41 protein-coding genes (1 of these 41 running past the window's edge) are annotated in these 57,671 nt (G+C 62.6%); 29 read left to right on the top strand and 12 right to left on the bottom strand.

The genetic code is table 11. From position 1 onward, the window contains the following. The 3 genes from MRX98_RS17325 to MRX98_RS17315 all read right to left on the bottom strand — a co-directional run. A protein-coding gene (locus MRX98_RS17325; protein WP_281432413.1) for a protein kinase domain-containing protein crosses the window boundary here: on the bottom strand, positions 1 to 766 show its 5' portion. Its footprint begins 1,880 nt before the window's first position; the window shows 766 of its 2,646 coding nt (coding positions 1–766); the start codon lies at positions 764 to 766; its stop codon lies beyond the left edge, outside the window. A 273-nt stretch (positions 767 to 1,039) separates the two neighbouring features. After that, positions 1,040 to 1,660, bottom strand: a complete 621-nt coding sequence (locus MRX98_RS17320; RefSeq protein ID WP_246913001.1) for a DUF2284 domain-containing protein — start codon at positions 1,658 to 1,660, stop codon at positions 1,040 to 1,042. A gap of 267 nt (positions 1,661 to 1,927) precedes the next feature. Next, positions 1,928 to 3,616, bottom strand: coding sequence for an FAD-binding oxidoreductase (locus MRX98_RS17315; RefSeq protein WP_246912994.1), 1,689 nt, complete (start codon positions 3,614 to 3,616; stop codon positions 1,928 to 1,930). Between the two features lie 246 nt (positions 3,617 to 3,862). On the opposite strand from MRX98_RS17315, the gene MRX98_RS17310 reads away from it, so the two are divergent. From MRX98_RS17310 to MRX98_RS17275, 8 genes are all read left to right on the top strand, one after another. Continuing rightward, complete coding sequence (locus tag MRX98_RS17310; protein ID WP_246912992.1) at positions 3,863 to 5,497, top strand: glycerol-3-phosphate dehydrogenase/oxidase; 1,635 nt, start codon at positions 3,863 to 3,865, stop codon at positions 5,495 to 5,497. Positions 5,498 to 5,520: 23 nt separating this feature from the next. Then, positions 5,521 to 7,101: an FGGY-family carbohydrate kinase gene (locus tag MRX98_RS17305; RefSeq protein ID WP_246912990.1), complete on the top strand. Its 1,581-nt coding sequence runs from the start codon at positions 5,521 to 5,523 to the stop codon at positions 7,099 to 7,101. 780 nt (positions 7,102 to 7,881) lie between these two features. Next, positions 7,882 to 10,404, top strand: coding sequence for an efflux RND transporter permease subunit (locus MRX98_RS17300; protein ID WP_246912988.1), 2,523 nt, complete (start codon positions 7,882 to 7,884; stop codon positions 10,402 to 10,404). A 155-nt stretch (positions 10,405 to 10,559) separates the two neighbouring features. Then, entirely contained in the window at positions 10,560 to 11,714 is a 1,155-nt protein-coding gene (locus tag MRX98_RS17295) for an ABC transporter substrate-binding protein (protein ID WP_246912980.1), read from the top strand. An 86-nt stretch (positions 11,715 to 11,800) separates the two neighbouring features. Further along, positions 11,801 to 12,688 carry a branched-chain amino acid ABC transporter permease gene (locus MRX98_RS17290; protein ID WP_246912978.1) on the top strand — a complete coding sequence of 296 codons (888 nt, stop codon included), beginning with the start codon at positions 11,801 to 11,803 and terminating at the stop codon, positions 12,686 to 12,688. Between the two features lie 11 nt (positions 12,689 to 12,699). Beyond that, complete coding sequence (locus tag MRX98_RS17285) at positions 12,700 to 13,761, top strand: branched-chain amino acid ABC transporter permease (protein ID WP_246912976.1); 1,062 nt, start codon at positions 12,700 to 12,702, stop codon at positions 13,759 to 13,761. Continuing rightward, entirely contained in the window at positions 13,745 to 14,530 is a 786-nt protein-coding gene (locus tag MRX98_RS17280) for an ABC transporter ATP-binding protein (RefSeq protein WP_246912975.1), read from the top strand. Before MRX98_RS17285 ends, MRX98_RS17280 begins: the two co-directional genes overlap by 17 nt. Beyond that, positions 14,523 to 15,236, top strand: coding sequence for an ABC transporter ATP-binding protein (locus MRX98_RS17275; RefSeq protein ID WP_246912973.1), 714 nt, complete (start codon positions 14,523 to 14,525; stop codon positions 15,234 to 15,236). The genes MRX98_RS17280 and MRX98_RS17275 overlap by 8 nt, the downstream gene beginning before the upstream one ends. A gap of 7 nt (positions 15,237 to 15,243) precedes the next feature. On the opposite strand, the gene MRX98_RS17270 is transcribed toward MRX98_RS17275, so the two are convergent. After that, complete coding sequence (locus MRX98_RS17270; RefSeq protein ID WP_246912971.1) at positions 15,244 to 16,056, bottom strand: SDR family NAD(P)-dependent oxidoreductase; 813 nt, start codon at positions 16,054 to 16,056, stop codon at positions 15,244 to 15,246. Positions 16,057 to 16,286: 230 nt separating this feature from the next. Here MRX98_RS17270 and MRX98_RS17265 point away from each other — a divergent pair, with 230 nt between their 5' ends. The 6 genes from MRX98_RS17265 (at position 16,287) to MRX98_RS17240 (ending at position 20,350) form a co-directional block, all read left to right on the top strand. Continuing rightward, positions 16,287 to 16,646: a molybdenum cofactor biosynthesis protein MoaE gene (locus MRX98_RS17265; RefSeq protein ID WP_246912968.1), complete on the top strand. Its 360-nt coding sequence runs from the start codon at positions 16,287 to 16,289 to the stop codon at positions 16,644 to 16,646. Positions 16,647 to 16,657: 11 nt separating this feature from the next. Then, entirely contained in the window at positions 16,658 to 17,149 is a 492-nt protein-coding gene (gene moaC / locus MRX98_RS17260; protein WP_246912966.1) for a cyclic pyranopterin monophosphate synthase MoaC, read from the top strand. 7 nt (positions 17,150 to 17,156) lie between these two features. Then, positions 17,157 to 18,389, top strand: coding sequence for a murein transglycosylase A (gene mltA, locus MRX98_RS17255; RefSeq protein WP_246912964.1), 1,233 nt, complete (start codon positions 17,157 to 17,159; stop codon positions 18,387 to 18,389). A gap of 146 nt (positions 18,390 to 18,535) precedes the next feature. Beyond that, a complete protein-coding gene (tatB, locus tag MRX98_RS17250) occupies positions 18,536 to 18,973 on the top strand; it encodes a Sec-independent protein translocase protein TatB (RefSeq protein WP_281432412.1) in 438 nt (145 codons plus the stop codon). Further along, complete coding sequence (gene tatC, locus MRX98_RS17245; RefSeq protein WP_246912957.1) at positions 18,970 to 19,758, top strand: twin-arginine translocase subunit TatC; 789 nt, start codon at positions 18,970 to 18,972, stop codon at positions 19,756 to 19,758. Before tatB ends, tatC begins: the two co-directional genes overlap by 4 nt. Positions 19,759 to 19,903: 145 nt before the next feature. Next, complete coding sequence (locus MRX98_RS17240; RefSeq protein ID WP_246912946.1) at positions 19,904 to 20,350, top strand: cytochrome c3 family protein; 447 nt, start codon at positions 19,904 to 19,906, stop codon at positions 20,348 to 20,350. 153 nt (positions 20,351 to 20,503) lie between these two features. On the opposite strand, the gene MRX98_RS17235 is transcribed toward MRX98_RS17240, so the two are convergent. The 3 genes from MRX98_RS17235 to MRX98_RS17225 form a co-directional block, all read right to left on the bottom strand. Continuing rightward, the gene (locus tag MRX98_RS17235; RefSeq protein WP_246912944.1) at positions 20,504 to 20,656 is read right to left on the bottom strand and encodes a hypothetical protein; all 153 of its coding nucleotides are present in this window, start codon (positions 20,654 to 20,656) and stop codon (positions 20,504 to 20,506) included. A gap of 547 nt (positions 20,657 to 21,203) precedes the next feature. Beyond that, a complete protein-coding gene (gene icmF, locus MRX98_RS17230) occupies positions 21,204 to 24,482 on the bottom strand; it encodes a fused isobutyryl-CoA mutase/GTPase IcmF (protein ID WP_246912928.1) in 3,279 nt (1,092 codons plus the stop codon). A gap of 23 nt (positions 24,483 to 24,505) precedes the next feature. After that, positions 24,506 to 25,216 (bottom strand): TetR/AcrR family transcriptional regulator, encoded by a 711-nt coding sequence (locus tag MRX98_RS17225; protein WP_246912925.1) that lies wholly within the window; start codon positions 25,214 to 25,216, stop codon positions 24,506 to 24,508. A 235-nt stretch (positions 25,217 to 25,451) separates the two neighbouring features. On the opposite strand from MRX98_RS17225, the gene MRX98_RS17215 reads away from it, so the two are divergent. From MRX98_RS17215 to MRX98_RS17190, 6 genes are all read left to right on the top strand, one after another. After that, positions 25,452 to 26,066: a TetR/AcrR family transcriptional regulator gene (locus tag MRX98_RS17215; protein ID WP_281432411.1), complete on the top strand. Its 615-nt coding sequence runs from the start codon at positions 25,452 to 25,454 to the stop codon at positions 26,064 to 26,066. Positions 26,067 to 26,078: 12 nt separating this feature from the next. Next, positions 26,079 to 27,227: an acyl-CoA dehydrogenase family protein gene (locus MRX98_RS17210; protein ID WP_246912923.1), complete on the top strand. Its 1,149-nt coding sequence runs from the start codon at positions 26,079 to 26,081 to the stop codon at positions 27,225 to 27,227. 49 nt (positions 27,228 to 27,276) lie between these two features. Further along, positions 27,277 to 28,056, top strand: coding sequence for an enoyl-CoA hydratase-related protein (locus MRX98_RS17205; RefSeq protein ID WP_246912920.1), 780 nt, complete (start codon positions 27,277 to 27,279; stop codon positions 28,054 to 28,056). A 70-nt stretch (positions 28,057 to 28,126) separates the two neighbouring features. Further along, entirely contained in the window at positions 28,127 to 29,272 is a 1,146-nt protein-coding gene (locus MRX98_RS17200) for a beta/alpha barrel domain-containing protein (RefSeq protein WP_246912918.1), read from the top strand. Positions 29,273 to 29,297: 25 nt separating this feature from the next. Continuing rightward, complete coding sequence (locus MRX98_RS17195; protein ID WP_246912909.1) at positions 29,298 to 29,939, top strand: helix-turn-helix domain-containing protein; 642 nt, start codon at positions 29,298 to 29,300, stop codon at positions 29,937 to 29,939. Positions 29,940 to 29,956: 17 nt separating this feature from the next. Beyond that, positions 29,957 to 31,609 carry an HIT family protein gene (locus tag MRX98_RS17190; RefSeq protein WP_246912907.1) on the top strand — a complete coding sequence of 551 codons (1,653 nt, stop codon included), beginning with the start codon at positions 29,957 to 29,959 and terminating at the stop codon, positions 31,607 to 31,609. Positions 31,610 to 31,651: 42 nt separating this feature from the next. Here the strand turns inward: MRX98_RS17190 and ettA are convergent, their stop codons facing one another. From ettA to MRX98_RS17175, 3 genes are all read right to left on the bottom strand, one after another. After that, positions 31,652 to 33,331 carry an energy-dependent translational throttle protein EttA gene (gene ettA / locus MRX98_RS17185; RefSeq protein WP_246912904.1) on the bottom strand — a complete coding sequence of 560 codons (1,680 nt, stop codon included), beginning with the start codon at positions 33,329 to 33,331 and terminating at the stop codon, positions 31,652 to 31,654. A gap of 205 nt (positions 33,332 to 33,536) precedes the next feature. Next, complete coding sequence (gene acd, locus MRX98_RS17180) at positions 33,537 to 34,700, bottom strand: glutaryl-CoA dehydrogenase Acd (RefSeq protein WP_246912895.1); 1,164 nt, start codon at positions 34,698 to 34,700, stop codon at positions 33,537 to 33,539. A 155-nt stretch (positions 34,701 to 34,855) separates the two neighbouring features. After that, positions 34,856 to 36,097 (bottom strand): acetyl-CoA C-acyltransferase, encoded by a 1,242-nt coding sequence (locus MRX98_RS17175; RefSeq protein ID WP_246912893.1) that lies wholly within the window; start codon positions 36,095 to 36,097, stop codon positions 34,856 to 34,858. 653 nt (positions 36,098 to 36,750) lie between these two features. Here MRX98_RS17175 and MRX98_RS17170 point away from each other — a divergent pair. The 8 genes from MRX98_RS17170 (at position 36,751) to MRX98_RS17135 (ending at position 52,514) form a co-directional block, all read left to right on the top strand. Continuing rightward, entirely contained in the window at positions 36,751 to 37,815 is a 1,065-nt protein-coding gene (locus MRX98_RS17170) for a branched-chain amino acid aminotransferase (protein WP_246912885.1), read from the top strand. A 45-nt stretch (positions 37,816 to 37,860) separates the two neighbouring features. Further along, positions 37,861 to 38,736 (top strand): UTP--glucose-1-phosphate uridylyltransferase GalU, encoded by an 876-nt coding sequence (gene galU, locus MRX98_RS17165; RefSeq protein ID WP_246912884.1) that lies wholly within the window; start codon positions 37,861 to 37,863, stop codon positions 38,734 to 38,736. Between the two features lie 130 nt (positions 38,737 to 38,866). Next, positions 38,867 to 40,198 (top strand): glycosyltransferase family 4 protein, encoded by a 1,332-nt coding sequence (locus tag MRX98_RS17160; RefSeq protein WP_246912882.1) that lies wholly within the window; start codon positions 38,867 to 38,869, stop codon positions 40,196 to 40,198. After that, positions 40,192 to 44,547: an amylo-alpha-1,6-glucosidase gene (locus MRX98_RS17155; RefSeq protein ID WP_246912880.1), complete on the top strand. Its 4,356-nt coding sequence runs from the start codon at positions 40,192 to 40,194 to the stop codon at positions 44,545 to 44,547. The genes MRX98_RS17160 and MRX98_RS17155 overlap by 7 nt, the downstream gene beginning before the upstream one ends. Continuing rightward, positions 44,544 to 47,093 (top strand): alpha-glucan family phosphorylase, encoded by a 2,550-nt coding sequence (glgP, locus tag MRX98_RS17150; protein ID WP_246912877.1) that lies wholly within the window; start codon positions 44,544 to 44,546, stop codon positions 47,091 to 47,093. Before MRX98_RS17155 ends, glgP begins: the two co-directional genes overlap by 4 nt. Before the next feature lie 17 nt (positions 47,094 to 47,110). Next, positions 47,111 to 48,622 (top strand): glycogen synthase, encoded by a 1,512-nt coding sequence (locus MRX98_RS17145; RefSeq protein ID WP_246912874.1) that lies wholly within the window; start codon positions 47,111 to 47,113, stop codon positions 48,620 to 48,622. 47 nt (positions 48,623 to 48,669) lie between these two features. Beyond that, on the top strand, positions 48,670 to 50,661 hold the full coding sequence (locus tag MRX98_RS17140) for an alpha amylase C-terminal domain-containing protein (protein WP_246912872.1): 1,992 nt from the start codon (positions 48,670 to 48,672) through the stop codon (positions 50,659 to 50,661). Then, on the top strand, positions 50,658 to 52,514 hold the full coding sequence (locus tag MRX98_RS17135; protein WP_246912862.1) for an ABC-F family ATP-binding cassette domain-containing protein: 1,857 nt from the start codon (positions 50,658 to 50,660) through the stop codon (positions 52,512 to 52,514). The genes MRX98_RS17140 and MRX98_RS17135 overlap by 4 nt, the downstream gene beginning before the upstream one ends. A gap of 75 nt (positions 52,515 to 52,589) precedes the next feature. On the opposite strand, the gene MRX98_RS17130 is transcribed toward MRX98_RS17135, so the two are convergent. Then, complete coding sequence (locus MRX98_RS17130; protein ID WP_246912861.1) at positions 52,590 to 53,474, bottom strand: hypothetical protein; 885 nt, start codon at positions 53,472 to 53,474, stop codon at positions 52,590 to 52,592. A gap of 158 nt (positions 53,475 to 53,632) precedes the next feature. On the opposite strand from MRX98_RS17130, the gene MRX98_RS17125 reads away from it, so the two are divergent. After that, the gene (locus MRX98_RS17125; RefSeq protein WP_246912859.1) at positions 53,633 to 56,122 is read left to right on the top strand and encodes a M1 family metallopeptidase; all 2,490 of its coding nucleotides are present in this window, start codon (positions 53,633 to 53,635) and stop codon (positions 56,120 to 56,122) included. Between the two features lie 137 nt (positions 56,123 to 56,259). On the opposite strand, the gene MRX98_RS17120 is transcribed toward MRX98_RS17125, so the two are convergent. Beyond that, on the bottom strand, positions 56,260 to 57,342 hold the full coding sequence (locus MRX98_RS17120; protein ID WP_246912856.1) for a 3-isopropylmalate dehydrogenase: 1,083 nt from the start codon (positions 57,340 to 57,342) through the stop codon (positions 56,260 to 56,262). Positions 57,343 to 57,671 lie beyond the last annotated feature (329 nt).

The following is a 57,671-nucleotide window of genomic DNA, read 5'->3' as shown; positions in this document are numbered from 1 at the left end:
GATCCTTTGCCAGACATTTACCGAGAACGTGGGCCAGCAGGGGCGGAAGCCCGGGCCGGCGCGTTTCGATGGGCTCGGCCTCGTCGCGGGTCAGAACCGCCAGCAGCTGCTGAAAATTGGCACCCCGGAAAGGCTTTTCGCCGCACAACGCCTCCCACATCACCACCCCCAGGCTGAACAGATCGCTGCGCTGGTCCAAGGTTTGCCCCGATGCCTGCTCCGGGCTCATGTAAGACGGCGAGCCCATCACCGTACCCACCTGGGTCAGTTCGGGCGCCGTGCCCCGCGCCTCCCGCTGGATGCGCGCCAGCCCGAAATCGAGCAACTTGGGCAGCCCTTCCGGTGTGACGATGATGTTCGCCGGCTTGATGTCGCGGTGAATGATGCCGTTCTCGTGGGCGTGGGCCAGCGCATCGCAAATAGGGATGAAGTACTTGAAAAAAAGCGACAGATCCAGGCCGCCCCTGGGCAAAAGATCCTTGAGCGGCTTGCCCTTCACATACTCCATCACAATGAAGGCAATCCCATCGGTCTCCTCCACGGCATACACCGTGGCGATGCCCGGATGGTTGAGCCGCGCCGCGGCCTCGGCCTCCACGCGAAAGCGGGCCAAAGCCGCCGGATCGCCGCCCAGGGTCTCGGACAGGATCTTGATGGCCACCATACGCTTGAGCCGGGTGTCCTCCGCAAGGAAGACCGACCCCATCGTACCGCTGCCCAAGGATTTGACAATCCGATATTGAAGCAATTGGCGCTGTTGTATCATTGAATGGTCGCGGCGGCGGTCAGGTGAAGGTTAAAAGAAGCTTCCGGGGCCACCCCCCACCCTAAGGGCTCGTGAAACAATAAGTTCGCATTTCAAGCGCCCGGATTCAGGTCGGATGGCTTTTATCAGCGGATTCTTAACTGGAGGCATAGCGCTCACCTTCCATAAAAGCCCCATTCATCCGGCCACCCTTAATTATACCGCATCTCCCTTCTCGTCAATCCATCCTCCCCGCCCGATAGAGCGAATGTTCTTTGTATACCTGCATTGCGATCATATCGTCATCCGCTGAACATCGCGTGATTCGAGCAGCACCAACCCGCTGACATTGGCCATGGGGGTGGTTGTACCATCGCCGTGGCGGCCCTCCCATTGCATATCCCATCCGGCAATAGCGAACAGCTTTGCCACATCGATGCCGAAACCGGACATGGAGGGTCGCGCCACCTGCGGGTGGCGGCATTGCGCGGGCGATGCGAGGGCCGCGCAGTCCGGGTCGGCATGGCAGAAAACGGCCTTGCAAGATCCACCGGCAAAGGCCAGGGCCTTGCGATACCCGGTTTGAAGGGCCTTGTGCTCGATGGCCGCGGCGGTTTCCTGTAGCAGTTGAAAAACCTGCCGCCGCTCATCGGAAAATAGGGCGGCGGAGGGGACATCGATTTTGAAAAAGAGCGCCCGGGGGTGCGCCGCGGCCCATTTTAGAAACCCCGACGGTCCGGGGGTGTGGGGCGGGCAGTGGATGGATCGGCCGTACTGTTCGCACTGCGGTTGGCGACAAAAGGCGGCGAAGCGGTCTTCGACACCGATGTCGCGGGTGGAAACGATCACCGCATCGCTTGCGCCGTTCCTGCGGGCGTATGCCACCAGGTCCTGTTCGTCCTTGCAGGTCGGCATGTTCACCCTCCTTGGTTTCGCGGCCGTGCCGTTTTCTATCACCGTGGTTAGTCCATATTGCTTTCATAAGCCGCGTCGGCACTGTCTGGCAAGTCTTGCGGCGTGGGACGATGTCTACCTGATCAAAATCCTTTCCACTTGATTTCTAAAGGCAACTGCCCTGCCAACCAACTCTCCCCCCCCCCCCACACACATCTAAACGTCAGAATTCATTAACTTAAAACTTAACACTTAAAACTGCCCGCCAGAGCCCACGGCAACGGACGCTCATTCCAAACCCAGGGTGCCCCCGGGATTCATGATGTGGTGGGGATCGAAGTGGTTTTTGAGAACGCGCAGCACGGCCATCTGTTCTTTGCCCAGGTGCTGTTCCATCATCGGCCCCATCATTTTGCCCACGCCGTGATGGTGGCTGAGCGATCCGCCGCAGGCCGCGATGCGTTGGATGATGCTGCGCTGAAAAGCCTGGTAATCCTCTATTTCGGGCAGGGGGGTGATGAAGATGAAGTAGAGATTGGTGCCCTGGGGGTAGAAGTGGGAGGCGTGGGTGAGGCAGAGGGTGCGGGGACGGGCGGTGATGGCCGCTCGTACCCCGGCATGAACGTGTGCGAGCCGATCCCAGGGTACGGCGGTTTCCAGGGTGTCGATGAGGATGCCCATGTCGAAAAGATCGTCGCGCAGGTAGGGGTCCAGGAAGCGGGTTCGGGCCCAGCGCCGCGCCGGGTAGCCGCTGAGCCAGCGGCCGCCCAGGCGGCGGCAGATGCGACCGCTTTGGCGCGCCACGTGGCGGGCGAAGCCGGGTTCACCGTCGCTTTGGCCGATGAGCAGGCTGCGCTGCCGTGCAGGCAGACCGCCCAGGCGCAGCAGCTTGTCGACCAGGGGATGGCCCAGGCCGTACATCTGCAGGGCGGCCTCGGTTTCGGCGCCATCGGAGATGCGCAGCATGGCGGGGCGGCCGAATTCCCCCTGGCTGATCTCGCGGGCGGCCAGCACCGCGGTTTCCCAGGTGGGCAGCATATAGGCGAAGCAGCGGCGGGCGCGGGGACGGTGGCGAAAGACTTTGAGGGTGGCGGCCACCAGCACGCCCAAGGCCCCTTCGCTGCCCTTGAGGATGTCGTTGATCTTGGGGCCGGTGGCGCTGGCCGGATACTCGGCGGTGGTGATGGTGCCGGCCGGGGTGACACAGGTCTGGCTGAGCACCAGGTCGTAAATGTCGCCGTAGTAGGTGGATTGCTGGCCGGCGCCCAGGGTGGCGATCCAGCCGCCGACGGTGGAATATTCGAAAGATTGGGGAAAGTGGCCGCCGGTGTAGCGCCGGCGGGCGCCGAAATGCTCGGGGGCGCGGCGCAGGTAGTCTTCGTAAGCCGGCCCGAAGAGGCCCGGTTCCACGGTGATGGTCTGGTTGGTCTCATTGAAGGCCAACACCCGGTGCATGTGGGTGGTCATCGCCAGGGTGACCCCGCCGAGCGCCGGACGCACCCCCAGGGTGACGGAGGAGCCGCCACCGAAGGGGGTGACGGGAATGCGCGCCTGGTGGCAATAGCGCACGATGGTGACCACATCCTCCCGGTGGCGCGGGTGCAGCACCAGGTCGGCGACGGCCCGGGGCTGTTGCCGCCGCAGTTGGAGGATCTCCTCGGCCGACTGGCCATGGGCGAAGCGCAAGCGGGCGAAGGGATCGGTCTGCGCGTTTTCGGGACCGACGATGGCGCTCAGCCGCTCGATGTGTTCGGCCGCCAGGCGGGGACCTTCGGGGGGCGCAATGGTTTCAAGGCCGGTGTGCCGCGGCTGTTGCCAATCCTCACGACGCAGGCCCAGTCGGGCCTGCAGATAGTCGAGCAGGGCCGGCTTGGGGTGGTGAAAGCGGTCGGGCGCGCCCCATTTGAAGATGGAGCGGTAGCTGCCCGGGGGGGGTGGCTGCTTCAACCAAGCCGGTGGGTTGGCGGATGGGGACACGGCGCGGCTCCTTGTCGGTTGGGGTGCATGGGGACCATGAACGCTTGGCATCAGGATGCCATCTTTTGCCAAAGAGTTCAAAGTGGAAAGCGCGCAGGAAGGAGTGGGCGCAATTGGAATAAAATGTTATGTAATGCAAAAAGCCACTAAGCAATTCGTTGTCAAAGGATAAAGGACGGGTTGCAATGAAGCGGCCGACGTTCCGCTTCGATGGGCAATGGTTTTTTTCAAGGCGACGGAGCTTTCATGCCTCTTCCTAAAAGCTGCGACCTGGTGATTGTCGGCGGCGGCATCACCGGGGCGGGCATTTTTCATGAAACCACACGGTTGGGCCTCAAGGTGCTGCTGCTGGAGCGGCACGATTTCGCCTGGGGCACCTCCAGTCGATCATCCAAATTGATCCACGGCGGGCTGCGCTATTTGAAAGAGGGACAACTGCGCATGACCCGTGATGCGGTGCGGGAGCGGGAACGCTTGCTGCAGGAAGCCCCCGGCCTGGTGACCCCCGTGGCGTTCATCGTGCCGGTTTACAAGGATCGTGGCCCGGGCCGCTGGATGCTGGAGGCCGGGCTTTCCATCTACGACTTGATGGCCCAAAAGCGGCAGCACCAATACCTGGACCAGGCGGCGCTGCTGGAGCGGGTTCCGTTCATCGAACGCCGCGCCCTGACCGGCGGCTATGCCTTTTGGGACGCCCAGGTGGACGATGCCCGCCTGGTGTTGCGCCTGATCGCCGAAGGGCGCGCGGCCGGCGGACTGGCCCTCAACTATACCGAAGTGGTGCTGGTCAACCGCGACGCCAAGGGCAAGGTGGCGGGGGTGACGGTGCAGGATGTGGAGACCCGCGAAACCCGACCCCTGGAAACGGCGGCGGTGATCAACGCCACCGGCTGCTGGGCCGACGGCCTGCATCCCCAAGATCACGGTAAGCGGCAACTGCGACCGTTGCGGGGCAGTCACCTGATCTTTCCCAGGGAGGCGCTGCCGGTGCAGTGCGCCGTCTCCTTCATGCACCCGGCGGACCAGCGGGCCATGTTCGTGGTGCCCTGGGAGGGGGTGGTGCTGGTGGGGACCACCGATCTGGATCACAACGATGATTTGGACATGGAACCGGCCATTACCCCGGCCGAGGCGGACTACCTGATAGAGGGCGTGCGGGCCCTGTTTCCCTCCCTGGGGCTTTCCCTGAACCGCTGCATCGCCTCCATCGCCGGTTTGCGGCCGGTGATCGGCAGCGGCGGCCAACGCGCGCCCTCGGAGGAGTCCCGCGAGCATGACATCTGGGTGGACAACGGTTTGGTGACCATTGCCGGTGGCAAGCTGACCACCTACCGCCGGTTGGCCCTGGACGCCATCAAGGCCGCCCAGCCCTTTCTGCCGCCCATCGAACGCCCGGCAGCCGACAGCCCCGGGTTCACCACCCCGGCGGCACCCCCGCCGCCCCCGGTCGAGCTGGCGCAGGAGACCTGGCAACGGCTCTGGAGCCGCTACGGGCATGGCGCCATCGCCTTGGTCGAAAACGCTTCGCCCGACACCCTGCAACCCATTCCAGGCACCGGCACCCTGTGGGCCGAACTGCCCTATGCCGCCAAGCACGAGTGGGTGCGCCACCTGGAAGATCTGCTGCTGCGCCGCGTGCGCATCGGCCTGCTGCTGCCCGATGGCGGGCGCCGCCATATCGATCGTATCGGACGCCTTTGCCGGCCCGCCCTGGGATGGTCCTGGCGCCACTGGCGCCGAGAGCGCCGGCAATATCTGCTGCGCCGGCAGCAGATCCACGGTTTCCCCTGGCGCACGCCCCCAGCGGGGCGCATCAAGACGATTTGGCGCAAGTGGGTCACTCGTCTGCGGCGCAATCGCAACCCACAACCCGCACAATAGACACAGGCCCAACGGAACCGCCCATGCCCCCTTCGCGTGCCGCCGACCACATTCTCGCCATCGACAATGGCACCCAGAGCCTCAAAGCCATGGTGTTCGATCTCCAGGGCCGGATGAAGGCCAAGGCCCAGGTGCCCTTTGCACCCTATGTCGCGCCCCGACCGGGGTGGGCCGAGCAGGATCCGGACCTTTTCTGGAACGCCCTCTGCAAAGCGTGCCGCACCTTGTGGCACCAGGAGAAGGTTGACAAACAAGCCCTGGCCGGCGTGGCCCTGACCACCCAGCGGGCCACCGTGGTCAACGTAGACCGGGACGGCAACCCGCTGCGGCCGGCCATCACCTGGCTGGACCAGCGCAAGACCCGGGGGTTGCCGCCCCTGGGCGGCGTGTGGGGTTGGCTCTTTCGCCTGGCCGGCCTGCGGGGCACGGTGGAATACATCCGCGCCGAGGCCGAGGCCAACTGGCTCGCCCAGCACGACGGCGATGTGTGGCGCCGCACCCACAAATTCCTGCTGCTGTCCGGCTTCCTGACCCGGCGCCTGACCGGGGAGTTCGTGGATTCGGTGGGCTGCCAAGTGGGCTACATCCCCTTTGACTACAAACGGCTGCGCTGGGCCCGCACTTGGGATTGGCACTGGCGCTGTCTCTCTTTGGAGGCCGCCCGCCTGCCCACCCTGGTGCCGCCGGGCACCATCATGGGAACGGTCAGTGCCCAAGCGGCCGACCAGACCGGCCTGCCTGCCGGACTGCCCGTTGTCGCGGCGGCGGCGGACAAGGCCTGCGAGGTGCTCGGCTCGGGCGCCCTGGCGCCCCACATCGGCTGTTTGAGCTACGGCACCACCGCCACCATCAACGCCACCCACCAGCGCTACGTGGAACCGATCCGCCTGTTGCCGGCCTACCCTTCGGCGGTGCCGGGCCACTACAACGTGGAGGTGGAGGTGTACCGCGGCTACTGGATGGTGGAGTGGTTCAAGCAGGAGTTCGGCCAACTGGAGCAGGCGGCGGCCCGCACCCAGGGGGTGACCGCCGAGGCGCTCTTCGAGACGCTGCTGGAGCAAACCCCGCCGGGAGCCATGGGATTGCTGCTGCAACCCTACTGGAGCCCGGGACTCAAGTTCCCGGGGCCGGAAGCCAAGGGTGCGGTGATCGGCTTCGGCGACGTGCACACCCGGGCCCACGTCTACCGCGCCATTCTCGAAGGGTTGGCCTATGCCCTGCGGGAAGGCAAGGAGCGCCTGGAAAAGCGCACCCGCACCCCCATCACCATGCTGCGGGTCTCGGGCGGCGGCTCCCAGAGCGACCAGGCCCTGCAGATCACCGCCGACATCTTCGATCTGCCCACCATCCGGCCCCATTTGTACGAGACCGCCGGATTGGGTGCCGCCATCGACGCCGCCGTGGGGCTGGGCCTCCATCCCGATTTCACCACCGCCGTGCAGGCCATGACCCACACCGGCGCCCTGTTCGAACCCAACCCGGTGCACCAACGCACCTACGACCGCCTCTACAAGGAAGTCTACCGCCAAATGTATCCCCGCCTGCGGCCGCTGTATGAAAAGATAGGGGAGATTACGGGATATCCGGGGGGCGATCCGGTGTAAGCGATCGTGTAACGTTAATACGCCGTTGGCTTGGTTTTATTAAGGGTTTGAAAATATAGAGTTTTAAGTGTTAAGTTTTAAGTTGAGGAATGCTATCGATTAGAGGGGGTTGGGGCGGGCGGAAAGATGTGAACTGCGCGTCATAGGTATTTCATCCAAATGGAAATCGGGATCGCTATCGGGATCGAAAAATTTGCAATGCCGCCGTGGCCAGTGAATTAAGGCAAAGACGATTTCGATCCCGATAGCGATTTCGATACAACAGAATCCCCGCCAGACAGTGAATACGCCTACCATAAAAGGGATTATTGCCAACGTAAAAGCGACATCGCTTGTTCCCGCACGGAGGCGGGTGGGGCGGGGGGTTGGGTGCTGCAATGCGTGCAGGTGCTTAGGGGCCGTTATGGGGTGGGCGCAGGGCGTTCGGCCCGCACTGTTTGAGCGCAGCGAGTTTGCGGGCCGCCCGGAGCCCACCCAATTACGGCCCCTTGGCGCCAAAACGCGCAGCACCCAACCCCCCGCCCCACCCGCCGGCACTCGTTCAATGCGCCATAAAATCGATAGAATTCATTAACTTAAAACTTAACACGCAAAACTTAAAACTGCCCGCCAGGGCTTAGTCAATCCGCGTCGGGTTGCAGACCATTGCGAGATGAAGGGCTCGCGTTGCAATGGTTCTTCTTTGGCGGTTGCTTGACCCTGAAATGGTGAACCGGTATAAGCGAAGCCACACGGATCGGCATCGAGACACCCATTGCAAAAGAAGGCGGGGGAAAAGACATGTTGAAAAAAGGGGGGGCGACCGCCCTGCGCTGGTACAACAAACTGGTGTTGGACCACCCGGTCCTGGTGATCGTCTGCCTCATGGCGCTGGTGGCCTTTCTGGGGTTCAAGGCCCGCGATTTCCGTATCGAGGCCTCGGCCGACACGCTGCTGCTGCAGGAAGACCCTGATCTGCGCTACTCGCGGCAAATCGTCGAGCGCTACGGCGTGGACGATTTTCTGCTCATCGCCTTCACCCCCGGCGACGGCGACCTGTTCTCCGATGCCACCCTGGCCGCCATCGGCAGCCTGCGCGATGAACTCGACGCCCTGCCCCGGGTGACCTCGGTGCTCACCTTGCTGGATGTGCCCCTGTTTCAAAGCCCGCCCCTCTCCTACGCCGAAGTGGCGGAAGGCATCCGCACCTTGCAATCGGAGGACACGGACCCCGCACTGGCGGCCCGGGAGTTTCAGGAAAGCCCCTTCTACCGCGACTTGATCGTCAGCGCCGATCTGCAGACCACCGCCCTGATCGTCAACCTGGAGACCGACACCACCTACCAGGACCTGATCGCCCAACGCCACCGCTATCACGACCTGCGGGCCGACAGAGGCCTGAGGGGCGCCGAGGCCGAGGCGCTGCGCGCACTGGACCGCCGAATCTCCGGCCGATTGGACAAAATGACGCTCGAGCAGAGTGAAACCATCGCCGCCGTGCGGGCCGTCATGGACGGCTACCGGGACCGGCATGAGCTGTTTCTCGGCGGGGTGAGCATGATCCAGAACGACATGATCGCCTACATTCGCAACGACCTGCAGATCTTCGGCGCCGGGGTGTTCCTGCTGCTGGTGGTGGTGCTCGGCCTGATCTTCCGGCGCCTGCTGTGGATCGTTCTCCCCATGTTGTGTTGTTTTCTGTCGGTGATCGCCATGATGGGTATTCTGGCCATTTTTCAATGGGAGGTGACGGTGATCTCCTCCAACTTCATCTCCCTGCAATTGATCATCACCCTGGCCATCACCATCCACCTGATCGTCCGCTACCGCGAGTTCCGCGGCGAGCACCCGGAGATGGACCATCGCACCCTGATCCGCGAAACGGTACGGGCCAAGTTCGTGCCATGCCTCTATGCCACCCTGACCACCATCGCCGGCTTCAGCTCCCTGGTGCTCAGCGGCATTAAACCGGTCATCGATTTCGGCTGGATGATGAGTGCCGGCCTGGTGCTCTCCCTTATCATGACCTTCATTCTTTTTCCGGCCACTGTCGTCCTGGCCGGCAAGCGCGTTCAGCGAACCGAATCGGCCAAGGCGCCCTTCACGCCGTTGCCCGCGCTGGCCCGCCTGACCCATCGCCACGGCACCGCCGTGCTGGTGATCGCCGGTGTGCTCTCCGTGCTGGCGATCGTGGGGCTCTCCCGGCTGCGGGTGGAGAACAGCTTCATCGACTACTTCAAGTCCTCCACCGAGATCCACCAGGGCATGAAACGCATCGACCAGAAACTGGGCGGCACCACGCCGCTGGATGTGATCGTGCAATTCGACCCGGTCGATCTGCGGCAGTTCGCCACCATGGACGAGGCGGAAGAGGACGACTTTCTCAATCCCTACGCGCAAAAGACCGAAACGGACTATGATCGCTACTGGTTCTTCGACGAGCGCCTGCGCACCATCGAAGATGTGCATGACTACCTTGAAGGGCTGCCGGAAACCGGCAAGGTGCTCTCCCTGGGAACCCTTCTGAAGATCGGCCGCATCCTGAACAACGACCAGCCCCTGGAAAGCATCGAAATGGCGGTGCTCTACGGCCGCTTGCCCGAAGAGTACCGGGACTTGATCCTGGCGCCCTATCTTTCCATCGAACACAACGAAGCACGCTACGCCATCCGCATCATCGACTCGCTGGAAACCCTGCAGCGCGACGCCATGCTCCAACAGATCCGCCACGACCTGGTGCACGAGGTCGGACTGCCCGCGGACCATGTTCACCTGACCGGCATGATGGTCCTGTACAACAACATGCTGCAAAGCCTCTTCTCTTCCCAGATCAAGACCCTGGGCATTGTGGCGCTGGCCTTGCTGGTGATGTTCCTGCTGCTCTTCCGCTCCATCAAGCTGGCCGTCATTGCCTTGCTGCCCAACCTCTTCTCGTCCGCCGTGGTGATCAGCATCATGGGGTGGCTGAACATCCCCCTGGACATGATGACCATCACCATCGCCGCCATCAGCGTCGGCATCGCCGTGGACGACACCATCCACTACATCCACCGCTTCAAGGAGGAGATCGTCAAAGACGGCGACTACCGGCAAACCATGCACCGTTGCCACGCCAGCATCGGTTATGCCGCCTACTACACCTCCATCAGCATCGTGATCGGATTTTCGATCCTGGTCTTCTCCAACTTCTGGCCCACCATCTATTTCGGCCTGTTCACCGGCCTGGCCATGATCGTCGCCCTGGTCGCCGCCTTGACCCTGCTGCCCCAACTGCTGATCGTCATCAAACCCTTCGGCCGGCCGACGGGGGAGCGAGTGGCTTGAGTGGGTCGGGTCGATTGGGTTGGTTGGGTGTTGGGCGGTGGCGGCAAATCGCTTGACAGGTGGGTTGCATACCGCCATACTTTTGCCACTTGTCAATGTCCTGTGCGTTCCTGTTCGTCGATGACAACCCCCCTGGACCGTAAAGGAGTGATCCCATGCGATGCAATTTATGCAAAACGGCCCTGGCGGCCGCGTGTGTTGTGCTGTTGGCCGGTGCGCCGGTTTGGGCGCAGAGTGTTAAAATCGGCGTGGCCGCGCCGTTCACCGGGCCGGCGGCCTCATACGGCGAAAACATCAAGTCGGGCGTGGAGACCAAGGTGGCCGAAATCAATGCCGGCGGCGGCATCAACGGCACGCCGGTGGAGGCGGTCTACTTCGATGAGCTGTGCGACCCCAAGGAGGCCGCCACGGTGGCTCCCCGCATCGTGCGGGACCGGGCGATCGTCGGCGTGGTAGGCCATGTCTGCTCGTCGGCCCATCTGGCGGCCCTGCCCAATTATGTGCGCTCCGGCATGCCGGTGATTTCCCCCACCGCCACCAATGTGACCATCGGCGAACAGAATGCCGACCGCGCCGGGCGGGTCTGGTCCTTCCGCAACGTCTACCTCGACGACTACCAGGGGCAGTTCCTGGCCCGCTACGCCAAGGAGGTGCTGGGGCTGGAACGCATCGCCGTGTTCTATGAAAACAACGACTACGGCATCGGCCTCAAGGACGCTTTCATCAAGGAAGCGGCCGCCGCGGGGCTGACCGTGGTGGGCAGCGAGGGGTATGTCAAGGGTGCCACCGACTTTACGCCCCAGCTGACCAAGCTGCGCGGGGGCAATCCCGACGGCCTGTTCATTTCGGGATACTACAACGAAGGGGCCCTGATCGCCGCCCAGGCGGCCAACCTGGGGATGCAGATAATCAAGTTCGGTGCCGACGGCCTGGACAACGTGGATTACATTGCGCTGGGCGGCGCGGCCGCGGACAACACTTACATGACCGTGCCCTTTCTGGCGGCCGCGGCGCCCGAGCAGGCCCAAACCTTCATCCGCACCTTCGAGGAGAAATACCGCCGCGATCTGGACTGGATGAGCGCCAACGCCTATGACGCCATGGGTATGTTCGCCGCCGCCGTGGCGGCCGTGGGCCCCGACCGGGCCAAAATCCGGGATTACCTGGCGGCCATCGACGCGCCGGAAAAGGCCTACGAAGGGATCACCGGCCCCACCTACTTCAATGCCAAGGGCGATCCGGAAAAGATGGCCTTCGTCAAGATGGTCAAAGACGGTAAGTTCACCGCCGCGCCGCAGCAGATGCGCTGATCCGGTCACGCGACACCGGGGCGGGCCACCGTCCACCCCGGCGTTTCCACCCGCGATTACGTGACGCCGACTGCCGGGAGTTCTCTGTGCTCGAACAGCAGCTCATCAACGGCCTGACCCTGGGACTGATCTACGCGCTGATCGCAGTGGGCTACACCATGGTGTACGGGGTGATTCAGCTGATCAACTTCGCCCACGGCGAGATTTACATGCTGGGGGCCTTTTTCTGTGTGACCCTGATCACCGCCGCGGGTCTGCCGTTTTATGTGGCCATGCTCATGGCGGTGGTGTGCTGCGCCATGTGCGGCATCCTGCTGGACATCATCGCCTACCGGCCGCTGCGCCGGGCGCCGCGCCTGGCGGCCCTGATCACCGCCATCGGCATGTCCATTTTTCTGCAGAACCTGGCCCTGATCATCTGGGGCAGCCGCTCCAAGCCCTTTCCCCGCACGGCGCTGCCCGGCTACCTGACGGAGCAGGCCCTCACGGTGGGGTCGGTGGGGTTGAGCTGGCTCCAGTTGTTCATCTTCGCCGTGGCCATCGGCATGATGCTGCTGCTCTACTTGGTGATTCAGAAAACCCGCATCGGCACGGCCATGCGCGCCCTGGCCCAGAACCGCACGGCGGCCGCCCTGATGGGCATCAACGTCAACCGGGTGATCTCTTTCACCTTCGCCCTGGGATCGGCCATGGGGGCGGTGGCCGGCATCCTGGTGGCCATCTACTACAACACCCTCTATCCCACCATGGGCTACACGGCCGGGGTCAAGGCCTTCGCCGCGGCGGTGCTGGGCGGCATCGGGTCGGTGCCCGGCGCCATGGCCGGCGGCGTGGTGCTGGGGGTGGCCGAGGCCCTGGGGGCGGGCTATGTCTCCTCCCTTTACCGGGACGGCGTGGCCTATGCCGTGATGATCGCGGTGATCGTGCTGCGGCCTTCGGGCATCCTGGGCCGCGCAGTGACGGACAAGGCATGATGGGGCGGGCCATGGTCGCACAGGCCAAGCGCCTGCTGCCGGTGGCGGGCGTACTCCTGCTGACCTATCCCCTTTGGCCGGGTGCTTCCGAGTATGTGCTGCATGTGATGACCCTGGCCCTGGTCTACATGGTGCTGGCCATGGGGCTGAACATCGTGCCCGGTTTCTGCGGCCTGCTGGATCTGGGCTACGTCGGGTTTTACGGCATCGGCGCCTACACCGCCGGCCTGCTGACCATTCACTACGACCTCTCCTTCTGGGTGATCGTGCCCTTGGCGGCCCTCAACGGGGCACTCTGGGGCGCCTTGCTGGGAGCGCCCACCCTGCGCCTGACGGGCGATTACTTCGCCATCGTCACCTTCGGCTTCTCCGAGCTGGTAGTACTCTTTCTGACCAACGAAATCTGGCTCACCCGCGGCCCGTTGGGCCTGCCCGGCATCGCCCCCATCACCCTGAACCTGAGTTGGCTGCATCCGCAGTGGTACTTCGAATTCTACGGCAAGGCGCCCAATTTCTACCTTGCGGCCCTGCTGGTGGCCGGTGTCTACTTCGTCATGACCCGCCTGGAAGACTCCCGCCTGGGCCGCGCCTGGTACGCCATCCGCGAAGATCCGCTGGCCGCGGCCTGCTGCGGGGTCGACATCCTGCGCTACAAGGTGATCGCCTTTGCCATTTCGGCCGCCATCGGCGCCATGGGGGGCTGTTTTTACGCCCGCTGGTCCATGTTCCTGTCGCCGGACATGTTCAAGTTCTGGGAGTCCTTTCTGGTGCTGTGCATGGTGGTGCTGGGAGGATTGGGCAACATCAAAGGGGCCCTGGTAGGCGCCGCCATCCTGGTCTGCCTGGGCGAACTGCTGCGCGAAGGGCTGGGCGCCGTCGGGCTGCCGCCGGAAACGCGCTTCATGGCCTACGGCCTGATCATGGTCCTGATCATGCGCTTCCGGCCGGCCGGCCTGTTTCCGGCCATCGCCGCCAGCGGGCGCGCCAACCCGCTGCTGGCCGCCCTCAGCCGACGCATTGCCGCCGGAGACTTCGCCGGAGACCGAGGAGACAACCGTGACACCCCTGCTTGAACTGGATCGGATCAGCAAGCGGTTCGGCGGGCTGCATGCCCTGGCGGATGTCTCCTTCACGGTGGCCTGCGGTGAGATCCTGGGCTTGATCGGCCCCAACGGCGCGGGCAAGACCACCCTGTTCAACTGCATCAGCGGGCTCCATCCGCCCAGCAGCGGCACCATCTTATATGCCGGGTCCGGGGGGCTCATGCGCATCAACGGCCGCAAGCCGGAGCAGATGACCGCCCTAGGCATCGCCCGCACCTTCCAAAACATCCGGTTGTTCAACAGCCTGACCGTGCTGGACAACGTACGCATCGCACGCCATTGCCGCACCCACGCCAATTTTGTGCGCGCCGTGTTGCGCACCCGATTTCAACGGGCCGAAGAGCAGGCCATCGTGGAAGCGGCCATGGAACGGCTGCGTTTCGTGGGCCTGGCGCATCACGCCCTGGCCGACGCCGGCAACCTGGCCTACGGCGATCAGCGCCGGCTGGAGATCGCCCGCGCCCTGGCCACCGAACCGCGGTTGCTGCTGCTGGACGAACCGGCCGCCGGCATGAACCCCAGGGAAACCCGCCGGCTGGTGGACCTGATTCAAGCCATCGTGGCCACGGGGGTAACGGTGATTCTCATCGAGCACGACATGAAGCTGGTGATGTCCATCTGCCGCCGGCTGGTGGTGTTGGATCACGGCACCCACATCGCCGAGGGACCGCCCGCGGCGATCCGCGAAAACCCCCGGGTGATCGAAGCCTACCTGGGCCGGGGGGCGGTCCATGCTTGAACTCAAGGAGGTCCAGGCCTTTTACGGCACCATCCAGGCCCTCAAGGGGGTCACCCTCGAGGTGAACGCCGGCGAGATCGTCTGCCTGATCGGCGCCAACGGCGCGGGCAAATCCACCACCCTGATGGCCATCTCATCGGTGGTGCCCGTGGGGGGCGGCACCATCGCCTACGACGGCCGGGACATCACCCGGCTGGCCACCGACCGGGTGGTGGCCCTGGGCATCACCCAGGTCCCGGAAGGGCGCATGATCTTTCCCGACCTGACCGTACTGGAAAACCTGCGCATGGGCGCCTACCTGCGCCGCGACCGCGCCGCCTTGAAAGCGGACGAGGCCCACGCCCTGGATCTGTTTCCCATCCTCAAGGAACGGCGCAAGCAGCTCGGCGGCACCCTCTCCGGCGGCGAACAACAAATGCTGGCCATCGCCCGCGCCCTGATGGCCCGGCCCCGCCTGCTGCTGTTGGACGAACCCTCCCTGGGGCTGGCGCCCATCGTGGTGGAGCACATTTTCGAGGTCATTACCCGCATCAACACCGAAGGCACCACCCTCCTGCTGGTGGAACAGAATGCCCAGATGGCCTTGCAGGTGGCCCACCGGGGCTACGTGCTGGAAACCGGCCGGGTGGTGATCAGCGGCACGGCCGCCGACCTGCTGGCCGACCCGCGGGTGCAGGAGGCCTATCTGGGCATGGACATGGCGTAGGGCATCTTCAAACCACCCCCGGCGGCATGGGCGGCACGCGCTCACCGCCCAAAACGTAACCACCGTCCAAGCGCAACACGCTGCCGGTCATGAAAGGGGCCTCGGCGATCAAAAAACGCACCGCCCGGAGGATATCATCCAGGCGGCCGGTGCGGCCGAGCAGGGTATGGTCCAGCAGCGCCTGGCGCTGCCGGTCGTCGAGCAGCCCCCAGCCGCGGGTCTGCTCGGCGTGGCGGGTTGCGAAAAGACCCAGCATCAGTTCGTTGACCCGCACCTCGGGCGCCCCCAGGCGGGCCCAGGTTTCGGTGAGCAGCGAGACCCCGCGGCTGGCGGCGGCGTACCCTTCGTTGAACAGGTAGCCAGCGGGGCCGCTGCGGCCCACCAGGGCGGCGATGGAGGAAAAGGTGACCACCGCGCCGTTGCCCGTGGCCTTGAGGTGGGGCAGGGCCGCCGTGAAGACCCACTGCTTGGCCCGCAGCGTGGTGGCCATCTCAAGGTCCCACTGCTCCGGGGTGTAGGGGCCGTGGACCACCGGCCAACCACCCCGCTCGATGTTGTTGATCAGGATGTCCAAGCGCCCGAAACGGCGGATCACTTGCGCCACCAGTGCCTCGGCGGCCCGGGTGTCCCGCAGGTCCACCGGCACGATGAGGTGCTCTCCGGCCGCCGCCGCATCCCGTTCCAGCGCCGGCAGGCTTTCCGGCCAGTCATGCCAGGTGTACACCACCCGCGCGCCGGCACGGGCCAGATCCAACCCCACCGCCTTGCCGATCCCCTTCACGCTGCCCAACACCAAAGCCACCTTTTCCTGTAAATCCATGGGATATCCTTTCATTGCCGATTGCCTCATCCAAAGAAGATCCGCCGCCCCATGTTTCCGGGCGCCCTTCGGATGCCGTGGCGGCAGTTTAATCGTTCAGCCGCAAACTTTAAACTCTCTTTTCACACCCCTTGCACGATTCGCCAAGGGCCGCACGCCCCATTTGCTTGATTTCCCCACCCGGATCCCCTATGCTTCCGCCATGCGGCAATGAACCACAGGAGGGGGTTATGGATTTCAACGCGCTGATCGAACAGATCAAGCAGCGGCCCGACTATGTGAAGGTGGGGATGATCGTGTGCCACAACGGGGTGGTGCGATCGACCTCCAGGGACGGGCGCGCGGTGCGGGGTTTGCGGGTGGCGGTGGATTACAGGAAGTTGGAGGCGGTAATCGCGGAACAGAAGCTGCGGCCGGGGATTGTGGAAATTCTGGTGCAGATCAATGCCGACCGCGATTTGCGGGTGGGCGATGATGTGATGGGATTGGTGGTGGCCGGCGATATTCGGGAGAATGTGTTGGCCGTATTGACCGACACCCTCAACACCATCAAAAAGAAAGTGACCAAGAAGACGGAATTCTTCGCTTAAGGAGGCCCATCATGGCGGATGGTTTCACGCATATCGACGCCCGCGGGCGGGTGCGCATGGTGGATGTTACGACCAAGTCCCGCACCGAGCGCATGGCCAGGGCCCAGGCCGTGGTGACCATGCGGCCGGAGACCTTCGCCCTGGTGCGCGATCAGGCGGTGGAAAAGGGCAATGTGCTGGAAACGGCCCGCATCGCCGGGGTGATGGCCGCCAAGCAGACCGCCGCCCTGATCCCCATGTGCCATCCCTTGAACCTGACCCACGTCAAACTGGATTTTTTCCCCCAAGACGACGGCCGCACCCTGCGCATCGAAGCCGTGGCGCGGGTGGCCGACCGCACCGGTGTGGAGATGGAAGCGCTGACGGCCGCTGCCGTGGCGGCCTTGACGGTCTACGACATGTGCAAGTCTTATGACCGCGGCATGTCGATTTCCGACATCCGCCTGCTGGAAAAAAGCGGCGGCAAAAGCGGTCATTGGACCCGTGACGCCATCGATGGTTAACCTGCCCATGGTTCATCCGGCACGCCGTGGCCATCGTTGCCCGATCCGGCCGACAGGCGGGTGGCTGTTGCTGATCGGGTTGCTGCTGGTGGTGTCCTGCGGCCCCAAGCCAACCTTGGTCGAACCGCCGCTGGTGCGCCTGGCGCCGGCCGAATTCCCGCTTTTCGATGACCGGGACGGCTACGCGGGGCTGGATCGCGCCATCGCCATGAGCCTGACCCATCTGCGCAAACTGCCCCCCGACCGTCCGGTGACCTTCGGCGAGGACGCCTATCCGGTGGCCCACCTGATACACTCCCTGGAAGCCTTCGCCGACCTAATTGCCGCTCATCCTTCCGCCGATACACTTCAGCGGGCGCTGATCGAGCGGTTTCGGGTCTACCGCGCCGCCGGACGTGCCGATGACCGGCAGGTGCTGTTCACCGGGTATTACGAGCCGATGCTGCCGGGACGCCTGGTGCCCGGTGACGGGTTCCACGTGCCGGTCCATTCGCGGCCCCGGGATCTGCTGGAAATCGACCTCTCCCTTTTCGATCCGGAGTTGAAAGGCCGCCGCATCGTGGGCCGCCTGGAGGGGCGCGCCGTGGTGCCGTACCCCGACCGGGCCGCCATTGTGCGCGCGCCCGATTTTCTCCGCCTGGCGCCGCCGGTGGCCTGGGTAGCCGACGAGGTCGACCTGTTCATGATGATGGTCCAAGGCTCCGGCCGCATCGCCCTGGCCGACGGCAGCCAACGCCACTTGCAGTTCGACGGCTCCAACGGCCGTCCCTATCGCAGCATCGGCCGCCTGCTGATCGATCAAGGTCACATCGACCCCGACGAGATGTCCATGCAGGCCATTCGCCGCCACCTGCGGCGCCACCCGGAACAGGTGCGGGCGGTGCTGGATTACAACCCGCGCTATATCTTCTTCCGTCCCATCGCCCAAGGCCCCCTCGGGGCGCTGGGGGTGCCCCTGACCCCGAAACGCTCCCTTGCGGTGGATCGCCGTCTGTTTCCCCTGGCGGCCTTGGCTTTCATCGATCTGCCGGTGCCCCTTTTGAACGAAACGGGGGCCATCGAACAGTGGGGCACCCACCACGGTTTTGTGCTGGCCCAGGACACCGGCAGCGCCATCACCGGTCCCGGCCGGGCAGATCTGTTCTGGGGCGGCGGCGCGGCGGCGGAAACCGCCGCGGGCCATCTGCGTCACCCCGGCCGGCTCTTTTTCCTGGTGCTTGCGCCGGAGACGGCGCAATGAAGAGCCGCCTCCCCAAAGCCAAGCATCCCCTTTAAATACAGATGGTTAATAAATACGACGGCCACCGGTTTCACTTGACAAGGCTGTGTAAAAGCCCTATGAGACAGTGATTGTGCGGATGCAAGCACCCTTTTGAAGGAGCTCCTATGTTCGGTATCGGCATGCCGGAACTGCTGGTGATTCTGGCGGTGGCCTTGATCTTCATCGGCCCCAAAAAGCTGCCCGACCTGGCCAAGTCACTGGGCAAGGCGTTGGGGGAATTCAAACGCGCCACCAACGATCTTAAACAGAGCCTGGAACAGGAAGCCGGCCTGGACGACGTGCGGGAGCAGTTGAAAAAGACCGATCAGCAGGTCCGGCAAGCCTTCGATCCCGACACCGATCGGCCGACCAAGCCGGCCGCCAACGGTAAGCCGAAAGCGGCGGCACCGGACGCTGAAATACCGGACGCCGAAAAGATCCCCCCAGTCGGTTCCAACGGCAGCGATGCCGATGACCCGACGGCCGCGACCGATGATGCAACCGGCGCAGCGCCGCCCGAGGCGGATGAAACCAAAAGCGGCAAAGGGGACGGCACCCCATGAGCACAACCGATCCGGACAAACAGCCCTTCACCGCCCACCTGGAGGAGTTGCGCTCTCGACTGATCAAATCTTTCATCGCCGTGGGCGTCGGCTTTCTGCTTTCCTACGCCTTCAAGCAGCAGATATTCGACATTTTGACCCTGCCCCTGGTGGGAGTGCTCAAACCGGGCGATCACCTGATCTACACCAACCTGCCCGAGGCGTTCTTCACCTTTCTCAAGGCGGCCTTCATCTGCGGCTTGATGCTGGCTTCGCCGGTGATCCTCTATCAATTCTGGATGTTCGTGGCGCCGGGACTCTATGACAAGGAAAGGCGGCTGGTGCTGCCCATCCTGTTTCTGTCCACCTTTTTCTTCGTAGGCGGCGCTTTGTTCGGCTATTTCATCGTCTTTCCCATCGGCTTCGAATTTTTTCTCAGTTTCGCCAGCGACACCATCCGGCCGATGCCTTCCATGAAAGAGTATCTCGGGTTCTCGTCCAAGCTGCTGCTCGCCTTCGGGCTGGCCTTCGAGCTGCCGTTGGTGATCACCTTCATGGCGCGGCTGGGCATCGTTTCGGTACCGACCCTCAAAAAATATCGCAAGTATGCCATATTTCTGTTTTTCGTGGCAGCCGCCATATTGACACCGCCCGATGTGGTCACCCAGGTCTTCATGGCCCTGCCCATGATGTTGCTCTATGAGATCAGTATCTTGGGGGCCCGCTTTTTCGGGCGCAAAACCGGGAAGGAAAAGGAGGGCGCTGATGACGCCGATGCATCGGCATCATCCGACCCGCAGGGGTAATCTTTTTGCCCCGTTCAGACGTCATATATGTGCAAACGCGGATCGCGACCGCGCATTGACAGTCAACTAGGGAATTGGTAAAGATACGGTCTGTTCAAGAACCATCCCTATGATCCAAACGAACGGTTGAAAAGGAGGTGAAACAGTGTTGAAAAAACGCTCGCTGAGTATAATGATCGCCCTTGGCGTCGGTGCCGTCCTGTGCGTTGCGGCATTGGCATTCGCCGCCGGCATGCCGGAAGTGTTGGTGCTGGAATCGGATTACAAGAAAACCCGCAGCGCCGTCACCTTCACGCATCAGAAGCACATCGACGATTACAAAATCGCCTGCGGTGAGTGCCATCACGACGATCAGGGGCAACCCTTAAACGAACTGACAGCGGACGATCCGGTACAAAAGTGCATCGATTGTCACAGCAAACCGGGTGAGGTGCGCGGACGGCAAGCCCAAGGCATGTCGGAGCAGGAGTTGCTGACCTACCATGCCAATGCCATGCATGCCAATTGCGTGAGCTGCCACCGGGATTACAACAAGGAAAAGCAGGCCCGCATCGCGCCGGCCACCTGCAACGAGTGCCATCCGCGGGATTAGGCGCACCTTTTCGCGCCGACACTTCATACTTGCCGGAAAAAAGAGGCGAGGTGACCGCATCAAGCCGTCACCTCGCCTCTTTGTTTGCAGGCCTCCGTCGACCGATCAATGGTCGACCGGAGGGGGAGTTAACCGAATATTGTTCGGAAGCGACTACAGCTCTTCCAGATCCGTCACTTTTTCTTCGCAGCGCCGCTGGTCGCCCACCCAACGGACCAGGACCACATCGGGCTTTTCCTCGAAGACGCCTTCCACAATACCGCAGTAGCCCGCCCAGCGGCGACTGAACTCCCTGTATGTTACCATGGCACCAAGATCCATTCCGCATCACTCCCGTCGGTAAATTCGCGTTCAATTGTCATTTCAACCCATAGCAATAAGCAAAATGCATGCCCGCCGGAAGCCGGAGGTCGGCCATTCAATCCATATTGCAATAACAGCACCTTACCTCTTACCCCGATTCGATCTGAACCAAACAGGGGCGTGCTTGGCGCCGGACGCACTCACCTGCGCTTCCCAATTATCATCACCTTCAATACCCATGCGCCCCGCGGGATTGAATGGCGTGGTACAAATCATGATCGCCGACCGGTTGTCGACCGAATCACGAACAGGTACGCTTTTGGGGTGTATCGCCTAACCCTGATGGCAGGAAGAAACCAGAAGCACGTTTGGGCCGGCCTCCCCGCCGCATGAGTTCCGCGCTGGTCATGGCGCAAAAGCGGTCCGGCGATCACAATGCATTCTGCATCACCGGGGTCGGCATACCAATTTCGGTAATGATTTTCAAGAAAAAAAGGCGGGATAGCGGGGCGGCCGACGGGCCGCCCCGCTGCTGCTGGAGGACTACAGGCTACATATTGCGGCGATACTTGCCGCCCACTTCATAGAGCGCATGGGTGATCTGGCCCAGGCTGCAATGGCGCACCGTTTGCATCAATTCCTCGAAAATGTTGCCGTTTTCCAGGGCGACCCGCTGCAGGCGCTCCAAGGCCTGCGGCGCCTGCTCGGAATGGCGCTGCTGGAAGGCGGCCAGGCGCTGCAGCTGGGACTCCTTCTCCTGATCGGTGGAGCGGGCCAGCTCGATGCTGAATTCATCCTGAGCCGCATCGTCACCCGAATTGGGGTCGCGAAAGGCGTTAACCCCGATGATGGGCAGTTCGCCGGTGTGCTTGAGGGTTTCGTAGTAGATGGACTCGTCCTGAATTTTGCTGCGTTGGTAACCGGTTTCCATGGCGCCCAGCACACCGCCGCGAGCGGTGATGCGGTCGAACTCGGACAGCACCGCCTCTTCCACCAAGTCGGTGAGCTGCTCGACGATGAAGCTGCCTTGCAGCGGATTCTCGTTTTTGTTCAAACCCCACTCGCGGTTGATGATCAGTTGGATGGCCAGGGCGCGGCGCACCGACTCCTCGGAGGGGGTGGTGATGGCCTCGTCAAAGGCGTTGGTGTGCAGACTCTGGCAGTTGTCGTAGATGGCGCACAGGGCCTGGAGCGTGGTGCGAATGTCGTTGAACTGAATATCCTGGCTGTGCAGGGAGCGGCCGGAGGTCTGGATGTGATACTTGAGCATCTGGGAGCGCGGGCTGCCGCTGTACAAGTCGCGCAGTGCGATGGCCCAGATCCGGCGGGCCACACGGCCGATCACCGTGTATTCGGCATCCATCCCGTTGGAGAAAAAGAAGGAGAGGTTGGGTCCGAAGGTGTCGATGGGCATACCCCTGGAAAGATAGTACTCCAGGTAGGTGAAGCCGTTGGCCAGGGTAAATGCCAGCTGGGAAATGGGATTGGCGCCGGCTTCGGCGATGTGGTAACCGGAGATGGAGACGCTGTAGAAATTGCGCACCTTGTTGCGTACGAAGTACTCCTGGATATCGCCCATCATTTTCAAAGCAAAGTCGATGGAAAAAATGCAGGTGTTCTGGCCCTGATCCTCCTTGAGAATGTCGGCCTGCACCGTACCACGCACGACGGAAAGGGCTTCGGCCTTGATGGCCGCGTACTCCTGGTCGTCCGGCGCGCGCCCCTGTTCGGCAGTGAAGCGCTCCACCTGCTGATCGATGGCGGTGTTGAGAAACATGGCCAGCATGATGGGCGCCGGCCCGTTGATGGTCATGGAAACCGAAGTGTTGGGCGCGCACAGATCGAAGCCGCCGTAAAGCACCTTCACATCATCCAGGGTGCAGATGCTCACGCCGGCATTGCCGATCTTACCGTAGATGTCCGGCCTGCGATCGGGATCGAAGCCGTACAGGGTCACCGAATCAAAAGCGGTGGAGAGCCGCTTGGCCGGGCTGTCGGCCGACAGCATCTTGAAGCGCCGATTGGTGCGGGCCGGGTCCCCCTCGCCGGCGAACATGCGGGCCGGGTCTTCGCCGGTGCGCTTTAGCGGAAAGACCCCGGCGGTATAAGGAAAGTAACCGGGCAGATTTTCACGACGCAGCCAGCGAAAGAGGGTGCCCGGTTCGTCGAAATCGGGCAGGGCGATCTTGGGAATCCGGCTGTGGGACAGGGATTCGGTGAACAGGGGCGTGCGCACCTCGCCGTCCCGCACGGCATAAACCAGTTCATCCTGTTGATAGGCCTCGCGCAAAGCCGGCCAGCCTTCCAGCAATTTGGCATTGGCCGGGTCCACCGCTTGGCGGGCCTGCTCCGCCTCGGCTTTCAGGCGAGCCACCAACGCTTCCCGGTCCCCTTCCAGGGCGCTTTGGTCCACGGTGCGGGCGGCTTGCTCCAGGTGCCACACCCGGCGCAGGGCCTCGGTCTGCTGCTCGGTCTGCTCGTGGTAGCGCCGCACGGTATTGGAGATGTCCGACAGGTAACGGGTCCGCTCCGGGGGGATGATGATGGTTTTGCTGCTGGAAGTGGAACCCTTGGGCCGGGGCAGGCGTGACTCGAACCGAACTGCGGTTTTGTCGGCGATGGTATCGAGCAGGGCATGATAGAGGGCGGTGACCCCGTCGTCGTTGAACTTGGCCGCGATGGTGCCGAAAACCGGCATTTGCTCGGTGGGCTTGTCAAAGGCCACCCGGTTGCGCTGCACCTGCTTGCGTACGTCCCGCACCGCATCCTCGCCGCCCCGCTTTTCAAACTTATTGATCACCACCAGATCGGCGAAGTCGAGCATGTCGATCTTCTCCAGCTGGGAGGCGGCGCCGAACTCGCTGGTCATCACATACATGGAGACATCCACCAGGTCGACAATGCTGGAGTCGCCTTGGCCGATGCCGGCGGTTTCCACGATCACCATACCAAAACCGGCCGCCTTGGCCACGGCCACGGCATCGGCCAAAGAGGGCGGGATTTCGGTTTGGGCCTGCCGCGTGGCCAAGGAGCGCATGAAGATGCGCTGGTGGCCGATTGCGTTCATGCGGATGCGGTCCCCCAACAAGGCGCCGCCGGTCTTACGGCGCGAGGGATCCACGCTGATGACGGCCACATGCAAGTTCTTCAGATCCATCAGCAGTCGCTGGATCAACTCGTCGGTCAAGGAGGATTTGCCCGAGCCGCCGGTACCTGTAATGCCCAATACGGGAACCTTGCGATCGCCGATCTTCTTGTCGAGTTGGGAGCGCAATTGGCTGAGCACGTCCTCCTGGCGGTTCTGCTCCACAAAGGTGATCATGTTGGCCAACAACGGTTTGCCGTTGTAAGAGAGCCGGTCCAGGTCGGGGGGCCGCCCGTCGACCCGCGAGAAATCGAGCATCCGCACCATATGGGCCACGATGCCCTGCAACCCCAGGCGGGCACCGTCTTCGGGCGTGTAAATTTTGGCCACGCCGTAGGTTTCCAGCTCCTTGACCTCCGCCGGCACGATCACGCCCCCGCCGCCGCCAAACACCTTGACGTGGGGCACGCCCGCTTCGCGCAGCAGATCCACCAGGTACTTGAAAAACTCCATGTGCCCGCCCTGGTAGGAAGAGATCGCCACGCCCTGTACATCCTCCTCGATGACCGCATCCACGATCTCCTTCACCGAGCGGTTGTGGCCCAGGTGGATCACCTCCACCCCGTTGGCCTGCAACAGCCGACGGTAGATGTTGATGGCGGCGTCGTGCCCGTCGAACAGCGATGTGGCCGTGACGACCCGGACGGCGTTCCGGGGTTTGTAAAGTTCTGTTGCGGCAGTCATGATAAGGCTCCTGTCATTGCTCGCTAAAGGTTTTTATCGGCGCCGGCCGCGGTGCGGCCGGTAACCGCCGTCGGTTGACCGGTTTCGGCCTCCCGGCAGCAGTTGAGGATGAAATCGGTTTGAATCCGGATGTACTCATCGATGGTGTAATGACCGGCCAGGGACCAGCGCCGGAAAGCCCACATGTGGCCCAACACCGAAATGTTGTGGGCGATCAGTTCCCGTCCGCTGCCATCCAGCGGCGGCAATGCGCCCTGGCGGACCAGCTGGTCGATGGCCTTGCGAAACAACCGGGTGATGCGCATCTCGTTTTCCAGCACGACCTTGCGCCATTTTCCGGGCAGCGATTGGGTCTCCTGATAGATCAGCAGGATGTGATCCCCCATGCGATGACACACCAGAAAGTACTGGCGGATCACCGCCGCCAGGGGGTGGCCGCCGTTGGCCGGTCGGGCCAGGGCGTCGGTGACGGCGCGCTGCATCTCGGCGTGAATGGCGTCGCACACCAGGTATAAAATGTCCTCCTTGGTGGAAACGTACTCATAGAGCAATCCGTTGGAGATGCCGGCGGCCCGGGCAATCTGGCGGGTGGTGGTGCGGTGGAACCCTTTTTGTAAAAACATTTCCACCGCCGCATCCACTATTTGGCTGCGCCGCCGCGCCACCAAGTCCTGGTTCTTGACCTGGGTGGGTATTTCTTTGACTGTATCGGGACCGGTTGCCAAACTGGACACTTTCTTCCTTTATTCGCGAGCCCTTGATAGCGGAGCTATTTTGAGCGAGCGCTCAATCACTGTTGTGTTTGTAAGCCCGGCGCCCGTCAGATGTCAAGAAAAAAGTGAGGTTCAGTTTGTAAATGAACACGATTCATGCTTGACAACGAGGCCCGATCCGGCTAACAAAAAAGCCAGGCTACCGACCGGTCGGTAGCCTGGCATCGTCCCAACCAAAGTCCTGCGGCAGGTGTTCATGAAAGCGACCATTTTCAACGTCGCCGTCGACCTCTTCTTTCGCAAAGGCTATTTCGCCACCAGCATGAGCGAAATCGCCAAGGGCTGCGGCATCAAAAAAGCCAGCATCTACCACCACTTCGCAGGCAAAGAGGCGCTGCTGTTCGCCATCATGGACACCACCATGCAGGACCTGCTGGCCCACCTGGAGAGTTGCTTGACCCGCGAGAACGACACCGAAGGCAGACTGCGCGCGGCGGTGCGGGGCCACGTGCGTTTCCACCTGGAGCGTCAGAAAGAGACCTTCATCGCCAGCAGCGAGTTGCGCGGTTTGACGCCGGCCCATTTTTACACCGTAACCGCCCGTCGCGATGCCTATGAAAGCATTTTTCAGGAACTGATCCGCCATGGCATGGGCCAGGGGGTTTTCGCGCCGGGGGATGTGAAGATTCTCTCCTATGCCGTTTTGACCCTCTGCACGGCCGGCGCCTCCTGGTTTCGCCCCGAAGGACGACTGACGGTGGACGCCATTGCCGCGATCTACGAAACCTTTGTGATCAACGGGTTGCAACCCGCGCGAGCGGCATCAGGCCGCGGCGCGGCTGTGATCTCCGATGTTGCGTGTGGCCATTGAAAGGAGGACGCGGTGGATTACGATTTGACCCGTGAGCAGGAGATGATTCGCAGGGAGGTGCGGGCTTTTGCCGAAAAGGAGATCCTGCCCGTGGCGGCCGACCTGGATGCCGAGGAGCGCTTTTCATCCAGCTTGACCCACAAGATGGGCGAAATCGGCCTGTTCGGCATGTTCGTGCCCGACGCCTACGAGGGGCAGGGGCTGGACTATGTCTCCTACATCGTCGCCGTGGAGGAGATCGCCCGCGTGGACGGTTCCCAGGCCGCCACCATCGCCGCCGGTAACTCCCTGGGCATCGGCCCTATCAACTATTTCGGCAGCGAGGCGCAGAAACGGCGCTATTTACCGCCTTTGTGCCGGGGAGAAGCCTTGTGGGGGTTCGGGCTGACCGAGCCCACGGCCGGGTCGGACGCCGGCGGCAGCAAGACCACCGCGGTGCAGGACGGTGACGACTGGATTCTCAACGGCTCCAAGATCTTCATCACCAACGCGGCCTGCGACATGTCCCTGGGCGTGACGGTGCAGGCCATCACCGGCACCCGCGACGGCGGCAAACCCGAATACACCTGTTTTCTGGTGGAAAACAGCATGCCGGGGGTCAAGGCCGTGCCCATGAAGGGCAAAATGATGTGGCGCGCGTCCAACACGGCGGAACTCTATTTCGACGATGTGCGCGTGCCGGCGGCCAATATGCTGGGACGCAAGGGAGACGGGTTTCACCAGATGCTGCAAACCCTGGACGGCGGCCGGCTCTCCATCGGCGCCATGGGTTTGGGCGGCGCGGTGGGGGCCTATGAGCTGGCCTTGCGCTATGCCCGCAGCCGCGAGCAGTTCGGCCAACCCATCTCCAAGTTCCAGGCCGTGGCCTTCAAGCTGGCCGATTGCGCCACCGAAATCGAGTGTGCCCGCAACCTGCTCTACAAAGCGTGCTGGCTGCGGGATCGCAAGCGTCCCTTTGCCAAGGAGGCGGCCATGGCCAAGCTCTACTGCTCGGAGCTGATGGGTCGGGTGGCCGATCATGCCGTGCAAATCCATGGGGGCTACGGCCTGATGCGGGATTACCATGTGGAGCGCTTTTACCGCGACCACAAGCTGCTGGAGATCGGGGAAGGCACCTCGGAGGTGCAGCGCATCGTAATTTCACGTCATATCGGCTGTTGAGACAAGGATAGGGATGCAGATCAAACCCTAAATGGTGGCAGGAGCGGTTATGGACGACACGATTGTCACGCTGGACATGGAGGGGCCGGTGGCCGTACTGCGGCTCAATCGGCCGGAAGTGATGAATGCCTTCAACCAGGCGATGGTGCAAGCCCTCGGCGACCGGCTGGATCTGCTGCGGTTCGATCCGGCGGTGCGGGTGGTGATTGTCACCGGCGCGGGCAAGGCGTTCAGCGCCGGTGCCGACCTCAAGGAACGGGCCGGAATGACGCCCGAACAGGTGCGGGCCTTCCTTTTCAAAATCCGCCGCTTGATGGACGATGTGGAACAGTTCAGCAAGCCGGTAATCGCCGCCGTCAACGGCGTGGCCTTGGGCGGCGGCACGGAACTGGCCCTGGCGGCCGATATCCGCATCGCCGCCGATTCGGCCACCATGGGGCTGACCGAAACCCGGTTGGCCATCATTCCCGGGGCCGGAGGCACGCAACGCCTGCCACGGCTGGTGGGCAAAGGCGTGGCCAAGGAGATGATCTTCACCGGACGGCGCATCGATGCCCTGGCGGCCCAACGGATCGGACTGGTCAACCAGGTGCACCCGCCGGATGAGCTGATGGCGGCCTGCCTTCGGCTGGCGGCCGAAATCGGCGAATGCGGGCCGGTGGCCGTCGAGCAGGCCAAATACGCCATCAATCGCGGCCTGGAGACCGACATGGCCACCGGGCTGGCCATCGAATCCAACGCCTATTGGGTCTGCATTCCCACCGAGGACCGAACCGAAGGCCTGGCCGCCTTCCGCGAAAAGCGAAAACCGCAATACAAGGGAAAATAGGTTGAAGCGATCCCCACAATTTGTAAAATAACGGCCGCTGAGTGAATGCGGCCGGAAAGAGGTGACCACCATGACCGAATATGACTACTGGAAAATCTTTCCGCGCATGCCGCGCAAAGTGACCATCGGCGACATCACCATCCGGGACGGGTTCCAGCATCTGGAGAAGTTCATCTCCACCCGGGCCAAGAACTTCTATCTGGAAGAGTTGATATTCGCCGGCTGCCGCAACATCGAGGTGACCAACCTGGGCAATCCGTTCCTCATGCCCCAGTTCAGCGATGCCGAGGCGCTGTTGCAGAACCTGCGCAGTGATCGCTTCAAGCAACGCTGCGCGCGCAAGGGGGTCGATTACGACGATCTGGTGTTGACGGCCATCACCATCCGCGAGCCGGCGGTGGACCGCGCCATCCGCCTCAAGGAGCAGGGCATCGGACCGGACCGGGTGCTGATGATGGTCTCCACCGAGGAGGAACATCACTTCGCCAACTCCGGCTGCACTTTGCCCGAGTATTGGCGCGAGGCCGAACGGTGCATTCGCAAATGCAAGGATGCCGGCATCAAGATGTGCGGCACGGTCAGTACCATCTGGGGCAGTCCCATCGGCGGCGCCACCCGCTTGGAGGATGCCGTGGCCTTCACCAGACGGTGGCTGGACATCGGCGCGGATGACATCGAACATGCGGACCACGACGGCAGCGCCTCGGCCCCCGAGGTGTATCGCTATTTCGCCATGATCCTGGACGAAATTCCCGACACACGGCTGCACATCGCCCATTTCCACGAAACCAAGCGGGTGGCGGCCGCCTCGGTGCTGGCGGCCCTGCAGGCCGGCATTTGCCATTTCGAAGCCACCATGGGCGGCATGGGCGGGCAACCGGCCAACTTCCTGGACGACTGCCCGGTGCCGGGCACCGGCGATTACTATTACAACGATCCGCGTTACGTGGGCTTGATCTGCCTGGAGGACCTGCTGGTGCAGATCGATGAAATGGGCATTGCACACGGCTACGACGTGGATCGCATTCTCTGGCTGGGCCGCCAGATGGAGCGCACGGTCGGTCATCGGCTGCGCTCCGAGGCGATCATCAACGGCCGCACCCTCAAGGAAGGCCATCCCCGTTTCGCCCGGCCGGGCCTCAAGGCCCGCAAAGCCAAACTGGGCGAGGAGCCGGGACAAAACTGGCCCGCCGAATGGGAAGCAGTGGATCAATAATCATCAGAAGGCAAGGAGGCGCGTCATGCCACCCACCGACAAGCCGCCCATCAATGTGGACTATTTTCAGGACCTCACCGGCGACATCGACACCTGCGACGATGCCTGCCGGGAACAGATCGGCGACCGAATCAAGCGGCTGCGGGAGGAGAAGGGGCTCTCCATCATTGAACTGTCCCAATTGACCGGGTTCGCTCCGGAGACCCTGCAAGCCATCGAAGACAACGCCATCAGCCCCCAGCTGGGCACCATAATCAAGTTGAGCAAGGCATTGGACAGCGCCTTGCAACGCTTGCTCTCCAGCGATGGCGAAGGGGAAAAGTTGTATACCGTCACCCGCCGCAGCGAGCGCAAGGCCAGCTCCCGTTCTGCCTCCCTGCGCACGCGGCGGCCGGGGTACAGCTACATGAGCCTGGCGCCGGAGGTCAAGGGGCGGCACATGGAAGCGTTGCTGGTGCAATTGGAAGCGGATGACGACGATGAGCGTTCCGTGCACGGCGGCGAGGAGTTCATCTTCGTGCTGGAGGGCACGGTGGCGCTGAACATCGGCGAGGAGCGTTTCGTGCTGGAGCCCGGCGACAGCGCCTACTATCTGTCCACCACGCCCCATGTCCTGACCGCACGAGGAGGGCGGGCCAAGATTCTGGCGGTCATCTACAGCGATTGAAACCAGTGAAAGGTACCATGACACACGACCGTACGGCCGGTTATCCCGGAACCTGTGTCAACCCCGCGGGCCGCTTCGTTTACGGGCTGCACCGCCCCACTTACCAGGTGGCCAACCTGAGGGAAGGGGACCATCTTTCCCTTCTGGGCCGCACGCCATCCGGAGAGCGGTGTGCCAACGATGCCAATTTTCCCGCCGGCGATGTGGACGCGGCGGCCGCCGATCTCATTTTCGAAATCCCCAACCCTTTGCCCTTCCGCGGCACCACCTACATCGGTAAAAGATGGGCCGACCGAGTGGCCGCCGATCCGGCACGCATCGCCATTCCCCGTCCGGAGCCGGTCTCCTTGCAGGCCACGTTGCAGGCGGTCTTCGGGCCGACCGTTGCGGATGAAAAGGCTTGCGACCACCTGGTGGCCGAACTGCCCCGCCCCCTCCGACTGGCCTTGGCGGTGACGGCCACCGATCCGGCGGACCTGGTGCGCTTGGCCGAGGGGTGCTGCTGCTTCGTTCGGGACAGGGACGACGGTCCGCCCGTCGGGCTGCTGTTCGATGTCGATGCCCACGGCCGGACCCGACCGCGCATTGCGGACGATGCGCTGTTCGATGCCGTGGCCAACAACCCTTCGCTGCCCGATACTTATAAAGAGGTGATGGTGCTGCGGCCGGGGGTGCAGGGGGACAGCGAAATCGTCGGCGACCGGCGCTCGAACCACAGCCATGTGTTCGAATACCTGCGTCGCAACAGCTATATCCCGTGGGGCCACTACGCGGCCAACATGGCCCACGACGCCATCCGCTATGCCGTCGGTGATTTGACCGCGGCGGATGTCAACCACATGCGCCATTTATACTACCAGCGCACCTACGTGCGCTTGGCCGAAACCCTGGGGCCGGCCGCCGTTCCCCGGCGCAGCGGCCTTTCGGCGGTGCAGTTGGAAGAACTGCGCATAGCGATCCGGGATGCACTCCGCCGCTCGCAGGGCCATCCGCCGCTGTCCTTCAGCGCCACCTTGTGGGGCTGGAACTACGGCTTCGACTTCGCGCCCTCGGGCTATCGGCTGCACGCCTCCCACCAGCAGATCCATCAGCAGTATGCCTTGATTCCCGCCGCCGTGCCTGATGAAGCCGATCCTTCAGGCCGGCCGCTGCCGGCATTCGCCTGCGGTGACATGGTGCAGCGTTTCTGCGCCGATTACCGGCGCAATACCGGGCACGCCTTCTTCGAGCGTTACCTTCAAGCCATCGCCAACAACCGACGCCTGGACGGCCGCGACGACCGGCCGGCCGATCTGGTGGTCCACCAGGACGACCATGTGCTGCTCTTCGTTCCCAAGGCCCAAACCTCCCAGTGGGAACTGCAACTGATGACTCGGGGGCCGGTGGGCAACATCCTGGAGGCCGACAGCGCCGTCCGTGCCGCACTGGACAGCGCCCTGCTCATGGCCATGCGGGCCCTTACCGGCCTGGGCGCCACCATGGTGACGGTCATCGAATACAGCAAACGGTTCACCTGCCCGGACGATGACCAGCGCCTGCTGTACAGCTTCCTGCCCCGCCTGCCCCAATCCCCGGGCGCCTTCAGCGAAGCCCAGCTGCGCTGGATCACCGGCCACTATCCGGAAGATTTTAGCGCCGCCTGCCGAAGCTGTTTGCAGCACGGGCAATAAATCCCCTTACAGGGACAGGCCGGCTTGGGGCATGCAAGGCAGCTAGCGCGTCAACTGCCGGTACTTGATCCGGTGGGGACGGTCGGCGTCGGCGCCCAGCCGTTTGCGGCGATCCTCTTCGTATTCGGTCCAGTTGCCGTGGTAAAAAACCACGCGGCTGTCGCCCTCGAAGGCCAGGATGTGGGTGGCGAGGCGATCCAGGAACCAGCGATCGTGGCTGATCACCACGGCGCAGCCGGCGAAATTTTCCAATGCTTCTTCCAAGGCGCGCAGGGTGTTGACATCCAGGTCATTGGTGGGCTCGTCCAGCAACAGCACATTGGCCCCTTCCCGCAACAGCTTGGCCAGGTGGACCCGGTTGCGCTGGCCGCCGGAAAGCACCCCCACCTTGCGTTGCTGATCGGCGCCCGAGAAGTTGAAGCGGGCCACATAGGCCCGGGAATTGACCAGGCGATTGCCCAGCTCGATCTGATCGTTGCCGCCGGTGATCTCCTCCCAGATGCTCTTGGCAGGATCCAATTCACGGCCCTGATCCACGTAGGCCACCTGGACCGTGTCGCCGACGCGGATGGTGCCGCTGTCCGGCTGCTCCTGGCCCACAATCATCCGGAACAGGGTGGTCTTGCCCGCGCCGTTGGGGCCGATGACGCCGACGATGCCGCCGGGGGGCAGACGAAAGTGCATGTCGTCCATCAGCAGGCGCTCGCCGAAGGCCTTGCGCACGCCTTGCGCCTCGATGACCACGTCACCCAGGCGGGGGCCCGGCGGGATGTAGAGCTCTAAATCCTTCTCACGACTTTCGGCTTCCTGGGAGAGCAACTGCTCGTAGGCGTTGATGCGGGCCTGGCTCTTGGCATGGCGCCCCTTAGGAGACATGCGGATCCATTCCAGCTCGCGGGCCAGGGTTTTGCGGCGGGCGCTTTCGCTTTTCTCCTCCCGGCGCAGGCGCTCCTGTTTTTGCTCCAGCCAGCTGGAATAGTTGCCTTTCCAGGGAATGCCGTGGCCCCGGTCCAGCTCCAGGATCCAGCCGGCCACGTTGTCCAGAAAATAGCGATCATGGGTGACGGCGATCACCGTGCCGGGATAGGTGTGCAGGTGGTGCTCCAGCCAGGCCACGCTCTCGGCATCCAGGTGGTTGGTGGGTTCATCCAGCAACAGGATGTCGGGTTTTTGCAGCAGCAGGCGACACAGCGCCACACGCCGCTTCTCACCGCCGGACAGCACCTGCACCGGCGTGTCGGCGGGCGGGCAGCGCAGGGCGTCCATGGCCATCTCCAGCCGCGCGTCCAGATCCCAGGCGTCCAGGGCGTCCAGCTTCTCCTGGACCTCGCCCTGGCGCTGAATCAGTTTGTCCATGGCGTCGTCGTCCATGGGCTCGGCGAACTGGTTGTTGATCGCTTCGAACTCCAGCATCAAATCGACGGTCTCCTGGACCCCCTCTTCCACCACCGCGCGCACGGTTTTGTCCACATCCACCAGCGGTTCCTGCTCCAGGTAGCCGACGGTGTGGCCCGGGGCCAACACGGTTTCGCCGTTGAACTGGGTGTCCACGCCGGCCAGGATGCGCAGCAGGGAGCTTTTGCCCGATCCGTTGAGGCCGATCACGCCGATCTTGGCCCCGTAGAAGTAGGAGAGGGAAATGTCCTTCAACACCGGCTTCTGATCGTAGAACTTGCTCACCTTGATCATCGAATAGATGATTTTGTTGCCTTCGTTGCCCATGGAACACCTCCCTGCGGCCCAATAAAAGTAAAATGCCAAACGGCGGCGCTGCCCCGTTTGACATCGGTTCCTGCGATATTCGGCGGACGTTCGCCGTCCGCCATCGAACGGTCCCTGACAAGCAACAAGCAATCAGGAAATAGCGCCCGCGATGCAATCGACCGCCGCCGGCCCTGAAAAGGCGCCGGCGGCGGTCGCACTGTCGCTACCTGTTTGCTTTACGATAACCCAACTGATCCTGGGCGATGATCATCTTACAGACGTTGGCCGAGCCCTCCACCATGACGTAGGTGGGAATGTCGCGGTAGAAGCGAGCGATGGGGTACTCGGTGGAGTAGCCGTAGGCGCCCATGATGCGCAGGCCGAAATTGGCACACTTCATGGCGGTTTCGCCGGCAAAGTACTTGGCCTGGGCCACTTCCAGGCCGTTGCTCAAGAAACCGTCGTCCTTTTGACAAGCGGCTTTGTAGACCAGCAGGCGAGAGGCTTCCACCTCGGTGGTCATCTGGGCGATCATGTCCTGGTTCATCTGAAACTTGCCGATCTGCTGGCCGAACTGGACCCGCTCGTTGCAGTACTTGGTGGCGATGTCCAGGCAGGCCTGGGCGCAGCCCACGGCGCCGGCCGCGGCCGACAACCGGGTGTTGTTCAGGGAACTGAAGACGATCTTGGCGCCGTCGCCCACATTGCCCAACAGGTTTTCCTTGGGCACGCGGGTGCCGTTGAAGAAAATTTCGCCGGTGGGCGAGGAGTAGGAACCCATTTTGTCAAGATCGGTGGTGGCGATGCCGTTGAAATTGCGCAGCTCCACGATGAAGGCCGAAAGCCCCTTGCCGCCCTTGGAACGGTCGGTGTAGCAATACACGATCACCACGTCGCCCTGGTTGGCATTGGAGATCCAGGTTTTGGAGCCGTTGAGTTCCCAGTGATCGCCCTTGTCCTCGGCCGTGGTCTCCATGGACATGACGTCGGAACCGGCATTGGGCTCGGTGATGGCGAAGCCGCCCAGCAACTCCCCTTCACACAGCTTGCGCACGTATTTCTGCTTGGCCTCCTCGGTGCCGTACTTGTAAATGGGGAAAGCACAGCCCAGGGCGGAGAGATTGTACTGCACGCGCAGGGAGCTGGAGACCCGGGCGATCTCCTCGGTGATAATGGAGGCCGCCAGCCAGCCCATGTCCTCGCCGCCGTATTCTTCGGGAATCACTGCGCCGAAAAAGCCCAGATCGCCCATGGGCTTGATGACCTCCTTGACCGGCAGGTAGTGGTTGGCGTCCCATTCGTCCACGAACGGGGCGATCTTCTTTTTGGCAAAATCCTGGACCGCTTTGCGCAGCATTTCATGTTCTTTTGACAATTTGAAATCCATTGTTTTTTACTCCCTTGATGTCGGTTGCTCGGCACCGGGGGCGGGCCGAACCATTTGAATGTTGGTATTGCTTCCGCGCGCTGGCCTTGCGCTTCGTCTCGTTCCATTTGCCGACCGCCCCTTCGCCATCGCAGGAAGGGGCGGTCGGATGCACTCTATTTGCGTTCCAGAATGGCGGCGATGCCCAGCCCGCCGCCGCCGCAGATGCACTCCAGGGCCATACGGGTGTTGCGCCGTTTCATCTCGTGCAGCAGGGAAACCAGCACCCGCGTGCCGGTGGCGGCGATGGGGTGACCGAGGGAAATGCCCGAACCGTTCACGTTCACCTTGGGATAGTCTTCCGGTCCCACGCCCATCTCCTTCAGATCGGCCAGCACCTGGGCCGCGAAAGCTTCCTGAATTTCGATCAGCTCCATCTGGCCGGTCTTGAGCCCGGTCATCCGCATCACCTTTTCCACGGCCACGCCCACGGTGCGGTAGGCATGGCGCGGATCGTCGCCAGCCACGGCACAGGCCCTGAAGCCGGCCAGGGGCTCGATGCCGAGCTGCTCGGCCTTTTCGCGGGTGGTGACCACCACGGCCGCGGCCCCGTCGTTTTCCGTGGAGGAGTTGCCGGCGGTGCAGACGCCGCCCATCACCGGCTTCAGCTTGGCCATCTTCTCGACGGTGGTGTCGTCCCGCGGGTTCTCGTCCCGGCTGACCATGACCGGATCGCCCTTGCGCTGGGGCACGGCCACGGGCACCATTTCGTCGTCGAATTTGCCCGCCGCGATGGCCGCGCAGGCCTTCTGGTGGCTTTCATAGGCCCACTGGTCACACTCCTCGCGGCTGACGTTCTCCACCTCGGCGGCCGTCTCGGCCCAGGCCATCATCGAGGGCAGGATGCCGAAGCGTTTTTCCGGCTGGGACATCACCCGGGCGCGCTGAATGCGGTCATAGAAGGGCAGCCCCCAGATCTTCAGGTCGCCGTGGCCGCGGGGCATGCCCTTTTCGCCGCCCACGCCCCATTTGATGCTGCCGGGCAGGTAGAATTCGGCATTGCTCATGCTTTCGGCGCCGCCGGCCACGACGATCTCCGCCTGACCGGACTGGATCAGGGCGGCGGCCGTGCGCACCACGCTCAAACCGGTGCAGCAGCGTTGATCCAGGGTCAGACCGGGAATGGTATCGGGCCAACCGGCGGTCAGCAGTCCCATGCGGGCGATGTTCACATACTCGCCGTTCTGATAGGATTGGCCGAACACCACCTCGTCCACATCCTCCGCTTTGATGCCGGCCTTTTCAATGGCCGCGTTCATGACCAAGGCGGCCAGATCGTAGGCCTCGATGGTTTTCAATGCCCCCATGTAACGGCCCACCGGCGTTCTCACGCCACTGATGATCACGATCTCTTTCATAGGCTTTCCTTTTCCGTTCGATGAATTTATGGGAACGGCATTCGCCGGAAACCAACCCCCGATCAGACATCGGCCGCTCCGCAAGGGATGTCGCGCGAGGCGCATTGACCGGCCGTTACTGGAAACCGGGCGATTCGGAACGGGATGGTGCGGCGCTACCGTTGTGTAACGACAAGTAACAAAACAAGGAAGCGTTCGGACTTCAGTACTAAACTAAGCCACATACCAGCATACAGCGGTGATGTCAACAATCCAAAGGCGTCCGCCCGATTCCCTTGCGACGCAGCTTCAGTCGGCAACAACAAACTGTATTCATTTCGCAATTGATATTAATTCGGAATTTCCCGGACATCGCGGCAATCTCGTCTCGTACAGCATTGTCGAACAACGTTACGCAATTCAAGACAATGAAGGTTGCCTGCGCAACCTTGCTTTTGTGACATGGTGCCGATCATCCGGGGTCGGCGGTCAGCGCCGGGCGGCTTCGCAACCCGGATAAAACCGCGCCGGAGCCGCCATGGAGGCTTGCAAGGCCCATTTTGTGGTGCTATGGTGCGGCAGCTTTTTCGCCGGGAACAAAGCGCCGGGCCAGCCGGTCCACAAGCGTTCCCGACCATGAAAGGCATACTACAATCCGGTGCGAGGAGACCGCCATGCAGCTGACCACTACCCGCAACAAAGAATTGAAAGCCAAGCCCGACCCCCAAAAACTGGGATTCGGCACACTTTTCACCGATCACATGTTCAACATGGACTACCATCCGGACAAGGGTTGGCACAATCCGCGGATCGAGCCGTACACACCCTTTACGATGGATCCTTCCACCATGGTGCTGCACTACGGTCAGGGCGTTTTCGAAGGCCTCAAGGCCTACCGCACGGGCGACGGCCACATCCAACTGTTTCGACCCCAGGCCAATTTCAAACGGATGAACTATTCGTGCCACAAATTGTGCATTCCGGCCTTTGATGAGGCCATGGCCCTTGACGCCCTCAAGCAGTTGGTGCATCTTGAAAAGGAGTGGGTGCCCAATGCGCCGGGAACCTCTTTATACATACGTCCCACCATTGTGGCCACCGATCCTTTCCTGGGGGTGCGGGCCTCTCACACCTATCGGTTCTTTATCATCTTGTCTCCGGTGGGGGCTTACTATCCCGAGGGGTTCAATCCGATCAAGATCCTGGTCACCCGGGAGTTCGTGCGCGCCGTGCGCGGGGGATTGGGCGACACCAAAACCTTGGGCAACTATGCGGCCAGCCTGTTGGCCGGCGAAATGGCCCACAAGGAAGGCTACACCCAAGTGTTATGGCTCGACGGGGTGGAGCAAAAGTATGTGGAAGAGGTCGGTTCGATGAACATTCTGTTCGTCATCGACGGCGAACTGGTGACCCCCATGCTCAACGGCAGTATTTTGCCCGGCATCACGCGGGATTCGGCCCTGGCCCTGGCCCGCCGTTGGGAGATGCCGGTCAGCGAACGCAAAATCAGCATCGACGAGGTGTACGAGGCACATCGGGCCGGTCGCTTGACGGAGATTTTCGGTTCGGGAACGGCGGCGGTGATCTCGCCCGTGGGCACTTTGAAATACGAGGATCAGGTGATCACCATCGGCGATGGCCACGCCGGACCGGTGGCCCAAAAATTGTTCGATGCCATCATGGACATTCAGTATGGCAAAGCCGAGGACCCCCTGGGATGGGTGGAGCCGGTGGTCTGAGCCGGCGCCGCCTTCCCGGTAACCCCCCGACACAAAGGAGCTTCCATGAAAGTGCGCAAAGCCGTCTTCCCGGTGGCTGGATTGGGCACCCGTTTTCTGCCGGCCACCAAGGCCATGCCCAAGGAGATGCTGCCCATCGTCGACAAGCCGCTGATTCAGTATGCGGTGGAGGAGGCCCTTGCGGCGGGTATCCAACAGATCATTTTTGTAACCGGACGCAGCAAGCAGGCCATCGAGGACCATTTCGACCATTTTTGTGAATTGGAACAGACCTTGATGGCCCGCAGCAAGGATGCGCTGCTGCGGGAGATCAATCATCTGGTGCCGGAGTCGGGCACCTTTGTCTACACGCGACAAAACGAGCCTTTGGGACTGGGCCATGCCATCTGGTGCGGCCGCCACATCGTGGGCAACGAACCCTTCGCCGTGCTGCTGGCGGACGATCTGGTCAAATCCGACACCCCTGTGCTGGCGCAGATGCTGGCGCGCTTCGAAGAGCTGCAAGCCTCCATGGTGTGCGTTGAGGAGGTGGATCCGGCGGCAACGGCCAGTTACGGCATCCTGGATGCCGACCCGCCGGCCGACCGGCTGACCCGCGTCCGTGGGCTGGTGGAAAAGCCCCAACCGGCCGAGGCGCCCTCCAATCTGGCCATCATCGGGCGCTATATCCTGACCCCTGAAATTTTTGAAATCCTGGAGCGCAAGGAGACCGGTGCCGGCGGCGAGATTCAGATCACCGATGCCATGGCCCGGCTGCTGGACACGCAGCCTATCTACGGTTTTCGCTACGAAGGGGTTCGCTATGATTGTGGCAACAAAGCCGGGTTTCAAATGGCCAACCTTTCCTACGCCTTCGACCGGGACGACCTGCGACAGCGCTTGACGCCCTTTGTCCGGCAATTGTTGGAAGGCGGCGATTGAGATGGTCGTTGCCCGAGCATCGTTGCCTGCATCCAGTCATACGCATCACTGAATACGACCCTGACATCGACAGCGCACACGCCTCCTTCTCCTTAGGTTTATTCGCCATTGCCCTATCACGGAGTGTCCCATGAACGCCCGGTCGCACAGGCTTGAAAACGGGTTGGACATCAACGGGGAGCCCATGGCCAAGAACATCGGATTCATCTCCACCCGCTTTGCCGGCACGGACGGCGTGAGTCTGGAAGCCAGCAAATGGGCCCATGTGCTCACCGAAGCCGGCCACCGCTGCTTCTGGTTGGCCGGCGAGCTGGAGCGCGATCCGGAGGTTAGCTGGCTGTTGCCCGAAGCGCATTTCAAACATGAGAAGAACCAGTGGATCAACGCGCGGGTCTTCGGCCACAAGAACCGCAAGGCCGGCGTCACCGACACGATCCATGCGGTCAAGGTGCTGATCAAGGTCGCCATCGAGGAGTTCATCGAACATTTTCGCATCGATATGCTGATCGTGGAAAACGCGCTGACCATTCCCATGCACATCCCCCTGGGTGTGGCCCTGACCGAGATCATCGCCGAGCGTCAAATTCCCACCATCGCCCACCACCACGATTTTCACTGGGAGCGGGCCCGTTTCAGTGTCAATGCGGTGGACGACTACCTGCGCATGGCCTTTCCGCCCAAGCTCAACAGTCTGGCCCATGTGGTGATCAATTCAGCCGGCCAGGAAGAGCTGGCCCTGCGCACCGGTGCGTCGGCGATCATCATTCCCAACGTGCTGGATTTCGATCACGAAGTGCAAAGCGATCCGGTGCAAAGCGCCCTGTTCCGCAAAACAGTGGGGCTGAAGCCGGAAGACAAAATCATTCTGCAACCGACTCGCATCGTGCAGCGCAAAGGCATCGAGCACGCCATCGAACTGGTCAAACACCTGGAAGATCCCGCTTACAAACTGGTGATCTCCCACGAGGCGGGCGATGAAGGGTTCGAGTATGCCGAGTGGCTCAAGAGCCACGCCCGGGAGCACGGCGTCGATCTGCGCCTGTTCGACATGCAGGTGGCCGATCCGTTCAACGGCGGCGGGCGGCGCAACGGCCCCTACACCCTTTGGGACATCTATCCCCATGCCGACTTCATCACCTATCCCAGCCTCTATGAAGGGTTCGGCAACGCCTTCCTGGAAGCGATCTATTTCAGAAAGCCGCTGCTGGTGAACCGCTATGCCATTTTCGTGCGCGACATCGAGCCCAAGGGGTTCGACCTGGTGGTCATGGACGGCTTTCTGACCGAAAAGAACCTGCAAAACGTCCGCCAAGTGCTCGAATCGACCGAGCGACGCGAGCGAATGGTCACCCACAACTTCAACATCGCCCGGCGCTACTACTCCTATTCCGTATTGCGGCACGCGCTGAACATGTTGGTATTTCATTTCTTCGGCGTCGAAGGTGGCGCCCATCAATGCTGACTGATCCTTCCTTCATTCAAGAGCCGGCGCCCGGCCGCCGCATGGTCTGTTTTCGCGGCGACGTGGCCCGATTCCGCCTCCGGCTGCCCAATCAAGCGCCCGGGCGGGCCTTTGTGCGCACCAATCTGGGACAGGGGCGCACCATCCGCCGGGAAATCATCCGCCATGTGGAACTCAACGAAGCCCCTCTGGCCCGCGACTGGTTCGATATTCCCATGCAGCCGACCGGACCGGGGCTGTTCGAGGCGGCCCTGCCCCTCAACGAGGTGGGTCACTTCGAGGCAAAGTGCCTGTTCATGGCCGACGGCCGGGAGGAACCGGTCTGGCCCGAAGGAGCCAACACCGTTCTCAACGTGGAACCGGCCGACACGGTGTGCGCCAACACGCTTTACAACGCCTTCGTGCGCCAGTTCGGGCCCAAAAAACATTTGGCCCACAGCGACCTGGCGACGCCGCACCCGTGCCTGGAAGCGCTGGACGCGGCCGGCTACACGGTGATTCCGCCGTCGGGCACCTTCCGCGACTTGATCGGCGAACTGGATTTCATCATCGGGCACCTGGGTTGCCGGTTCCTGCAACTGCTGCCCATTCATCCGACCCCCACCACCTACGCCCGCATGGGACGCTTCGGCAGTCCCTACGCCGCCTTGAGCTTCACCGCCGTGGATCCGGCCCTGGCGGTTTTCGACCCCGCGGCCACCCCCCTGGAGCAGTTCATCGAACTGGTGGACGGGGTGCACGCCCGCAACGGCAAGCTGCTGCTCGACATCGCCATTAATCACACCGGTTGGGCCGCCAGTTTGCATGAAACCCATCCTCAGTGGCTGATGCGCAAGCCCGACGGCGAAATCCAGAACCCCGGCGCCTGGGGGGTGGTATGGGAGGATCTGACCCATCTCGATTTTCGCCACAAAGGACTCTGGCGATACATGGCGGACGTGTTTCTGACCTGGTGCCGCCGGGGGGCCGACGGTTTTCGTTGCGATGCCGGCTACATGATTCCCGTGCCGGCCTGGCGCTACATCATCGCCAAGGTGCGCGATCAATTTCCCGATACCCTTTTTTTGCTGGAGGGCCTGGGCGGCAAGATCGAAGTGACCCGCGATCTGCTCAATCGGGCCAATTTCGACTGGGCCTATTCGGAGTTGTTCCAGAACTACGACCGCGGCCGGATCGAGGCTTATTTACCCGAGGCGCTGACCCTGTCGGCCGGTGACGGCTTGACGGTGCACTTTGCCGAGACCCATGACAACAACCGGCTGGCCGCCGTTTCGGCCACCTATGCACGCATGCGCACGGCGCTGTGCGCCCTGGCCGCACCCCACGGTGCCTTCGGCTTTGCCAACGGCGTGGAGTGGCTGGCCACCGAGAAGATCAACGTGCACCAGGCAAGCGCCCTGAACTGGGGTGCGGCGGACAACCAAGTGGCCGCCATCGCCCGGTTGAACCACCTGCTCAAGATCCATCCGGCCTTCGGCCCGGACGTGGAGATCCGGTTTATCGGCCGGGGGCAAGACAATTTCATCGCCCTGGGACGCCGCCACCGGGCCACGGGACAGGGCGTGGTGGTGCTGGCCAATCTGGATCCGGAAAAAGCCGTCAAGGCTTCATGGGACCCCCGCCGGGCACCCTTTGCGGATGCCGATCCGGTGGACCTGCTGACCGATGTGCGGCCCGCCGTCAAGATGGGGCCCCAATCCGGACGCCTGACCCTGGCGCCGGGGCAGGTGGTTTGCCTGGCCAAGGCGGATGATCCATACCGAGCGATGCCGACCGATGAAACTCCGGGGATTCCGCCGGCGGTGCTGCGGCAACGGTTGCGGGCCAAAGCGCTGTCGGTGTGCACGGCTTTGGATCCCGGCAACGTGCCCGATGCGGACCGGGCGGCCGAGGCGCTGCAGGCCGATCCGGAAGCCTTTTGCCGCAGCAGGGTTGCCGGCGGCGATGCGCCCCGCACCATATTGTGGCGTTACCCCCAAGATCTGCGGCGCCAGGTGATGGTGCCCCCCGGCCATCTGTTGCTGGTGCGCGCGGCCCATCCATTCCGGGCCCGCATCATAGACGGCGACCGGGTGCTGGCCGGCGAGCAGCACCTGACCGATGCCGACGGCGCGGCCTTCGCTCTGTTCGCCCCCCTGGACACCCCGCGCCGCCATCTGACACGCACCTTGGAAATTTCCCTGTACGCCCCGGACGGTCCGCAGCATGCCCGGAGCACGCTACTGTTTCTGGCCGACGGCCGCCATGCCCGCGTGCGCACCCGCTTCAGCCGCAACGACTGCCACCAACTGCCCCTGTTGGCCCTGGACACCAACGGGCGTGGCGCCATGATGCGGGTGCATGCCGACTGGCGCCACCTGGCCAGCCGCTACGACGGTTTGCTGGCCGCCAACCTTCACCCGGCCTTTCCCGAAGATCGGCGCATCCTCCTTACCCGCTGCCGGGCCTGGGTGGTCTATCAAGGCTACTCCCAGGAGGTGAAGCTGGACTGCCTGGAGCAGTTCGGCTACGACGCCCGCGGCGGCACCTGGTGGCGCTACCGGATGCTCACCGGCCAGGGCGAGCACATTGTGCTGCAGGTGCGGGCCCGCATGGCGCGCAACCGGCCCAATGGAACGGCCTTGCAATTCGAACGAATGGAGCGGCGCCGCCGTGCGGCCGAACCGGCGGAGCTGGACGATGCGGCATCGGTGACCTTGATCGTCCGGCCCGATATCGAAGACCGCAATTTCCACCACTGCACCAAGGCCTTTGCCGGTCCTGAAACCGCTTATCCCGCGGCGGTGCACCCCTCGCCCCATGGCAACGGTTTCCGCTTTGCGCCGGAATCCGATCACAACTTGCTGGTGGAAGCCGGCAATGGCCGTTTCCATGTGGCGCCGGAGTGGCACTACATGGTCCATCGCCCCATGGAGGCGGAGCGGGGTCTGGATCCCGATTCCGATCTGTTCAGTCCCGGCTATTTCAGCTGCCGCTTGCGCGGCGGTCAGCGGGTGACCTTGACCGCCCGCGCCCTGCCGCCCGACGTCGAACCCGAGCCCTGGCAGCCCGTCTTCCGGCCTCCGGCCACGGAAGGCGCACTACCCCTGGCGACAGCTCTCTCCGCCGCCCTGGATCAATATGTGGTGCGCCGCGGCGCCTTCAACACCATCATCGCCGGTTTCCCCTGGTTCCTGGACTGGGGCCGGGACACGCTGATCGTGGTGCGCGGCCTGGTGGCGGCCGGCAAGACGACCATCGCCAAAACCATTTTGCTGCAATTCGCCCAGTTCGAAGATCAGGGGACCCTGCCCAACATGATCCGGGGCGACGACGCCGGCAATCGGGACACCTCCGATGCCCCGCTTTGGTTTTTCACCGCCTGTGCCGACCTGGTGGCGGCCGAGGGAGACGATGCCTTTCTCGACCAACGCTGCGGTGATCGCACCGTGCGGCGCATTTTGACCGACATGGCCGCCGCCCTGATTCAAGGCACCCCCAACGGTATCCGCATGGATCCCCGATCGGCCTTGATCTTCAGCCCGTCCCACTTCACCTGGATGGACACCAACTTTCCCGCCGGCACGCCGCGTGAGGGATACCCCGTCGAGATCCAGGCGCTTTGGTACGCGGCGCTGAACTTCCTGGCGCGGGTCGATGGGGCGGACCCGCAACGCTGGTCGAAATTGGCCGCACAGGTGCAAGAGAGCATCATCAACCATTTCTGGGATCCCCGCCGGGGCTATCTGAGTGACTGCCGCCATGCCCGGTCCGGGCAATCGGCGGCCGAGGGAGTCGCGGACGACCACCTGCGGCCCAATCAATTGCTGGCCCTCACCTTGGGCGCGGTGACCGATCCCGACATGGTGCACACCGTTTTGCAGGCCTGCCGGCACCTGCTGGTGCCCGGCGCCATTCGCAGTTTGGCCGATCAGCCGGTGACCGTACCCCTCGCCGTGGAACGGGACGGCGTTCTGCTCAACGACCCGCGGGCCCCTTACTGGGGCCGGTATGCGGGCGACGAAGACACCCGGCGCAAGCCGGCGTACCACAACGGCACGGCCTGGACCTGGCCTTTTCCCCTCTTTTGCGAAGCCTGGGCCGCCCGTTACGGTCGCGCCGGACGGGATGCGGCCTTGGCCTGGCTATCCAGCAGCATTGGGTTGATCAACAGCCACTGCGTCGGCCAGGTGCCCGAAATCGTGGACGGCGACGCCCCCCACCATCAGCGCGGTTGCGACGCCCAGGCCTGGGGGGTGAGCGAGCTGTTGCGGGTGTGGCAACAATTGACCGGTCCCGATACCGTGCTTAGAGTTACCGGTTGCCCTGCTGACACCCCCTGCCAAAACCAACAGGAGTCTTTCGAATGAAACACATACATGCATTTCAAGTATTTCCCAAGCTGCCGGGATCTTTGAATTTCCTTGGCGTTTTGTCCCGCAACATGTGGTGGTCCTGGAAACCGGACGCCATCGAGCTGTTCCGGCGGGTCGACCCGCGCCTATGGGAGGCCTCGGGGCGCAACCCCATCGTGTTCGCCACCCAAGTGTCCCAGCAACGGCTTCAGAAACTGGCCGCCGACGACAGTTTCCTGGCCCACCTGGACCGGGTGCGGCAACAGTTCAAGGAGCGGGTACTGGCCTCGCCCGATCTGGCGGAGAACCCCTATAGCGGCGGAGCGCGCATTGCCTATTTCTCCATGGAGTTCGGTATTCACGAAAGCCTGCCCCTGTTTGCGGGCGGCTTGGGGGTGCTGGCCGGCGATCACCTCAAATCGGCTTCCCATATGGGATTGCCCATGGTGGCGGTGGGGCTGCTGTACCGGCAAGGCTATTTTCGCCAACTGCTGGACCCCAACGGCTGGCAACAGGAGACCTACCCCGAGACCGACATCTACACACTGCCCCTGACGCGGGTCAAAACCGGCAACGGCGATCTGCGCATCTCGGTCCCCCATCCGAACGGCGAAATGCTGGCCGATGTCTGGAAGATCATGATCGGCCGCGTGCCGCTCATTTTACTGGACACCAATGTGGTGGAAAACCCGCCGGCCGTCCGCGAAGTCACTGCCCGGCTCTACAACAGCGAACCCGGCGTGCGCCTGGCCCAGGAGGTGCTGCTGGGCATCGGCGGCATGCGGGCCCTAACGGCCATGGGGATCGAACCGACCATCTGCCACATGAACGAAGGCCACAGCGCCTTTGCCAACGTGGAGCGGTTGATACAGGTGATGGAGCGCCACCACCTGGACATCCCCACCGCCATGGAGGTGGTGGCCCGCACCTCGGTCTTCACCACCCACACCCCCGTGCCGGCCGGTCATGACGAATTCCCTCTGGATCAGGTGCAACCCTATATCAAACCGTTGGCCAAACAGTTGCGAGTGAACGAAGAGGAGGTGCTCTCCTGGGGCTGCACCGGCAACAGCACCATCCCCCACGGCCCCTTTTCCATGCTGATTCTGGGGTTGCGCTTCTCCCAGCATTGCAACGGGGTCAGCCGTCTGCACGGCCATGTGGCCCGCCGCATGTGGCGCCATGTGTGGCCCGGGCACAACGACAGCGACGTGCCCATCACCCATGTGACCAACGGCGTGCACGTCTCCAGCTTCATCGCACCGGAAGTCGTCATGTTGTTCGAACGCTACCTGGGACCCGAGTGGCATTACAGCAGCCGCAAGCCGGAGAACATCGAACGCATCGACGAGATTTATGACGAGGAGCTGTGGCGGGCCCATGAAATGAGCCGCACGCGGCTGATCAGCAAAGTGCGCGAGTTGCTGGTCAACCAGTACGCCCGGCGCAACGCCCCCATCGCCGTGGTGCGGGCGGCGGAAAATGCCTTGGATCCCGAGCGGCTGACCCTCGGGTTTTCCCGCCGTTTCACCACTTACAAGCGGGCCAACCTGATTTTGCGGGATCCCGAGCGGCTCAAGGCGATGCTCGTCGACAAGGAGCGGCCGGTGCAGATTCTCTTCGCCGGCAAGGCCCACCCCCAGGACAACGAAGGCAAGGACCTGATCCGCAACATCGTCCAGTTCGCCAAACACCATGATGTGCGCAGCCAGATCGTGTTCATCGAAGATTATGACATGGGCATCGCCCGCTACCTGGTGCAAGGGGTGGATGTGTGGCTCAACACCCCCCGCCGACCGCTGGAGGCCTGCGGCACCTCGGGCATGAAGGCCGCCATGAACGGGGCGCTGAACCTAAGCATCCTGGACGGCTGGTGGGACGAGGGCTACACCCCCGAACGGGGCTGGCGCATCGGCAGCGGCGCGGAGTACCCCGATCCGGCCTATCAGGATGCAGTGGAGGCCCAGGCGCTCTACAATGTGTTGGAGAACGATGTGATTCCCTGTTTCTACAACCGCACCACGGGCAACATGCCGACCGAGTGGCTGGCCAAGATGAAGGCCTCCATGAAGATGGCCATGGCCCAGTTCTGCAGCCACCGCATGGTCAACGAATACCAACAGCGGTTCTATGTGCCCGGGGTGCGGCGCCATCGCGAGCTGCTGGCCGACAACGCCGCCGAAGCCCAGCGCCTGAGCGTGCTGCACCAGCGTCTCAAGTCGTTGTGGCAGGAGGTGCGCGTGGAGATGCCCGATCGGGATCACGAGGGGCCCTTCCAGGTGGAGGACAGCTTCACCGTCAGCACCGTGGTGCACTTGGGCGCCCTGACCCCCGAAGAGGTGGATGTGGAGCTCTACTACGGCCGCATGCAGCGCACCAACGACCTGGAGGAGGGGTTGACCCAACCCATGGAGGTGGTCGAGACGCGTGGCGGCGGCACCTTTCTTTATCGCTGCACCGTGCGCTGTGACGATTCTGGGCGCTACGGCTTCACCGTGCGCGTGGTACCGCGGGCCGACGATTGGATTCGTTTCTCGCCGGGCTTGCTCACCTGGGCCTGAAAGGATAAGACGAGATTATGGAACTCAGACGCCGCAAACCGCGGGTGCTGATCGTTACGCCGGAAGTGACCTATCTGCCCGACCGCATGGGCAGCCTGGCCCATTTTTTGACCGCCAAGGCGGGCGGATTGGCCGATGTATCGGCCGCCCTGGTCAGCGCCTTGTTCAACCAGGGGGCGGATGTGCATGTGGCCTTGCCGGACTATCGCTCCATCTTCGAAGACCGGCTGGCCCCTTTCTTGCGCAAGGAGCGGCGCCTGCTGCGCCGGGTGATGCCCAACGACCGGGTTCACCTGGCACAGGACCGGGCCTTCTTCTACCTCAACCGGGTTTACTCCAACTACGGCAGTGAAAACATCCACATCGCCCTGGCCTTCCAACGCGAGGTGATCAACAACATCGTGCCCCGGGTGCGCCCCGACCTGATCCACTGCAACGACTGGATGACCGGCCTGATTCCGGCCATGGCCCGCACGCTGCGCATCCCCTGCCTGTTCACCATCCACAACATCCATACGGTCAAAACCACCCTGGCCGCCATCGAGGACCGGGGTATCGACGCCGCCTATTTCTGGGACCAACTGTACTACACCGACTTCGCCGACGAATATGAAAAGGCGCGGGATCACGTGCCCGTCGATTTCCTGGTCAGCGGGGTGTTCGCCGCGCACTTTGTCAACACCGTCAGCCAGCACTTTCTGGATGAGATCGTTCAGGGGCGCCACGACTTCATCGAGCCCCATCTGCGCCAGGAGTTGATCAACAAGGTGGCCGCCGAGTGCGCCGCCGGCATCCTCAACGCCCCGGATCCGAGCTTCAGCCCGGCGACGGACGACCAATTGGCGGTGACTTACGGGCCGGACGACCATGGCCCGGCCAAGCGTGCCAACAAGCGGGAGCTGCAGCGCCTGCTGGGACTGGCCGAGGATGAGCGGGCCCCGCTGTTCTTCTGGCCCTCCCGCCTGGACCCGGTGCAGAAGGGATGCCAGTTGCTGGCGGACATCTTTTACAGCGTCATCTCCAAGCACTGGGATCACAATCTGCAGGTGGTGTTCGTTGCCGATGGTCCCTTTCAGGGCGTGTTTCGCAACATCGTCAATCACCACCAGTTTCATCAAAGGGCGGCGGTGTGCGATTTCAGCGAAAAGCTGGAACACCTGGCCTATGGCGCAGCCGACTTTGTGCTGATGCCTTCGCGCTTCGAACCGTGCGGATTGCCCCAGATGATCGGCCAGATCTACGGGGCGCTGCCGGTGGCCCACGACACCGGCGGCCTGCACAACACCATCGTGCCCATGGACGTCGCCGGCGACCGGGGCAGTGGTTTTCTGTTCGAAGTTTACGACAGCAACGGCCTGGCATGGGCCATCGATCGGGCCATGGATTTCCACCGGCTGCCCGAAGCGCAGCGGGCGCGCCACATCCGGCGCATTATGGTTGAGGCGGCGGACACCTTCACCCACTCGGTCAATGCCCGGCACTATATCCAACTTTATGAAAAGATGTTGGACCGACCCTTGATCGTCTGATGGCCATGACTTCCACCCACGCAAATCAGCGTCTGGAGCGCTTTCTCATGACAGACCCCTATATCGAGGCCCACCGCGATGCCATCGACCGGCGTATCGCCCTGATCGAACGCACGGCCCGGCAATTGGCGGGGGACCATGCCGATCTAGCCGATTTCGCCGCCGGCCACGAATATTTCGGCCTGCATTTCCGGGACGGCGGCTGGGTGCTGCGGGAGTGGGCACCCAACGCGTCGGCCATGCACCTGGTGGGTCAACTGAGCGATTGGCAGGTGCGAGACGACTTGGCTTTTCAGCGCCTCGATGCCCACGGCACCTGGGAACTGCGGTTGCCGGCCGATGCAATGGGCCACGGCGACCTTTACCGGCTCCATCTGCAATGGCCCGGCGGCGGCGGGGATCGCATCCCCGCCTGGGCCCGGCGCGTGGTCCAAGACCCCGACACCTTGATCTTCAATGCCCAGGTGTGGCGGCCGGACACACCCTATCAGTGGCGATCGGATCCGTTCACCCCGCCGCAAGGCGCACCACTGATCTACGAGGTGCACATAGGCATGGCCCAGGCGGAGGGCCGGGTGGGCACCTATGCCCAATTCACGGCCGAGGTGCTGCCCCGGGTGGTGGCCGCGGGCTACGACACGCTGCAGATCATGGCAATCCCCGAGCACCCTTACTACGGCAGCTATGGCTACCATGTGACCAGCTTCTTTGCGCCGGCGTCGCGCTTCGGCACGCCCGAGGAACTCAAGGCCCTGATCGACGCCGCCCACGCCGCCGGACTGCGGGTGCTCATCGACCTGGTTCACTCCCACGCGGCCAACAACGAAGTGGAGGGCATCAGCCGTTTCGACGGCACCGATTACCAGTTTTTCCATAGCGGCGATCGGGGCCGGCACGTGGCTTGGGATTCGCGCCTTTTCGACTACGGCAAGCCGGAAGTACTGCATTTTTTACTTTCCAACTGCCGCTACTGGCTCGACGAGTTCCGGGTGGACGGGTTTCGTTTCGACGGCATCACCAGCATGCTCTACCTGGATCACGGCCTCGGCAAGGCGTTCACCTCCTATGACGACTACTTCAACGCCAACGTCGATGAAGACGCCCTTTGCTACCTGGCCCTGGCCAATCAAGTCATCCATGCGGTCCAGCCGGAAGCGATCACCATCGCCGAAGACATGAGCGGCATGCCCGGTCTGGCCCGCCCCCGGGAAGACGGCGGCATCGGGTTTGATTACCGTTTCGCCATGGGGGTGCCTGACCACTGGATCCGCCTGGCCAAGGACACCCCCGACGAACAGTGGCACATGGGCGGCCTGTGGTTCGAGCTGAACAACCGCCGCCACGACGAGAAAACCATCTCCTACACCGAATCCCACGACCAGGCCCTGGTCGGGGATCAGGCCCTTGTTTTCCGGCTCATCGGCGATGCCATTTACGATCACATGCACCGGGACGATCGCCATCCGCAGGTGGAGCGGGGCGTGGCCCTGCACAAGATGATCCGACTGATCACCCTGGCCACCGCCGGCCACGGCTATCTCAACTTCATGGGCAACGAGTTCGGCCACCCCGAGTGGATCGACTTTCCGCGGCCGGGCAACAACTGGTCCTATCACTACGCCCGACGCCAATGGCACCTGGTGGACGACCCCGACCTGAAGTACCGACAGCTGGACCGTTTCGACAAGGCCATGATCGCCTTGGCCCGGCAATGGGCCGTGCCGGGCAGTGCGGCGCCCCGGCTGCTGTGGGAACACGATGAGGACAAGATCTTGCTTTTCCGGCGCGCCGGGCTGATCTTCGCTTTCAATTTTCATCCCACCCGCTCTTTCAGCGACTATCGTTTCCCGGCGCCTGAAGGGCACTATGGCATCGTGCTGGATTCCGACGACGGGGCCTTCGGCGGGCATGGGCGGGTGGATCATGCCGTAGACCATGTGACCTTGCCGGAAGGGGCCGACCCCCATATCATCCACCGCCTGTCCCTTTACCTGCCCAACCGCACCGCCCTGGTTCTGGCGCCCCAAGGAAGTTCATGATCGCCGTTGACAACCTGACCAAAACCTTCGGCAGCCAAATCCTCTTCGATGCCGTCAGCTTCAAAATCAACGCCCGGGAGCGGGTGGGGCTGGTGGGCCGTAACGGGCACGGCAAGACCACCCTGTTTCGCATCCTGGTGGGCGAAGAAGCCTATGACGAAGGCAGCGTCGTGCTGCCCAAGGGGTACCGCATCGGCCATGTGCGACAGCAACTGGCCTTTTCCTGCGACAACATACTGGCGGAGGGGATGCGGGGATTGCCGCCGGCCAAGCGGGACCATCACTGGGAGGTGGAGAAGGTGCTGGCCGGCCTGGGATTCAGCCAAGACGACATGCAGCGGCCGCCGGGCGATTTTTCCGGCGGGTTCCAGGTGCGCCTCAACCTTGCCAAGGTGCTGGTTTCCGAGCCGGATCTGCTGTTGCTGGACGAACCCACCAACTATCTGGACATCACCTCCATCCGCTGGATCGAACGCTTCCTGACGGCCTGGCCCGGCGAGCTGCTGCTCATCACCCATGACCGCGGCTTCATGGACCGGGTGGTGACCCACACCATGGGCATCCATCGCCGCAAGGTGCGCAAAATGGCCGGCGACACGCGCAAATATTATGGCCAAATCGCACAAGACGAAGAAATCTACGAAAAAACCCGGCTCAACAATGAACGCCGCGCCCGTGAAGTCGAGCAGTTCATCACCCGATTTCGCGCCAAGGCGCGCCTGGCGGGCCTGGTGCAGTCGCGGGTCAAAGCTTTGGAGAAGTTGGATAAAAGAGAAAAGCTGCACAAGCTGCGCGAACTTTCCTTCAGCTTCCGGTCCCATCCCTTTCGGGGCAAGCAGATGCTGGCCGCGCGGGACCTGGCCTTTGCCCACCCTGGACATCCAACACTGTTTGAAGGGCTCGATTTCACGGTCAACGCCGGTGATCGGTTGTGCGTAATCGGCCCCAACGGCAAAGGCAAAACCACCCTGCTGCAGCTTTTGGCCGGCAATCTCACGCCGCAACGGGGCGCCATCGCCTATCATCCCGGCGTTGCCGGCGGCTTTTACGAGCAGACCAACATCCAAAGCCTCAACGACCTGCACACTGTGGAAGAGGCGATCCAGAGCTGCCATCCCGACGTCGATCGTCAGCAGGCGCGCAACATCTGCGGCGCCATGCTCTTCGAAGGGGATCAGGCACTGAAGAAAGTCGCCGTTCTCTCGGGCGGCGAAAAGGCACGTGTCATGCTGGGCCGTCTGCTGGCCACCCCCCTGAACCTGTTGCTGCTGGACGAACCGAGCAACCATCTGGACCTGGAGTCCTGCGACGCCCTGCTGGACGCCATCGACCGGTTCGAGGGGGCGGTGATCATGGTGACCCACAACGAGCTGTTTTTGCACACCCTGGCGCAGCGGTTGGTGGTGTTTCACCAGGACCGGGTGACGCTCTTCGAGGGCACCTACCAGGCGTTTCTGGACAAGGACGGTTGGGGCGATCAAGACGGCGGCCCCTCTATCAACACGCCGGCTGTTGCGAACGAAACCGCCCCGGCAGAGCCGCAGCACTCCAAGAAAGAGTTGCGGCGACGACGCTCGGCCATCATTACGGAACACGCCAAACGCAGCCGCCCGGTGGACAAGGCCATTACCGAACTGGAAAGCGGCATCGAGGCCGATGAAGCGCAGCTGGCCGCCTTGAACGATGAAATGGTAACGGCCGCCCAAGCCAATGACGGCGAACGCATCGCCCGACTCTCCCAATCCATCCATCAATGCCGGCAACGCATCGATGAACGGTTCAATGCTTTGGAGGATTGGTATCAGCGCAAAGAAGTGTTGGACGCGGACCTGGCGCAGAAGCTGGAAGATTGATCGAGCCCGGCAAACGATGGCGTTGCGTGACGTGCCGTTTTACGAAGATCAGGGCCGGGCTTTGGGCTGCTTCACTTAGAAATACTTGTTGCGCAGGGCGGCCAATTGGGCCAGGTAGCGCTCGCGGTACATCAACCCGCGCTGGTTGTTGATGTCGTAGAACAAATAGTCCAGGTGGGGCCGTATGTCGACGCCGTAGGCATTGCGGCGGTGTTCATTGGCCATGTCCAGGGTGAGAAGCGCGTAGTAGTTGATCAGCATGCGCATTTTGCTGTCCCGGCGCAGCAGGTAACCGCGGCCGCCCATGGTGTTCAGAAAATAGGCGGCATATTCGTAAAGGGGTTGCAACCGGGGCGGCTCGCCGTCCACCGGCCGACCCTCCGCACAAACCGTCAGCCATGAGAAGATCACGGCCATGGCCGGTTCCAGCACGGCCCCTTCCTCGTCGAGGATCTGCTTGATCAACAACAGGCGGTCCTTGCCCAGCACACGGTAGAGGTGGGTGACATTGCGCAGCAGTCCGTAGAGGTTGTTCAGCTCGCCGACGTTGGTGGGCGTTGTGGCGGCCAGGCGCTCCAAGGTCTCATCGAAAAAGGTTTCGGCACGCATCTCCAGCCCGGCTTCGGTCACATACCCTTTGCCGTCCAAATAGTTGAAAAAGGCCGCCACTTGGGTGGTGATGCGGTTGCAGTCGACCTGTTCCGGGCGGGTGGTGTCGGTGGGCAGATGGGGACCGAAAACCTCGCTCAGGTCGTCGACGGGTGGGCCCGTGTCCATCCGGGCGGTCAGCGCGTCGATACGGTCCTGCAATTGTTCCAGGCGTTGACGACACAGCGCCTTTTCGTCATTGACGGCCTGCTCCACCGCATTGGTGTGCCAATGGCCGATCCAGTGGTATCCCAACAGTCCAAAGCCCACTACGGCGAACAAAATCAGCAAGTATCGAATGGTTTTATCCATCGCCCGCCAAACCGCTTTTCAGATGGTATCGATTTGCGTTAAAGAAACGCTTTGAACATACTGCAGCGGGACGTTGTTTGCAAGGCCAAGGTTCTGCGAGGTGTTCGGCATTCTTGATTAACGCTTTATTTTGCCTACGAAGAATGAAGGAGGCGTCCATGGTTGATGTTCATCCCCTGCGTTACATGATCGATATTGCACCAGACCTGGAACGGTTCGTTTTTGATGGCCGGGTAACCATTGCGTTGCAATTGGACAAATCCGTTCGGGAGGTGGCCCTCAACAGCTTGGATCTGGCCATCTGGCGCTGTCAATGGGCGCAGGACGACGGATGGGTCGATGCGGCCTTCGGGGTCGATCCCGCGCAGGAACGACTGACCGTGCAACCACCCGCAGCGGTCAGCGGCCCCCAAACGCTGCGCATCGACTACCAGGGAATGATCAACGACACCATGGGCGGCTTTTACCGCAGTCAGGCCAAACAGGGCAACACCACACACCGCATGGCGGTCACCCAATTCCAGGAGAGCTCTGCAAGGCAAGCCTTTCCCTGCATGGATCACCCCTTGCACAAAGCGGTCTTTGAGGTCCGCTTGACCGTAGCGGAAGGATTGACCGTACTGTCCAACACCCTGCCGATGCGGGAGGAGCCGGTCAACCTGGGCCGCAAACGGGTGGTTTTTCAGCCCAGCCCGCGCATGTCCACCTATTTGCTCTTTTTCGGGGTGGGCCCCTTTGAGCTGGTGGTGGATCAACAGGATACGCGGGTGCGCCTGGCCCATCTGCCGGGGCTGGGCCACACCACCGGCCCGGGGCTCGAATTCGGGCGTCAGGCGCTGCACTATTGCGAGACCTACTATGACATTCCCTATCCGTTGCCCAAGATGGATCTGATCGCCATTCCCGATTTCGCCTTCGGCGCAATGGAGAACTGGGGCGCCATCACCTTCCGCGAAAACCTGCTGCTGCACTTCCCCGAGCTGACGTCCAAGGCCGGTGAACAGCGCATTTTCGAAGTGATCGCCCACGAAATCGCCCACCAGTGGTTCGGCAACCTGGTGACGCCGGCCGACTGGAAATATTTGTGGCTCAACGAATCCTTTGCCACCTATTTCGGTTACGGCGTGGTGGCCCACTACAAACCCGGATGGGGTGTCTGGGATCAGTTCCTGCTGACCGAAACCGCCACCGCCCTGACGCGGGACGGCTTGCAGGACACCTTCGCCATCGAAATCCCCGGCGGCGAACATGTGGTGATCAACAGCAGCACCGCGCCCATCATCTACAACAAGGGCGCCAGTATTTTACGCATGATCGAGGGTGTGATCGGCACGGCGGCCTACCAGGCCGGGGTGCGTCGCTACCTGCGCGAGCACCAGTATGACTGCGCCGAAAGCCACCATTTGTGGCAAGCCTTCGAAGCCGCATCCACCCAGCCGGTAACCGCCATGATGCAGAGCTGGATCGGCCAGCCCGGCCACCCCCTGATCACGGTGGCACGCCGGGGCGACCGCCTGCAGTTGCGCCAGGAGCGCTTCACCTACCTGGATGTGCCCACCGATCGCACCTGGACCGTTCCGTTGACCGTCTACACCTGGGGCGCCGACGGCACGGCACAACGGCAGCAGATGCTGATGGATGATTCCCGCGCCGAAATGGTTCTACCGCCGGACACCCGATGCTACAAGGTCAACTGCGACCAGGCCGGATTTTACCGCGTCGCCTACGACGACGATGCCAATCTGGCCGCCCTGGGCCAGCAGATTCGAACCGGCGCCATGGGCGTGGCGGATCGTTGGGGCGTTCAGAACGATCTCTACGCCCTGGTGCGGCAGGGCCGCGTCGACCTGAACACCTACCTGTCCTATCTGGACCATTACGCAACGGAAGAAGCCTTTTTGCCCTTGGCCGGCATTGCCGGCCATCTGCACAACGCCCTTCTGGTGGCGCCACCGGAGCCGCGGGACGTGATCGCGGCCCGCGGTCGGGCCCTGGCGGCCCGCACCCTGGAGCGCATCGGTTATGCACCGCTGGCCGAGGAACCCCACACCACCGCCATCTTGCGCGAACAGCTGCTGTGGCTGGGCGCCTTGTGGGGCCATGCCGACGCGGTGGCTTTCGGCGAAGAGCAGTTCGAACGCATGGCGGCCGATCACGCCGTCCATCCCGATATCGCCAAGGCGGTGATGCAGATCGCCGCTCGCAGCCGTGGTGAAGCCGTGCTCGGGTGGTTGCAGGAGCGGTTCAGGCAAACCCCCAGCGAACACGAACGGATGAATGTGCTCGCCGCCCTGGGCTGCTTCGAAGCGTGGCCCGCCATCGCTGCGGCCCTTGATTTCACCCTGGCGCAGGTGCCGCCCCGCAACCGCTTCCTCCCCATCGTGGCCCTGGCGGCCAACCCGTCGGCCCAACCGCACCTGTGGGACTGGTACCTGAGTCATCGGGAGGCGTTGGAACAACTCCACCCCCTGCTCTACGAGCGGGTGCTCACCGCCATCATTCCTTTCGGCGGCCTGGACCGGGAAGAGCAGGTGCGGCAATTCGCCACGCCCTACATGGAAAGCCACGCCCATTTGGCGGATGCCATGCGACTGGCCTTGGAGAATTTGGAAATCAATACGCGCATGCGGGGCACGATGGAGGGATAACGGGGTTTTCGGGGCGCCCGACGCGGCGGGTCAAGCCCCGACACCCGGAACCTGGGAGGGAAACGGATGAAAATCGGCCGTCTTGCCGCCGCTGCAAGGGCGGCAAGACGGCCGATTGATGTTTTTGCAGTCGCCCTCTAAACCCGTTCGGCCACCAGGTCGCCCACCTCTTTGGTGCCGTAACCCATCTTGCCGGCGGACAAACTCTTGATCTTGGTGGCGGTGACGTCCCGCACGGCCGATTCGATGGCGTCGGCGGCCGCCGTTTCGCCCAAGGTTTCCAGCATCATGGCGCCGGCGCAGATGGCCGCCAGGGGGTTGATGATATTCATGCCGGTGTATTTGGGCGCCGAACCGCCGATGGGCTCGAACATGCTCACCCCTTCGGGGTTGATGTTGCCGCCGGCGGCGATGCCCATGCCGCCCTGGGTTTCGGCCCCCAGGTCGGTGATGATGTCGCCGAACATGTTGGAAGTCACCAGCACATCGAACCATTCCGGGCTCTTGACCATCCACATGCAGGTGGCATCGACGTGATAGTACTCCCGCTGCACATCGGGATAGTCCCGCTCGCCGATTTCATGGAACACCCGCTCCCAGAGACCGAAAACATAGGTGAGCACATTGGTTTTGCCCACCAGGCCGAGGGTGTTGGCATCCCCCTTGCCGCGCGCCTTCTTGCCGAATTTGCGGGCGTATTCAAAGGCGAACCGCAGGCAGCGCTCCACCTGGAAGCGATTGTAGACCATGGTTTGCATGGCCACCTCGTGGGGTGTGCCCTGCATGGAAACGCCGCCCATGCCGGTGTAGATGTCGCCCGAATTTTCACGGATGACGGCATAATCGATCTGTTCCGGCCCCTTGTTTTTCAAAGGGGTTTCCACGCCGGGGAACAGCCGCACCGGACGCAGATTGATGTACTGGTCCAGCTCGAAACGCAAGCGCAGCAAGATCCCTTTTTCCAAAATGCCGGGCTTGACCCCCGGGTGACCGATGGCCCCCAGGTAAATGCTGTCGAAGCCGCGCAGCTCGTCAACGGCCGTATCGGGCAGCACCTCGCCGGTGCGCAGGTAGCGCTCGCCGCCGAAGTCGAAATCGGTCATCTCCAGTTTGAAGCCGAATTTGGCCGCCGCCGCGTTCAGCACCTTGCACCCCTCGGCCACCACTTCCGGCCCGGTGCCGTCGCCCCCGATCACCGCAATGCGGTATGTTTTGGTCATGTCGAACTCCCCGCGGTCCACCCATCGGCGGATCCGGTCAATGAATGGGCTTATGAAGCCGTTGAAATTGGCCTGTTATATGCAAAAGGGGACGCGGGGTCAAGTACGGTTGCCGTTTTGGGATTTGAGTTGGTTGATAGTTTGTTGGGTTGGTTGGGTTGGTTGAGCGTTGAGTGGGTTGAAAGGTTGCGATAATCGAAATCGGGATCGAAAAGAGAACGACGCCGCGGTCCATGGGTTATAGAAAATCGATGTCGAATTAGCAGGATTCCTACCAGCGGATGGGCGCGCCGACCACAAAGGTTTTTTCCCACCGTAAAAGTGACATG

Source organism: Desulfatitalea alkaliphila (assembly GCF_022968795.1).
In the GTDB taxonomy this organism is placed as follows: domain Bacteria; phylum Desulfobacterota; class Desulfobacteria; order Desulfobacterales; family Desulfosarcinaceae; genus Desulfatitalea; species Desulfatitalea alkaliphila.
Note: the sequence above shows the minus strand (reverse complement) of the source record. Positions and strands in the feature narration are given on the sequence as shown.

What these genes read in the sequence shown, in the direction of transcription:
- MRX98_RS17320 (WP_246913001.1), bottom strand. Translation starts at nt 1,660, where the DNA reads ATGCCGACCTGCAAGGACGAACAGGACCTGGTGGCATACGCCCGCAGG.
- MRX98_RS17310 (WP_246912992.1), top strand. Translation starts at nt 3,863, where the DNA reads ATGCCTCTTCCTAAAAGCTGCGACCTGGTGATTGTCGGCGGCGGCATC.
- MRX98_RS17305 (WP_246912990.1), top strand. Translation starts at nt 5,521, where the DNA reads ATGCCCCCTTCGCGTGCCGCCGACCACATTCTCGCCATCGACAATGGC.
- MRX98_RS17300 (WP_246912988.1), top strand. Translation starts at nt 7,882, where the DNA reads ATGTTGAAAAAAGGGGGGGCGACCGCCCTGCGCTGGTACAACAAACTG.
- MRX98_RS17295 (WP_246912980.1), top strand. Translation starts at nt 10,560, where the DNA reads ATGCGATGCAATTTATGCAAAACGGCCCTGGCGGCCGCGTGTGTTGTG.
- MRX98_RS17285 (WP_246912976.1), top strand. Translation starts at nt 12,700, where the DNA reads ATGGTCGCACAGGCCAAGCGCCTGCTGCCGGTGGCGGGCGTACTCCTG.
- MRX98_RS17275 (WP_246912973.1), top strand. Translation starts at nt 14,523, where the DNA reads ATGCTTGAACTCAAGGAGGTCCAGGCCTTTTACGGCACCATCCAGGCC.
- MRX98_RS17270 (WP_246912971.1), bottom strand. Translation starts at nt 16,056, where the DNA reads ATGGATTTACAGGAAAAGGTGGCTTTGGTGTTGGGCAGCGTGAAGGGG.
- MRX98_RS17265 (WP_246912968.1), top strand. Translation starts at nt 16,287, where the DNA reads ATGGATTTCAACGCGCTGATCGAACAGATCAAGCAGCGGCCCGACTAT.
- moaC (WP_246912966.1), top strand. Translation starts at nt 16,658, where the DNA reads ATGGCGGATGGTTTCACGCATATCGACGCCCGCGGGCGGGTGCGCATG.
- mltA (WP_246912964.1), top strand. Translation starts at nt 17,157, where the DNA reads ATGGTTCATCCGGCACGCCGTGGCCATCGTTGCCCGATCCGGCCGACA.
- tatB (WP_281432412.1), top strand. Translation starts at nt 18,536, where the DNA reads ATGTTCGGTATCGGCATGCCGGAACTGCTGGTGATTCTGGCGGTGGCC.
- tatC (WP_246912957.1), top strand. Translation starts at nt 18,970, where the DNA reads ATGAGCACAACCGATCCGGACAAACAGCCCTTCACCGCCCACCTGGAG.
- MRX98_RS17235 (WP_246912944.1), bottom strand. Translation starts at nt 20,656, where the DNA reads ATGGTAACATACAGGGAGTTCAGTCGCCGCTGGGCGGGCTACTGCGGT.
- icmF (WP_246912928.1), bottom strand. Translation starts at nt 24,482, where the DNA reads ATGACTGCCGCAACAGAACTTTACAAACCCCGGAACGCCGTCCGGGTC.
- MRX98_RS17215 (WP_281432411.1), top strand. Translation starts at nt 25,452, where the DNA reads ATGAAAGCGACCATTTTCAACGTCGCCGTCGACCTCTTCTTTCGCAAA.
- MRX98_RS17205 (WP_246912920.1), top strand. Translation starts at nt 27,277, where the DNA reads ATGGACGACACGATTGTCACGCTGGACATGGAGGGGCCGGTGGCCGTA.
- MRX98_RS17200 (WP_246912918.1), top strand. Translation starts at nt 28,127, where the DNA reads ATGACCGAATATGACTACTGGAAAATCTTTCCGCGCATGCCGCGCAAA.
- MRX98_RS17195 (WP_246912909.1), top strand. Translation starts at nt 29,298, where the DNA reads ATGCCACCCACCGACAAGCCGCCCATCAATGTGGACTATTTTCAGGAC.
- MRX98_RS17190 (WP_246912907.1), top strand. Translation starts at nt 29,957, where the DNA reads ATGACACACGACCGTACGGCCGGTTATCCCGGAACCTGTGTCAACCCC.
- ettA (WP_246912904.1), bottom strand. Translation starts at nt 33,331, where the DNA reads ATGGGCAACGAAGGCAACAAAATCATCTATTCGATGATCAAGGTGAGC.
- acd (WP_246912895.1), bottom strand. Translation starts at nt 34,700, where the DNA reads ATGGATTTCAAATTGTCAAAAGAACATGAAATGCTGCGCAAAGCGGTC.
- MRX98_RS17175 (WP_246912893.1), bottom strand. Translation starts at nt 36,097, where the DNA reads ATGAAAGAGATCGTGATCATCAGTGGCGTGAGAACGCCGGTGGGCCGT.
- MRX98_RS17170 (WP_246912885.1), top strand. Translation starts at nt 36,751, where the DNA reads ATGCAGCTGACCACTACCCGCAACAAAGAATTGAAAGCCAAGCCCGAC.
- galU (WP_246912884.1), top strand. Translation starts at nt 37,861, where the DNA reads ATGAAAGTGCGCAAAGCCGTCTTCCCGGTGGCTGGATTGGGCACCCGT.
- MRX98_RS17160 (WP_246912882.1), top strand. Translation starts at nt 38,867, where the DNA reads ATGAACGCCCGGTCGCACAGGCTTGAAAACGGGTTGGACATCAACGGG.
- MRX98_RS17155 (WP_246912880.1), top strand. Translation starts at nt 40,192, where the DNA reads ATGCTGACTGATCCTTCCTTCATTCAAGAGCCGGCGCCCGGCCGCCGC.
- glgP (WP_246912877.1), top strand. Translation starts at nt 44,544, where the DNA reads ATGAAACACATACATGCATTTCAAGTATTTCCCAAGCTGCCGGGATCT.
- MRX98_RS17145 (WP_246912874.1), top strand. Translation starts at nt 47,111, where the DNA reads ATGGAACTCAGACGCCGCAAACCGCGGGTGCTGATCGTTACGCCGGAA.
- MRX98_RS17140 (WP_246912872.1), top strand. Translation starts at nt 48,670, where the DNA reads ATGACAGACCCCTATATCGAGGCCCACCGCGATGCCATCGACCGGCGT.
- MRX98_RS17135 (WP_246912862.1), top strand. Translation starts at nt 50,658, where the DNA reads ATGATCGCCGTTGACAACCTGACCAAAACCTTCGGCAGCCAAATCCTC.
- MRX98_RS17130 (WP_246912861.1), bottom strand. Translation starts at nt 53,474, where the DNA reads ATGGATAAAACCATTCGATACTTGCTGATTTTGTTCGCCGTAGTGGGC.
- MRX98_RS17125 (WP_246912859.1), top strand. Translation starts at nt 53,633, where the DNA reads ATGGTTGATGTTCATCCCCTGCGTTACATGATCGATATTGCACCAGAC.
- MRX98_RS17120 (WP_246912856.1), bottom strand. Translation starts at nt 57,342, where the DNA reads ATGACCAAAACATACCGCATTGCGGTGATCGGGGGCGACGGCACCGGG.